This window comes from Sphingomonas sp. GW821-FHT10F11, from assembly GCF_058809095.1.
Genome location: NZ_JBXASH010000004.1, coordinates 337,607 through 392,130, shown reverse-complemented (window position 1 = coordinate 392,130; position 54,524 = coordinate 337,607). Strand labels below are relative to the sequence as shown.

58 protein-coding genes and 1 tRNA gene (2 of these 59 running past the window's edge) are annotated in these 54,524 nt (G+C 66.7%); 25 read left to right on the top strand and 34 right to left on the bottom strand.

Annotation, left to right across the window (positions count from 1 at the left end):
• Positions 1–534, top strand: partial view of an HAD family hydrolase gene (locus AC1RT8_RS15175; protein ID WP_493076485.1) — the 3' portion only. 129 nt of this gene lie to the left of the window's left edge; 534 of the gene's 663 nt are visible here — the last part of the coding sequence; its start codon lies beyond the left edge, outside the window; its stop codon occupies positions 532–534.
• Here AC1RT8_RS15175 and AC1RT8_RS15170 read toward each other — a convergent pair.
• The 5 genes from AC1RT8_RS15170 to AC1RT8_RS15150 all read right to left on the bottom strand — a co-directional run bounded on the left by AC1RT8_RS15170 (position 531) and on the right by AC1RT8_RS15150 (position 6,015).
• On the bottom strand, positions 531–965 hold the full coding sequence (locus AC1RT8_RS15170; protein ID WP_493076484.1) for a hypothetical protein: 435 nt from the start codon (positions 963–965) through the stop codon (positions 531–533). The two genes, AC1RT8_RS15175 and AC1RT8_RS15170, sit on opposite strands and share 4 nt — an antisense overlap.
• Before the next feature lies 1 nt (position 966).
• Positions 967–2,028, bottom strand: coding sequence for a GTP cyclohydrolase II (gene ribA, locus AC1RT8_RS15165; RefSeq protein ID WP_493076483.1), 1,062 nt, complete (start codon positions 2,026–2,028; stop codon positions 967–969).
• The gene (locus AC1RT8_RS15160) at positions 2,025–2,813 is read right to left on the bottom strand and encodes an exodeoxyribonuclease III (protein ID WP_493076482.1); all 789 of its coding nucleotides are present in this window, start codon (positions 2,811–2,813) and stop codon (positions 2,025–2,027) included. The genes ribA and AC1RT8_RS15160 overlap by 4 nt, the downstream gene beginning before the upstream one ends.
• 226 nt (positions 2,814–3,039) lie before the next feature.
• Positions 3,040–3,654: a LolA family protein gene (locus AC1RT8_RS15155; RefSeq protein ID WP_493076481.1), complete on the bottom strand. Its 615-nt coding sequence runs from the start codon at positions 3,652–3,654 to the stop codon at positions 3,040–3,042.
• Positions 3,655–3,720: 66 nt separating this feature from the next.
• Positions 3,721–6,015: a DNA translocase FtsK gene (locus tag AC1RT8_RS15150; protein WP_493076480.1), complete on the bottom strand. Its 2,295-nt coding sequence runs from the start codon at positions 6,013–6,015 to the stop codon at positions 3,721–3,723.
• Positions 6,016–6,127: 112 nt separating this feature from the next.
• On the opposite strand from AC1RT8_RS15150, the gene AC1RT8_RS15145 reads away from it, so the two are divergent.
• A complete protein-coding gene (locus tag AC1RT8_RS15145) occupies positions 6,128–7,345 on the top strand; it encodes a UbiH/UbiF/VisC/COQ6 family ubiquinone biosynthesis hydroxylase (protein ID WP_493076479.1) in 1,218 nt (405 codons plus the stop codon).
• Here AC1RT8_RS15145 and AC1RT8_RS15140 read toward each other — a convergent pair.
• From AC1RT8_RS15140 to AC1RT8_RS15130, 3 genes are read right to left on the bottom strand one after another with little or no spacing between them, the layout of a single operon-like run.
• Positions 7,342–7,749: a hypothetical protein gene (locus tag AC1RT8_RS15140; RefSeq protein WP_493076478.1), complete on the bottom strand. Its 408-nt coding sequence runs from the start codon at positions 7,747–7,749 to the stop codon at positions 7,342–7,344. The genes AC1RT8_RS15145 and AC1RT8_RS15140 overlap by 4 nt on opposite strands.
• Positions 7,746–8,384: an LON peptidase substrate-binding domain-containing protein gene (locus AC1RT8_RS15135; RefSeq protein ID WP_493076477.1), complete on the bottom strand. Its 639-nt coding sequence runs from the start codon at positions 8,382–8,384 to the stop codon at positions 7,746–7,748. Before AC1RT8_RS15135 ends, AC1RT8_RS15140 begins: the two co-directional genes overlap by 4 nt.
• On the bottom strand, positions 8,381–9,277 hold the full coding sequence (locus tag AC1RT8_RS15130) for a tetratricopeptide repeat protein (RefSeq protein WP_493076533.1): 897 nt from the start codon (positions 9,275–9,277) through the stop codon (positions 8,381–8,383). Before AC1RT8_RS15130 ends, AC1RT8_RS15135 begins: the two co-directional genes overlap by 4 nt.
• Before the next feature lie 445 nt (positions 9,278–9,722).
• On the opposite strand from AC1RT8_RS15130, the gene AC1RT8_RS15125 reads away from it, so the two are divergent.
• Positions 9,723–9,797 (top strand) — tRNA-Gly (locus AC1RT8_RS15125).
• Positions 9,798–9,877: 80 nt separating this feature from the next.
• On the opposite strand, the gene AC1RT8_RS15120 is transcribed toward AC1RT8_RS15125, so the two are convergent.
• From AC1RT8_RS15120 to AC1RT8_RS15110, 3 genes are all read right to left on the bottom strand, one after another.
• Positions 9,878–10,819: an IS630 family transposase gene (locus AC1RT8_RS15120; protein ID WP_493076476.1), complete on the bottom strand. Its 942-nt coding sequence runs from the start codon at positions 10,817–10,819 to the stop codon at positions 9,878–9,880.
• Between the two features lie 91 nt (positions 10,820–10,910).
• On the bottom strand, positions 10,911–11,462 hold the full coding sequence (locus AC1RT8_RS15115) for a methylated-DNA--[protein]-cysteine S-methyltransferase (RefSeq protein ID WP_493076475.1): 552 nt from the start codon (positions 11,460–11,462) through the stop codon (positions 10,911–10,913).
• 81 nt (positions 11,463–11,543) lie between these two features.
• Complete coding sequence (locus tag AC1RT8_RS15110; RefSeq protein WP_493076474.1) at positions 11,544–11,834, bottom strand: CsbD family protein; 291 nt, start codon at positions 11,832–11,834, stop codon at positions 11,544–11,546.
• 139 nt (positions 11,835–11,973) lie between these two features.
• On the opposite strand from AC1RT8_RS15110, the gene AC1RT8_RS15105 reads away from it, so the two are divergent.
• Positions 11,974–12,171 carry a KTSC domain-containing protein gene (locus tag AC1RT8_RS15105; RefSeq protein WP_493076473.1) on the top strand — a complete coding sequence of 66 codons (198 nt, stop codon included), beginning with the start codon at positions 11,974–11,976 and terminating at the stop codon, positions 12,169–12,171.
• A 6-nt stretch (positions 12,172–12,177) separates the two neighbouring features.
• On the opposite strand, the gene AC1RT8_RS15100 is transcribed toward AC1RT8_RS15105, so the two are convergent.
• Positions 12,178–13,833 carry an FAD-dependent oxidoreductase gene (locus AC1RT8_RS15100; RefSeq protein WP_493076472.1) on the bottom strand — a complete coding sequence of 552 codons (1,656 nt, stop codon included), beginning with the start codon at positions 13,831–13,833 and terminating at the stop codon, positions 12,178–12,180.
• A gap of 97 nt (positions 13,834–13,930) precedes the next feature.
• On the opposite strand from AC1RT8_RS15100, the gene AC1RT8_RS15095 reads away from it, so the two are divergent.
• On the top strand, positions 13,931–14,731 hold the full coding sequence (locus tag AC1RT8_RS15095) for a DUF72 domain-containing protein (RefSeq protein WP_493076471.1): 801 nt from the start codon (positions 13,931–13,933) through the stop codon (positions 14,729–14,731).
• A gap of 248 nt (positions 14,732–14,979) precedes the next feature.
• Here AC1RT8_RS15095 and AC1RT8_RS15090 read toward each other — a convergent pair whose 3' ends face one another.
• Genes AC1RT8_RS15090 through hemC form a run of 3 tightly spaced genes read right to left on the bottom strand, consistent with a single transcriptional unit; the run spans position 14,980 to position 17,451 of the window.
• Entirely contained in the window at positions 14,980–15,843 is an 864-nt protein-coding gene (locus AC1RT8_RS15090; protein ID WP_493076470.1) for a hypothetical protein, read from the bottom strand.
• A gap of 22 nt (positions 15,844–15,865) precedes the next feature.
• The gene (locus AC1RT8_RS15085) at positions 15,866–16,537 is read right to left on the bottom strand and encodes a uroporphyrinogen-III synthase (RefSeq protein WP_493076469.1); all 672 of its coding nucleotides are present in this window, start codon (positions 16,535–16,537) and stop codon (positions 15,866–15,868) included.
• Positions 16,534–17,451: a hydroxymethylbilane synthase gene (hemC, locus tag AC1RT8_RS15080; RefSeq protein ID WP_493076468.1), complete on the bottom strand. Its 918-nt coding sequence runs from the start codon at positions 17,449–17,451 to the stop codon at positions 16,534–16,536. Before hemC ends, AC1RT8_RS15085 begins: the two co-directional genes overlap by 4 nt.
• 86 nt (positions 17,452–17,537) lie before the next feature.
• On the opposite strand from hemC, the gene tsaD reads away from it, so the two are divergent.
• The 3 genes from tsaD to AC1RT8_RS15065 are packed head-to-tail and all read left to right on the top strand — an operon-like array spanning position 17,538 to position 20,076.
• Positions 17,538–18,572: a tRNA (adenosine(37)-N6)-threonylcarbamoyltransferase complex transferase subunit TsaD gene (gene tsaD, locus AC1RT8_RS15075; RefSeq protein ID WP_493076467.1), complete on the top strand. Its 1,035-nt coding sequence runs from the start codon at positions 17,538–17,540 to the stop codon at positions 18,570–18,572.
• Positions 18,569–19,546 (top strand): NAD(P)H-dependent glycerol-3-phosphate dehydrogenase, encoded by a 978-nt coding sequence (locus tag AC1RT8_RS15070; RefSeq protein WP_493076466.1) that lies wholly within the window; start codon positions 18,569–18,571, stop codon positions 19,544–19,546. The genes tsaD and AC1RT8_RS15070 overlap by 4 nt, the downstream gene beginning before the upstream one ends.
• A complete protein-coding gene (locus AC1RT8_RS15065) occupies positions 19,546–20,076 on the top strand; it encodes a DUF1697 domain-containing protein (RefSeq protein ID WP_493076465.1) in 531 nt (176 codons plus the stop codon). Before AC1RT8_RS15070 ends, AC1RT8_RS15065 begins: the two co-directional genes overlap by 1 nt.
• 312 nt (positions 20,077–20,388) lie before the next feature.
• Here the strand turns inward: AC1RT8_RS15065 and AC1RT8_RS15060 are convergent, their stop codons facing one another.
• Positions 20,389–20,556: a DUF1674 domain-containing protein gene (locus AC1RT8_RS15060; protein WP_478015388.1), complete on the bottom strand. Its 168-nt coding sequence runs from the start codon at positions 20,554–20,556 to the stop codon at positions 20,389–20,391.
• A 63-nt stretch (positions 20,557–20,619) separates the two neighbouring features.
• Between AC1RT8_RS15060 and AC1RT8_RS15055 the strand changes: the two genes are divergently transcribed.
• Genes AC1RT8_RS15055 through purH form a run of 4 tightly spaced genes read left to right on the top strand, consistent with a single transcriptional unit; the run spans position 20,620 to position 25,973 of the window.
• Positions 20,620–21,915 carry an RsmB/NOP family class I SAM-dependent RNA methyltransferase gene (locus AC1RT8_RS15055; protein ID WP_493076464.1) on the top strand — a complete coding sequence of 432 codons (1,296 nt, stop codon included), beginning with the start codon at positions 20,620–20,622 and terminating at the stop codon, positions 21,913–21,915.
• Positions 21,916–21,956: 41 nt separating this feature from the next.
• Complete coding sequence (gene rpe / locus AC1RT8_RS15050) at positions 21,957–22,619, top strand: ribulose-phosphate 3-epimerase (RefSeq protein ID WP_493076463.1); 663 nt, start codon at positions 21,957–21,959, stop codon at positions 22,617–22,619.
• Entirely contained in the window at positions 22,616–24,349 is a 1,734-nt protein-coding gene (locus AC1RT8_RS15045; RefSeq protein WP_493076462.1) for a heparinase II/III family protein, read from the top strand. The genes rpe and AC1RT8_RS15045 overlap by 4 nt, the downstream gene beginning before the upstream one ends.
• Before the next feature lie 40 nt (positions 24,350–24,389).
• Entirely contained in the window at positions 24,390–25,973 is a 1,584-nt protein-coding gene (gene purH / locus AC1RT8_RS15040; RefSeq protein ID WP_493076461.1) for a bifunctional phosphoribosylaminoimidazolecarboxamide formyltransferase/IMP cyclohydrolase, read from the top strand.
• Positions 25,974–25,976: 3 nt separating this feature from the next.
• Here purH and AC1RT8_RS15035 read toward each other — a convergent pair whose 3' ends face one another.
• The 5 genes from AC1RT8_RS15035 to AC1RT8_RS15015 form a co-directional block, all read right to left on the bottom strand.
• Positions 25,977–27,494 (bottom strand): lipopolysaccharide biosynthesis protein, encoded by a 1,518-nt coding sequence (locus AC1RT8_RS15035; protein ID WP_493076460.1) that lies wholly within the window; start codon positions 27,492–27,494, stop codon positions 25,977–25,979.
• The gene (gene polA, locus AC1RT8_RS15030) at positions 27,491–30,244 is read right to left on the bottom strand and encodes a DNA polymerase I (RefSeq protein WP_493076459.1); all 2,754 of its coding nucleotides are present in this window, start codon (positions 30,242–30,244) and stop codon (positions 27,491–27,493) included. Before polA ends, AC1RT8_RS15035 begins: the two co-directional genes overlap by 4 nt.
• 54 nt (positions 30,245–30,298) lie before the next feature.
• Positions 30,299–31,477 (bottom strand): class A beta-lactamase, encoded by a 1,179-nt coding sequence (gene bla, locus AC1RT8_RS15025; RefSeq protein ID WP_493076532.1) that lies wholly within the window; start codon positions 31,475–31,477, stop codon positions 30,299–30,301.
• A 201-nt stretch (positions 31,478–31,678) separates the two neighbouring features.
• Complete coding sequence (nadB, locus tag AC1RT8_RS15020; RefSeq protein ID WP_493076458.1) at positions 31,679–33,265, bottom strand: L-aspartate oxidase; 1,587 nt, start codon at positions 33,263–33,265, stop codon at positions 31,679–31,681.
• Positions 33,266–33,360: 95 nt separating this feature from the next.
• A complete protein-coding gene (locus AC1RT8_RS15015) occupies positions 33,361–34,284 on the bottom strand; it encodes an ABC transporter ATP-binding protein (RefSeq protein WP_493076457.1) in 924 nt (307 codons plus the stop codon).
• Between the two features lie 93 nt (positions 34,285–34,377).
• Between AC1RT8_RS15015 and AC1RT8_RS15010 the strand changes: the two genes are divergently transcribed.
• From AC1RT8_RS15010 to AC1RT8_RS14970, 9 genes are all read left to right on the top strand, one after another.
• On the top strand, positions 34,378–34,611 hold the full coding sequence (locus tag AC1RT8_RS15010) for a zinc-finger domain-containing protein (RefSeq protein WP_372856373.1): 234 nt from the start codon (positions 34,378–34,380) through the stop codon (positions 34,609–34,611).
• A gap of 19 nt (positions 34,612–34,630) precedes the next feature.
• On the top strand, positions 34,631–36,061 hold the full coding sequence (gene tldD / locus AC1RT8_RS15005; protein WP_493076456.1) for a metalloprotease TldD: 1,431 nt from the start codon (positions 34,631–34,633) through the stop codon (positions 36,059–36,061).
• A gap of 98 nt (positions 36,062–36,159) precedes the next feature.
• A complete protein-coding gene (locus AC1RT8_RS15000; protein ID WP_493076455.1) occupies positions 36,160–36,558 on the top strand; it encodes a CPBP family glutamic-type intramembrane protease in 399 nt (132 codons plus the stop codon).
• Positions 36,559–36,584: 26 nt separating this feature from the next.
• The gene (locus AC1RT8_RS14995) at positions 36,585–37,115 is read left to right on the top strand and encodes a dihydrofolate reductase family protein (protein WP_493076454.1); all 531 of its coding nucleotides are present in this window, start codon (positions 36,585–36,587) and stop codon (positions 37,113–37,115) included.
• 10 nt (positions 37,116–37,125) lie between these two features.
• Positions 37,126–38,067, top strand: a complete 942-nt coding sequence (locus AC1RT8_RS14990) for a DUF5996 family protein (protein WP_493076453.1) — start codon at positions 37,126–37,128, stop codon at positions 38,065–38,067.
• Positions 38,068–38,105: 38 nt separating this feature from the next.
• On the top strand, positions 38,106–38,657 hold the full coding sequence (locus tag AC1RT8_RS14985; RefSeq protein WP_493076452.1) for a pyridoxamine 5'-phosphate oxidase family protein: 552 nt from the start codon (positions 38,106–38,108) through the stop codon (positions 38,655–38,657).
• Positions 38,658–38,670: 13 nt separating this feature from the next.
• Entirely contained in the window at positions 38,671–38,874 is a 204-nt protein-coding gene (locus AC1RT8_RS14980; RefSeq protein WP_493076451.1) for a putative signal transducing protein, read from the top strand.
• Between the two features lie 144 nt (positions 38,875–39,018).
• The gene (locus AC1RT8_RS14975; protein ID WP_272623846.1) at positions 39,019–39,357 is read left to right on the top strand and encodes a P-II family nitrogen regulator; all 339 of its coding nucleotides are present in this window, start codon (positions 39,019–39,021) and stop codon (positions 39,355–39,357) included.
• A gap of 14 nt (positions 39,358–39,371) precedes the next feature.
• Positions 39,372–40,784, top strand: a complete 1,413-nt coding sequence (locus AC1RT8_RS14970; RefSeq protein WP_493076450.1) for an ammonium transporter — start codon at positions 39,372–39,374, stop codon at positions 40,782–40,784.
• 94 nt (positions 40,785–40,878) lie between these two features.
• Here the strand turns inward: AC1RT8_RS14970 and AC1RT8_RS14965 are convergent, their stop codons facing one another.
• From AC1RT8_RS14965 to recQ, 6 genes are all read right to left on the bottom strand, one after another.
• A complete protein-coding gene (locus AC1RT8_RS14965) occupies positions 40,879–41,055 on the bottom strand; it encodes a hypothetical protein (protein WP_493076449.1) in 177 nt (58 codons plus the stop codon).
• A 49-nt stretch (positions 41,056–41,104) separates the two neighbouring features.
• Positions 41,105–42,694 carry a GMC family oxidoreductase gene (locus tag AC1RT8_RS14960; RefSeq protein ID WP_493076448.1) on the bottom strand — a complete coding sequence of 530 codons (1,590 nt, stop codon included), beginning with the start codon at positions 42,692–42,694 and terminating at the stop codon, positions 41,105–41,107.
• Positions 42,628–43,593, bottom strand: a complete 966-nt coding sequence (locus AC1RT8_RS14955) for a sterol desaturase family protein (protein ID WP_493076447.1) — start codon at positions 43,591–43,593, stop codon at positions 42,628–42,630. Before AC1RT8_RS14955 ends, AC1RT8_RS14960 begins: the two co-directional genes overlap by 67 nt.
• Before the next feature lie 9 nt (positions 43,594–43,602).
• Positions 43,603–43,992 (bottom strand): hypothetical protein, encoded by a 390-nt coding sequence (locus tag AC1RT8_RS14950; protein ID WP_493076446.1) that lies wholly within the window; start codon positions 43,990–43,992, stop codon positions 43,603–43,605.
• Positions 43,989–44,420: a protein tyrosine phosphatase family protein gene (locus AC1RT8_RS14945; protein ID WP_493076445.1), complete on the bottom strand. Its 432-nt coding sequence runs from the start codon at positions 44,418–44,420 to the stop codon at positions 43,989–43,991. Before AC1RT8_RS14945 ends, AC1RT8_RS14950 begins: the two co-directional genes overlap by 4 nt.
• A 153-nt stretch (positions 44,421–44,573) precedes the next feature.
• Complete coding sequence (gene recQ, locus AC1RT8_RS14940; protein ID WP_493076444.1) at positions 44,574–46,343, bottom strand: DNA helicase RecQ; 1,770 nt, start codon at positions 46,341–46,343, stop codon at positions 44,574–44,576.
• Between the two features lie 104 nt (positions 46,344–46,447).
• Here recQ and AC1RT8_RS14935 point away from each other — a divergent pair, with 104 nt between their 5' ends.
• The gene (locus tag AC1RT8_RS14935; protein WP_493076443.1) at positions 46,448–46,720 is read left to right on the top strand and encodes a GNAT family N-acetyltransferase; all 273 of its coding nucleotides are present in this window, start codon (positions 46,448–46,450) and stop codon (positions 46,718–46,720) included.
• A gap of 3 nt (positions 46,721–46,723) precedes the next feature.
• Here AC1RT8_RS14935 and AC1RT8_RS14930 read toward each other — a convergent pair whose 3' ends face one another.
• Positions 46,724–48,541 carry an ABCB family ABC transporter ATP-binding protein/permease gene (locus AC1RT8_RS14930; protein ID WP_493076442.1) on the bottom strand — a complete coding sequence of 606 codons (1,818 nt, stop codon included), beginning with the start codon at positions 48,539–48,541 and terminating at the stop codon, positions 46,724–46,726.
• A gap of 95 nt (positions 48,542–48,636) precedes the next feature.
• Between AC1RT8_RS14930 and AC1RT8_RS14925 the strand changes: the two genes are divergently transcribed.
• Both AC1RT8_RS14925 and AC1RT8_RS14920 read left to right on the top strand, forming a co-directional pair.
• Complete coding sequence (locus AC1RT8_RS14925) at positions 48,637–48,867, top strand: hypothetical protein (protein WP_493076441.1); 231 nt, start codon at positions 48,637–48,639, stop codon at positions 48,865–48,867.
• 62 nt (positions 48,868–48,929) lie between these two features.
• The gene (locus AC1RT8_RS14920) at positions 48,930–49,340 is read left to right on the top strand and encodes a hypothetical protein (protein WP_493076440.1); all 411 of its coding nucleotides are present in this window, start codon (positions 48,930–48,932) and stop codon (positions 49,338–49,340) included.
• Here AC1RT8_RS14920 and AC1RT8_RS14915 read toward each other — a convergent pair.
• The 6 genes from AC1RT8_RS14915 to crtY are packed head-to-tail and all read right to left on the bottom strand — an operon-like array spanning position 49,329 to position 54,216.
• Positions 49,329–49,544: a hypothetical protein gene (locus AC1RT8_RS14915; RefSeq protein WP_493076439.1), complete on the bottom strand. Its 216-nt coding sequence runs from the start codon at positions 49,542–49,544 to the stop codon at positions 49,329–49,331. The genes AC1RT8_RS14920 and AC1RT8_RS14915 overlap by 12 nt on opposite strands.
• 48 nt (positions 49,545–49,592) lie before the next feature.
• Positions 49,593–50,540, bottom strand: coding sequence for a phytoene/squalene synthase family protein (locus tag AC1RT8_RS14910; RefSeq protein WP_493076438.1), 948 nt, complete (start codon positions 50,538–50,540; stop codon positions 49,593–49,595).
• Positions 50,537–51,118 carry an LOG family protein gene (locus tag AC1RT8_RS14905; RefSeq protein WP_493076437.1) on the bottom strand — a complete coding sequence of 194 codons (582 nt, stop codon included), beginning with the start codon at positions 51,116–51,118 and terminating at the stop codon, positions 50,537–50,539. The genes AC1RT8_RS14910 and AC1RT8_RS14905 overlap by 4 nt, the downstream gene beginning before the upstream one ends.
• 4 nt (positions 51,119–51,122) lie before the next feature.
• Positions 51,123–51,566, bottom strand: coding sequence for a T6SS immunity protein Tdi1 domain-containing protein (locus tag AC1RT8_RS14900; RefSeq protein ID WP_493076436.1), 444 nt, complete (start codon positions 51,564–51,566; stop codon positions 51,123–51,125).
• Complete coding sequence (locus AC1RT8_RS14895; protein ID WP_493076435.1) at positions 51,563–53,044, bottom strand: phytoene desaturase; 1,482 nt, start codon at positions 53,042–53,044, stop codon at positions 51,563–51,565. Before AC1RT8_RS14895 ends, AC1RT8_RS14900 begins: the two co-directional genes overlap by 4 nt.
• The gene (crtY, locus tag AC1RT8_RS14890; RefSeq protein WP_493076434.1) at positions 53,041–54,216 is read right to left on the bottom strand and encodes a lycopene beta-cyclase CrtY; all 1,176 of its coding nucleotides are present in this window, start codon (positions 54,214–54,216) and stop codon (positions 53,041–53,043) included. The genes AC1RT8_RS14895 and crtY overlap by 4 nt, the downstream gene beginning before the upstream one ends.
• A gap of 93 nt (positions 54,217–54,309) precedes the next feature.
• Here crtY and AC1RT8_RS14885 point away from each other — a divergent pair, with 93 nt between their 5' ends.
• A protein-coding gene (locus tag AC1RT8_RS14885) for a hypothetical protein (protein ID WP_493076433.1) crosses the window boundary here: on the top strand, positions 54,310–54,524 show its 5' end (the start). 568 nt of this gene lie beyond the right edge of the window; the window shows 215 of its 783 coding nt (coding positions 1–215); the start codon lies at positions 54,310–54,312; its stop codon lies beyond the right edge, outside the window.

The following is a 54,524-nucleotide window of genomic DNA, read 5'->3' as shown; positions in this document are numbered from 1 at the left end:
AATTTCATGGGGCTGGCGGGTAGCGATTTCCTCGCGGCGATCGAACGCTGGATCGGTCGGGTGCTGCCCGACGATTTCCATGTGGCGCGCAAGGCCGAGGATGACCGGGCGATGCGCGAAGGGCTCGATGCAGTCGCTGGCGCAGTGGCCTTTGTGCGGAGCCTGCCGGCTGACTTCCCCCGCGCCATCGCCTCGTCGAGCACGACTCGCTGGATCGAGCGCCATCTCGAGCATCTCGGCATCCGCGATGCGTTCGGCGACAAGATCTTCTCGGGGCGCGAACATGTCGCGCGCGGCAAGCCGGCGCCCGATCTCTATCTTCATGCCGCGGCCGCGCTCGGCGTCGACATCGGGCGCTGCGCGATCCTGGAGGATTCGCCGGTCGGCGCGACGGGCGCAGTCGCCTCGGGCGCCTATGTCATCGGCTTTTGCGGCGGCACGCATTGTGGGCCGGACCATGCTGCCAGGCTGAGGGCGCTTGGGGTGCGCGACATCGCGACGGACTTCGACGAGGTGGCCCGGCTGCTCGCCTAACGTTCGCGCGCGAGCGTGAAGGTCCGGAGCGCGAGCGCATCGTGATAGGCATTGTGCGGCACGGCGCTCATTGCGGCTGAATCGAATCCGATCGAATCGAGCATCTCGAAACGGATCCGGTCGAGCGCCATGCGTCGCCCTGGCGCGATCACCATCAGCATCGCCGCATGCGCGATATCCTCCGGCCAGTCGGCGATCAGCAGGGGATCGGGGTCATCGCCGAGATATGTCTCGAAACGCCGCGCCATCGTCGCACGATCCACCGGCGCGATATCCAACACCGGCAGGACATGGTCGGCGACCCACGGTGTTGGCTGCTCGCATCGTACTGCTTCATAAAAGGGCGCCATGTCTTCGGCCTCGGGCACCAAGGCGAGCGCGATCAGCTCCCCGCCGAACCCGTTGAACTCGACGTCGAGAAAATAGCGCACCCTAGAACTGGTGCCCGGTGCGGTCGCGCTTGGTCGCGAGATAGCGCTCATTATGCGGGTTGGCCGGCAGGACATGCGGCACCCGCTCGACCACCTTGATTCCTGCGCCTTCGAGTTGCGCAACCTTCTCCGGATTGTTGGTCAGCAGCCGCACCGATCGCTGGCCGAGCAATTCGAGCATCCGCGCCGCCACGGCGAAATTGCGTGAGTCGACCGCGAAGCCCAGCCGCGTGTTCGCATCGACCGTGTCGAACCCCTGGTCCTGCAGCGCATAGGCGCGCAGCTTGTTGATCAGCCCGATCCCGCGCCCTTCCTGCCGCAGATAGAGCAAAATGCCCCAGCCGCTGTCCGAGATCGCCCGGATCGCCGCGTCGAGCTGCGGCCCGCAATCGCACTTCAGGCTGCCGAGCACGTCGCCGGTCAGGCATTCGCTGTGCAGGCGGACGAGCGGCGGCTGGCCGTTCGGTGCGCCGATCAGCAGCGCGACGTGCTCCCCGGGCATTTCTGGCGTGCGGAAGGCGACGATCTCGGTATTTTCGGCACCTGACACCGGCAGGCGGGCGCGCGTCGCGATGGTCAGCCGGGCCGCGTCTTCATGCGCGTCGATATCCGCCGGAGTCAGCGTGACCTGGGCCGTTGCCCCGAGAATGGCGAAGAAAGCGGGCAATACCCCGCCGATCCGCGCCAGCCGCAGCGCGGCAGCGGCGGCCTCGGGCGCTTCGACCGCAATCGCACGGAACGGGCCTTTCAGCGGTGTCCGGAGGTCGAATTGCGGATCGGCCAGCGCGGTTGCCGCCGCAAAATCCAGCCAGGGCGCTCGCTCGACGAGCACCGGGCAATCCGGCGCCGCCGCCTCGCGTTGGTTGGCAAGCTTCAGCGTCGCTGCCCGGCCCGAGGTGAGCAGAACGGACGCCCGGCCGTCCGGATCGAACGCGGTCAGCCGCGTCGGATCGGTCGTCTCGATCGGCAGCAACGCAAGCGCCCCATCGGCCCCGGCGATGGCGATCGGCCATCCACGCCGCAAGGCGTCGATGGCGCTGGCAGTCCTTCGTGCGTCGGTCACACCGCGAACTCGGTCATGATGGGGATATGGTCGGACGGCTTCAGCCAGCTTCTGCAATCCTCGAACACCGTGTGGCTTATCGCGGTCTTCGCGACATCGGCGGTCGCCCACATATGGTCGAGCCGCCGTCCGCGGTCCGAGGCGAGCCAGTCCTTCGCGCGGTAGCTCCACCAGGTGAAGAGTCGGCCCGGCGCCGGCATGAAATGGCGGCCGAGATCGACCCAGTCGTTCGACGCCTTCAGCCCGTCAAGCGCGGCGACCTCGATCGGCGTGTGGCTGACCACGTCGAGCAGTTGCTTGTGGCTCCACACGTCGGATTCGAGCGGCGCGATGTTGAAATCGCCGACCAGGATCGTCGGCACGGTCAGCCCTTCCGACCAGCGCGTCATCCGCTCGACGAAATCGAGCTTCTGGCCGAATTTCGGGTTCACCTCGCGGTCGGGCACATCGCCGCCCGCCGGCACATAGACATTCTCCAGCCGCACGCCGTTGTTCAGCCGCACGCCGACATGCCGCGCCTCGCGATTGGCCTGCCAGTCGAACCGGTCGTCCTCGACCAGCGGCACGCGGCTAATGATCGCCACGCCGTGGTGCATGCGCTGCCCGTGCAGGATGATGTGGTCATAGCCGAGCGCCCGGAAGGGGGCGGTCGGGAAATCCCCGTCGATCACCTTGGTTTCCTGAAGGCACAAAATGTCGGGCGACACCTCGCGCAGGAAACGTTCGACGATCTCGATACGGAACCGCACCGAGTTGATGTTCCATGAAACGATCTTGAGCGCCATCAAGGCGATGTAGCGGGGGGAAGGGGTGCCGACAAGGAAAGGGCGGAAGGGAAAGAGCCGGATATGGAAAGGCCCTCGCTCCGGGGGCATGGAGCGAGGGCCGACCTAGCGTTCGTCACGCAGGCGGGAAGCAGGTCGTCCGAGCAACAGGGGGAAAATCTCGGGCCGCCCCACATCCGCAATATCTTTTTAGGGGCCCGAACCTGTCGCCACTATGAACGGACGGTCAGTTTCGGCCTAAACTCCGCCGCGGATCGTTCCAATTGAACGTCCTGTCGCTCACGGCTGCGTTGAACTGCTGATTCGACAGACGGATCGTCGTGCGGTTGTTCTGCGAATCGAGTGCGACCCAGCCCTGCAGCATCAGCCCGCCCGGCGCGATCGCGTCGCGGATGAAGACCAGGGTGATGCGGCCATATTCGGGATGCTTGGGATCGTTCGCCTCGACCGAGATGATGCGCGGGTCGAATCCGGGAACGACCTTGGCGAAGCGCGTCATGTCCTTGCTGGGATCGAGCAGCACGCCAAGCGGCGAATTGCCGATCGGCCAGCGCTGCACCTGCTTCACCGAATAATCGATGAAGGTCAGGGCTTTGCCGTCGCCCACGATCAGGATCGGCACGCCTTTCTGATATTGGAAGCGAATCTTGCCCGGCTTTTTCAGGGTCAGGGTTCCGGTCAGCACCTTGCCGGCGCGGTCGGTCTGGCTGAACGCGGCGGTCAGGCTCTGCACCGACTGGAGATGGCTCTGGACGAGCGCGAGATCGCCGGTGGCCGGGGCCGCTGCGACCAGTGCCGGGACGGCGAGCGCCGCCAGCACGGAGAGATTGCGAAGGATCACGATATTCTCCCGAGACAGGTCCTGGCGCTAGGCGCGCCGGGTTGAACCCCTTCTGAACCGCAGGGCTTACAGCGGGTTCCCGTCCCGGTCGCGCAGCACGTCGCGCCGCCCGACATGGTCGGGGCGGCTGACGATGCCGTCCTTCTCCATTCGCTCGATCAATCGCGCGGCGCTGTTGTAGCCGATCCGGAGCTGGCGCTGCAGCCAGGAGGTCGAGGCCTTCTGGCTTTCCACGACGAGCTGGATGGCGGAGCGATATTGCTGATCCTCGGCCGAATCCTCGCCGTCCGGCGCGCCATCGAGCGCGAAGCCGTCCTCGGGCTCCTCGGTGACCGACTGGATATAATCGGGCCGGCCCTGTGCCCGCCAGTGATCCGCCACCGCGCGCACCTCGTCGTCGCTGACGAACGGGCCATGCACGCGCACGATGCCCTTGCCGCCCGGCATATAGAGCATGTCGCCCTTGCCCAGCAGCTGCTCGGCGCCCTGCTCGCCCAGGATGGTGCGCGAATCGATCTTGGAGGTGACGTGGAAGCTGATCCGCGTCGGCAAATTCGCCTTGATCACGCCGGTGATGACGTCGACCGACGGGCGCTGGGTCGCCATGATCAGGTGGATGCCTGCCGCGCGCGCCTTTTGCGCGAGCCGCTGGATCAGGAACTCGACTTCCTTGCCCGCCGTCATCATCAGATCGGCAAGCTCGTCGACGATCACCACGATCTGCGGTAGCGGCTGGAAGTCGAGCGTCTCCTCCTCATAGACCGGCTGCCCGGTCTCGGCATCGTATCCGGTCTGCACGCGCCGCCCGAGCGGCTGACCCTTGGTCCGCGCCGCACGCACCTTCTCGTTGAAGCTGGCGAGGCTGCGCACCCCGACCGAGGACATCATGCGATAGCGTTCCTCCATCTGCTCGACCGCCCATTTCAGCGCCCGCACCGCCTTGGCGGGGTCGGTGACGACCGGGGAGAGCAGATGCGGGATGTCCTCGTACATGCTCAGTTCGAGCATCTTCGGGTCGATCATGATCATGCGGCACTGGTCCGGGCGCAGCCGGTAGAGCAGCGACAGGATCATGCAGTTGAGCCCGACCGACTTGCCCGAACCGGTCGTGCCGGCGACGAGCAGATGCGGCATCGGCGCGAGATCGGCGATGACCGGGTCGCCGGCGATGTTCTTGCCGAGCACCAGCGGCAGCGAAGCGGATTGGTCGTCGAACGACTGCGATCCGATCAGTTCGTGCAGCCCAACGGTCTCGCGCCGGACATTGGGCAGCTCGATCCCGATCACGGTTCGCCCCGGGATGGTCGCGACGCGTGCGGAGATGGCGGACATGTTGCGCGCGATATCGTCGGCGAGTTGGATCACCCGGCTCGCCTTGATGCCCGATGCCGGCTCCAGCTCGTACATCGTCACCACCGGCCCAGGCCTGATATTGATGATCGATCCCTTGACGTGGAAATCGTCCAGCACCGATTCGAGCAGCCGGGCATTGCGTTCGAGCGCTGCCTTGTCGACCGGCCCGCCCGGTGCCGGCGGCGCCGGCTTGAGCAAGTCGAGCGGGGGAAGCTGCGAATTGTCGCCCAGGTCGAACGAGGCCTGCTTGGCCTTGGGCCTCGCCACCGACGGCGCGAGATTGCGTTCGGCGATGACCGGGCCTGGCCGCGAATCGGGCGTCGCGACGGCGCGCGGCGTCGGCTTGCGCGCCGGTTCGGGGGCGAACACTTCCTGTTCGGGCGTGCGCCGCTCCGCCTTGACGGGTTTCGGTTTGGGCGGACGCCGCGGTCGATCGCCGATATCGATGATGAAGCTCAGCGCCCAGACACCGGCCCCGGCGAGGCCAGTGAGAATCGCGATACCAAGCCCCGTCCACCACCGGATCGCCGAATCGCCGATGAGGCCGGTCGCCAGACGCACCAAGTCAGCCAGGGCCATGCCGATCACGCCGCCCGGTCCCGCCGGAAGCCAGCGCACCGCCGTCTCCCGGATCAGGGCCCCGGTCGTGCTCATCAGCGCGATGCCGCCAAGCGCGGCCAGCAGCATCAGCTTCCACCGCCCGACCGGCACGTCGCCCCACAGCCGAGCAGCAAAGATCAACGCGACCGGCAGGAACCCGAAGACGGGGAAACCGAACAAGGCATAGCCGATGTCCGCGACCCACGCGCCCGGGGTGCCCAGCCAGTTCTCGGCCGGCCCGCCCGAGGCGGTGTTCAGCGAGGGATCGCCCGAATGATAGGTGACGAGCGAGACGAATACGAGCAACGCGGCGATGACGATCGCCGTCGCGCCGATCAGCGCGCCGCTTCGTGCGGCGCCTGCCTTCACCGTCTCGCGCCACAAGGGCGGCTGCGCCCGGCTAGCCATGATCTGGTCCTTGATTGTTCGCTGTCTGTACGCGTGGAATCATCGCTCCTGGCGAGTCCGACGTCAAGGCGGACGCATTGGCACCGTGCCTGCCGCGCGCTAGAGCGAGCCCATGGACAGAGCGGACGTCATCATCCTGGGCGGTGGCCTGGTCGGCAGCGCACTCGCCGTAGCGCTCGACGCGCACGGCCTCACCGCCATCGTCATCGACATTGCCGATCCGCAGGTGATCCTCGCCGCCGGTTTCGACGGCCGCGCCTCGGCAATCGCCAGCGCGCCCTATCGCATGCTCGACACGATCGGCGTGGTCGATCGGCTGACCGGCCATGGCTGCCCGATCCAGGGCATCAGGGTCAGCGACGGGCTCGAGCCCGGCGCGCTCGATTTCGAGCCCGATACGGAGAGCGGCGCGCTTGGCCATATGTTCGAGAACCGGCGCCTGCGCGGCGCGCTGCTTGAGGCGGCCGAGGCGGCACCCGGCGTCGATGTGCGGATGAAGACCCGCGCCGTCGCGGTCGATCGCGGCGCGCACGGCGTCACCGTCACGCTCGATTCCGGCGCGGTCGTCACCGCCCCTCTGCTGATCGCCGCCGAAGGCCGCAACTCGCCCACGCGCGAATCGGCGGGGCTGAAGGTCGCGCGCTGGACCTATGATCACGCCGCGCTCGTGACGTCGCTTCATCACGAGCAGAGCCACGAGAATATCGCCTATGAAATCTTCTACCCGCAGGGCCCCTTCGCCATCCTGCCGCTGAACGACGACGATCGGGGCCATCGCTCGGCGATCGTCTGGTCGGTGCGCCGCGACGAGGCACCGGGCATGCTCAAGCTTTCCGATCGCGGCTTCCTGGCCGAGGCGGAGAAGAAAATGGGCGGTTTCCTGGGCAAGCTCGGCCCGCTTGGCGCGCGTTCCAGCTATCCGCTCGGCTTCCACCATGCCGCGACGATCACTACCGACCGGCTCGCTTTGGTCGGCGACGCGGCGCACGGCATCCACCCGATCGCCGGCCAGGGCGTCAATGTCGGCTTCCGCGACGTGGCGACCCTGGTCGAGGTGCTGGTCGAGGGCAAACGCCTCGGCCTCGATCTCGGCGACCCACAGCTTCTCGCCCGTTACGAACGCTGGCGCAGCCTCGACACCTTCATGGTCGCCGCCGCCACCGACGGGCTAACCCGGCTGTTCGGCATCCCCGGCCGCACCGCCTCGGCCGCGCGCCGCTTCGGCCTGTCGGCGGTGCAGAAGCTGCCGCCGCTCAAGGATCGCTTCATGGCTGAGGCCCGGGGCGAATCGGGCGAGGTGCCCAAGCTGCTGCAGGGGCTGACGGTTTAGCGGACCGTCTCCGCGGCCTCCCGGTCGACAGCCTCCGTCTTGCCGGCCTTGCGCACCATGATGAAGGTGCCGGACCAGACGCCGGGCACGTGCCATCGTCCGCTGATCTCGTTGCCGTCGGGCGCGATCGTGCCGGTATATTGGACGACATAGCCGGCACGCGACGCCGCATCATAGGATTTCACGAAACGCACCGCATCGCCGCTGCGCCGGCCTTCCAGCCAGGCATGCAATATGGCGGGATCGCCACCCACTTCGCCCGATTCGGTCGTCTCGCCGGTGAAGACGCCGGCCTCATCGCGCAGGATCGCCGTGAACGCGTTGGGCGGCATGTGACGCGGATAGTTGAAGATGCCGTCCCATTCGCCGTTGAGACTGTCGGCCCCGTTCGCTGCCCCGCTCACTGCAACGTCACCGAATCCTCGCCGTCGTGGCGGCCGAAGAACTGCATCAGCTGGATGATCAGCTCGGCGCGGTCCTCGATTCCCGGCGCTTCGAGCAGCGCCTGCTTCGCCGCCACGTCGAACGGCGCGATCTGGGCGATGCCGTTGACCAATGCTTCGTCGTCGAGCCGGTTCACCGCTTCCCAGTCGACCGCATAGCCCTGCGCATCGGCGAAGCGGCGCGATTCCATCTCGAGCGAGGATCGCCGCGACAGCGACAAGATTTCGGCTTCGCTCGGCACGGGCAGCAACAGTGCCTCGACCTGACGGAACGCCGTCGTCACCTCGAGTTCGCGGATGACGCGGAACAGCGCCAGGCCTTCCAGCACCAGATTGTAGCGCCCGTCCTCGCTAGCCTCGAACTCGGCGATTTTCCCGACACAGCCGATCTCGAACAACGCCGGCGCCTCGCCCGGGGCGAGCGGGCCGGGACGCGGCTGGATCATGCCGATGCGCCGGTCGCGCGCCATCGAATCGGATACCATCGCGCGGTATCGCGGCTCGAAGATGTGGAGCGGCAGATGCATGCCGGGAAACAGCAGCGCGCCGGGGAGCGGGAAGATCGAGAGCCGAGTCGAGACCGGCGCGTCGGTCATCCGAACAGGATCGCCGACAACCGTCGCCGCTGCGCCGAGACCCAGGGATCCTCCAGGCCGACCACCTCGAACAGCTTGAGCAACTGCTGGCGCGCCGCACCCTCGTTCCAGTCTCTGTCGGCGGCGATGATGCCCAGCAGCGAATCGGCCGCCGCGTCGCGGTTGCCCGCCGCCATCTGGCCGCCGGCCAGCTCGAAGCGCTTGTCGAGATTGTCGGGGTTCGCCGCGACTTCGGCCGCCAGTCCCGCCAGATCGTCGACCGGCTTGGCGTCCTTGGCCAGCGCCAGGGCAGATTTCGCCCGCTCGATCTCGGGCAGCTTGGCCAGGTCCTCCGGCAGCGCCGCGATCGCCGCCTCGGCCTCGTCGATGCGATTCGCCGCAACCAGCGCCCGCACCCGGCCGGACAGCACGGCGGGGTGATCCGGCACCATCTCGCCGATCTGCTCGAACACGGAGAGCGCCCGGTCGGTGTCGCTATCCGCCAGCAATTGCTCGCCCATTGCGATCAGCGGCTCGATCTCGGCCTCGGCGCTCGCCGCCTCGCTCTCCACCGGCAATTGCCGGAGGATCTGGTCGAGCATCGCCTTCAGCTGCGATTCGGTGCGCGCGCTGGTCAGGTCGGCGACCAGCTGCCCCTGGAACATCGCATAGACGGTCGGGATCGTCTTGATCTGGAATTGGGCGGAGATGAACTGGTTCTTGTCGGTATCGACCTTGGCCAGCACCACGCCCTTGTCGGCGTATTCGGCGGCCACCTTCTCCAGCACCGGGGTCAGCGCCTTGCACGGCCCGCACCATTCGGCCCAGAAATCGATGATGACGAGCTTCGTCATCGACGGCTCGACGACGTCGCGCCGGAACTCTTCGACTGCCTCGCGCTCCGCGGCGGTCATTCCCAAACTGGCCAAGTCTCACTCCCGTGCTTCACTTCGCGCCTTATGTGGGTGCGCGGCCCCTCAAGCCAACCCTTTTCGTCCAAGGGTTCAAACCCATTCCCAGTGAGGTCGAGATGGAGACGAAAAACGGTCGCTGGGAGGGAGGGCGCGCAGCCAGATAGCGGTGTCTATCTGGCAAGCGGTCGACCGCTCCAGCGGCCGTTTTTCGTCCCACCCCTTCGGGGCAGCCTTGTCCGGGCGCTGTGGAGCGTCGGACCGCTCAAACGGGGGGCAACCCCCGTTTTTCGCGCTCCTCCTCCCACAGCATCCCGGATAAGGCTGTCTCGACCTCGCTGGGAATGGGTTTGAACCCTGATGTACGACTGGGGGTTGCCGGACCCAAAAGCCGATGCTAGAGGCCGCCCCCTTACCCGCCCGGTCCAACGATCGGTCAGGCGCCAGAGCGGGCGTAGCTCAGGGGTAGAGCACAACCTTGCCAAGGTTGGGGTCGAGGGTTCGAATCCCTTCGCCCGCTCCAGTTTCTCGTGCGGAAATCACGAGAGTGCGAACAGGCCGCGCAAGCGGCCTTTTTCACATCCGGTCTAGAGTCTGATCCATCTAGGTTGAAGCGTATCCGGAGTTCTTGAGGTAGTTGGCGCATTCTTGTGGAGGAAAGGCGTCGAGCAGGGTTCCGATACGTTGCCATGTTGCCTCGACGGATCGCTCTGCGGCTTTGCGCAGGAGCAGCTTGAGCTTGGCGAAGACCTGTTCGATCGGGTTCAGGTCGGGAGAATAAGGCGGCAGGAATAGCAGCCTTGCCCCGGCCGAGCGGATCGCATCGCGAACGGCTGCGCCCTTATGGCTGCCGAGGTTGTCCATGATGACGACATCGCCGGGGTTGAGGGTAGGCACCAGGAACTGCTCGACCCATGCGGTGAAGCTCTGGCCGTTGATCGGCCCATCGAGCACGCACGGCGCGTCGATCCGGTCGTACCGCAAAGCGGCCAGGAAGGTCAGCGTGCGCCATTTGCCGAACGGCGCGCGAGCGACCAGCTTCTGGCCGCGCGGCGCCCAGCCCCGGATCGGCGTCATGTTGGTCTTGGCCCAGGTCTCGTCGATGAAGACGAGGCGCCTGGGATCAAGCCGACCTTGATACTTCTTCCACTGTTCCCGCCGCCGCGCGATCTTCGGGCGCAACTGCTCGACGGCGAACAGTGTTTTTTTGAACGTCACGCCGGCATCATGCACGATCCGCCACACCGACCCATAGCTCGTCTCAATGCCGCGCTCGCGCAGCTCGACCACCAGACCGCGAAGCGTCAGGTCCGGAACTGCCTCCAGCCGGCCCAGCAACCACTCCCGCTCGCCTGTCAGCGAACGTTCCTGCTTGCGACCCGTCCGCCGCGACGCCGCACTGCCCGTCATCCGCAACCGTTGCGACCACTTCACTGCGCTCGCAACGCTCACTCCAAACAACCGTGCCGTCTCCCGAACTGATCGACCGCCTACCACCGACGCCGCTACCCGCTCCCGAAGATCATCCGAATATGGTCTCGCCATCCATACTGGCCTCCAGATCCAGCCAGCAGGTTGAATCAGAACTCTCGACCCTTGGGAATCCTAAATCGATTCCGCAAAGCCGAGTCAGACTCTAGAAAGCGAATCCCTGCTGCGCCGGTTCGGGCGGCCGCAGGTCGATTCCCTCGATCGCCAGCATCTTCACTTTCGATTCTGATCCGCCCGGCGCGGAGAAGCCCCCGACCTTGCCGCCAGCCGCCAGCACGCGGTGGCACGGTACGATCAGCGGTATCGGGTTCGAGGCCATGGCTTGACCCACATCGCGTGCCGCTTCCGGGCCGGCGCCGAGTTCTTTTGCCACGGCGCCATAAGTAGTGGTCTGGCCCCAGCCGAGCCGCCGCACCGAATCGTAGATCTGCGCAAAGAACGGCGCCTGCTCGCCCAGATCGACCTTTACCGTGGAAAAATCCGTCTCCTCGCCATCGAAATAGCGTTGGGCGGCGGCGATGGTCGCGGCGATCTCCGGTGGCGGCGTGCGGCGAATCGCGTCGGGAAAGCGGCGCAGCAATGACCGCTCGGTCCTTTCGGCCGACTCTGCCGGCAGGCGAAAGCCCACCACACCGGCATCGGTCCAGGCGATCGCGGCGACGCCGTTCGCGGTATCGAAAAGCTGATAGTCGGCCACGGCCTCACCCTGCTTGACTGTTTCCCCCTGAAGATAGGGAATCGGGCACCGCCGAACCAGCCCGCAGGGTGAGGCTCCGGCTCAGGCCTTCTTGCCGCGCAGCGTGTTGATCACCGCCAGCGCGAGCGTGCCGACCAGCGCGGCCGTCGCCCAGGGCCGTTCCTTGGCGAAGGCCTTGGCCTTGTCCGCCAGCGGGCCGACGCCCTGCGTCACCGCATCCCGCGCTGCGCCATAGCTTTGCTGGAGATTGCCGGCGACCTGATCGGCGACGCCCTGATTCTGCGTGGCTGGATCGCCCGTGGCCTTGCCGACGGCTTCCTTGACCTGGCCTGCGAGATTGCGGCCTTCACCCTCGAGCGTGTCCTCGTTCATCTGGATTCCCTTCGCGCGGCATCTCACCGGTGAAATGCCCAACCCCGTAACGATCGACGGACCGGACGTGTCCCTCGCACCCGCCTTTTCGCGCGAATCATCCCCGGCAACCCACGCCCCGGTTCGACGTTGACGCCTGATGCCCTCCAGCGTCATCCGCTCCTATGACTATGACCCGGCCGAGCAACGGCTCGACATCGAGTTCGTCAGCGGCCGGCGCTATTCCTATCTCGACGTGCCCGAATCGCTGTTCGACGCGATGCGCCGCGTCACCTCGAAGGGCGGTTTCTTCAACCGCCGCATCCGCGATCACTATAATTTCATCGAGCACGCCTGACCGGCATCACTCCATCGGGTGCAGGAACCGGTGGACCGAGGACACCACGACCGATCCCTCGCCCACGCCCGAGGCGACGCGCTTGACCGATCCCGCGCGCACGTCGCCGATCGCGAAGATGCCCGGCTTGCTCGTGGCATAAGGCGAGGTCGATCCGTCCGCGTCGGCGCCGGTCTTGACGAATCCCTTGTCGTCGAGCGCCAGGCACCCGTCGAGCCAGTCGGTATTGGGTTCGGCGCCGATCATCACGAACATGTTGCTGATGTCGTGGCGCTGCGCCTCGCCGGTCTTCACATTGGTCCAGGTCACATGGCGCAGATAGCCATCCCCCTCTAATCCAGTGACCTGGCAATGCGTGTGCAAGGTGATCTGGCTCGACGAGAGGATGCGCTGGACGAGATAGTCCGACATCGTCTCCGCCAGCCCGCGCGATCGCACCAGGATGTGGAGATGCTTTACCGTGCGCGACAGGAACACCGCTGCCTGCCCCGCGGAATTGCCGCCGCCCACCACCAGCACTTCCTCGCCGGCACACAGGTTGGATTCCATCGCGGTGGCGGCATAGTGGATGCCCTGGCCCTCGAACCGGTCGTAATCGGGCACGTCGAGCCGGCGATAGCGTGCCCCGCTGGCGACGACGACGGCCCGGCCGGACACGCGCTGCCCGTCCTCCATCGTCACGACATAAGGGTCCTTGCTGCAATCGAGCGCCGTCGCCGGCCGCGCAATCGCCAGCCGCGCCCCGAATTTCTGCGCCTGCACCTGCGCCCTTCCCGCCAGCGCCCGGCCCGAGATGCCGGTCGGGAAGCCGAGATAATTCTCGATCTTGGAACTGGTGCCAGCCTGCCCGCCGGGCGCGAGCCCTTCGAGCACGATTGTGTCGAGCCCCTCGGACGCGGCATAGACCGCGGCGGCCAGCCCCGCCGGCCCGGCACCGACCACGATGACGTCATGGACGCGCGTCGGGTCGAGCGTCTCGGTCAGTCCTAGTGCATCCGCCAGTTCGCCCGTCGGCGGGTTGCGCAGAACGCTTTCCCCGGGCGCAATCACCACCGGCAGCTGGTCGGGCTTGATCGAGAAGCATTCGAGGAAACCGTCCGCGTCCGGATCGCTGTCGGTGTCGAGCAGGCGGTGCGGATAGCCGTTGCGCTCGAGGAAACGCTGCAGCCGCTGCGTATCGCCGGAATGGCCCGATCCGATCAGCGTGGCGCCGCCATGCGCGTGTTTGATCAGCCCGACGCGCCGCAGGATGAAGGCGCGCATGATGATCTCGCCAATATCGGCTTCGGTCGAGACCATGCGCCGGAAGTCGACCCGGTTGATCCGCAGCACCCGGCTGTCCTCGCCGGTGCGCCCGGTGACCAGGATCGATCGATTGTTGAACAGGTCCAGCTCGCCGGTGAACTGGCGCGCGTGATGCGTGGTGAAGATGCTGGCGACCCCGCACTCGTCGGTGTCGAGCACCTGGATCGACCCGTCGAGCACGACGAAGAAATCGACGCCGCGCTCGCCGCGCGTATAGAGCGCCGTTCCCTTCTCGACCGCTTCCGCGCGGCCATAGGCCATCATGCGCTCGACCATTTCCTCGGGCAGGACCGGAAAGGTCTGAGCGGTCCGCTCATAGGGGTCGGTCGGATCGATCTCGGTCCGGTCGGTCGCCATCATGTTCCCCGCGCTATGTCCGCTACGGTTCTAGCAGCGTCGCGCCTCTTCGCGAAAGCCGCTTCCCGCCCTAGAACCGCGCCTCCAGGAGAATGGCATGAGCAACGGCATGATTCGCACCGGCATCGGCGGCTGGACCTATGAACCCTGGCGCGGGACGTTCTTCCCCGATGGCCTGTCGCAGAAGCGCGAGCTTGAATATGCCTCGCGCGCGGTGACGGCGATCGAGGTCAACGGTACCTATTACGGCTCGCAGAAACCGGCGACCTTCGCCTCCTGGGCCAAGACCGCGCCCGACGGCTTCGTCTTCGCGCTCAAGGCCTCGCGCTTCTGCACCAACCGCAAGATACTGGCCGAATCGGGGGATTCGATCGCGAAGTTCGTCGGCCAGGGTATCGTGGAACTGGGCGACAAGCTCGGCCCGATCCTGTGGCAGTTCATGGCGACCAAGAAATTCGACGCTGAGGATTTCGCCGCCTTCCTGAAGCTGTTGCCCGCGTCGCATGAGGGCGTTGCGCTCCGCCATGCGATCCAGGTCCGGCACGACAGCTTCCATGTGCCCGAATTCGTCGCGATGGCGCGCGCCGCCGGCGTCTCCCTCGTTTTCGCGGATTCGGCCGAATATCCCGCCATCGCCGACGTCACCGGCGACTTCGTCTATGCCCGGCTGGAAAAGGCGGTCGAGAGCGTGCCGACCGGCTACACCGCCGCCGAACTCGATCGCTGGCTCGAAGTGGCAAAGGCCTGGGTGGCGGGCGGCCAGCCCGATGGCCTGCCCTATGCCTCTCCCGAACAGCCGCCGAAGAAACCGCGCGATACCTTCGTTTTCTTCATCAACGGCGCAAAGGTGCGCGCGCCCGCCGGCGCGATGGCGCTGCTGGATCGGATCAACGCCTGAGGGACCGCTCTTCTCTGCGAATTTTCAGGACAGGTCGCCGTTCAATGCGCTGCCCTGTTCCTCTCCAGTGGGAGAGGATAGCGAAGCTTGGCAGCTTGCTGCTTAGCGCAGCTTGGTGAGGGGCTCCGGCAGCTATCGATGGCTCCCGGAGCCCCTCACCAACTTCGCCTAATTCGCTGCGCTCATAAGGCGTCGTATCCTCTCCCACCGGAGAGGAAACATAGCCGCCCAACGTACGGCACGCCGCTCTACCGAGGCCCAGCCGCGCCCTGGCCCATGATCGCCGCCGTCTCGATCGTGTCGAGTGCCTGGCGCGCGCCGATGTAGCGCCGCGCCGCCGTCGTCCAGCGTTCCGCACTGGCGGCACCCGGCATGCGCGCCACTTCGGCCAGCGCCGCCTCGACATGCCCGGCCTCGAGCGTCCGACGCGCCCGGGTGAGCCGGTCGGCCGGAAGCGGTGAGGGCGTGTCGGCCCGGTGCAGGACGATCAGATTGCCCAGCTCACGGCGCAAACTGGCGAGCCAGCCGTCACGCGCGGCACCGGTCTTCAGCTCGGGCGAAATCGCGTCGAGCCCGACGCGCAGATCCTCGATCGTCACCGGCTGCTGCGCCGCTTGGATGATCGTGCCGGTCGCCTGGGGCTGGATCGGCCCGAAGCGCTCGCGCAACTGTTCTTCGATATAACCCAGCGGCAGGCCGCGATCGATCTGGCGGCGCGCGGCAAAGGCGATCATCAATCCTTCGGCGCGGGTGGCATAGCCGGAAGCGGCACGGGCCTGTCCGCCGACGCTCGCCGTGCGCGTCTCCAGGTCGGTGAGGCGCGCGGCCAACTCGGTCTCGCGCGTCGACAGCGCATCGAGGTCGATCGCCGGCGGCGCCGCCGTGCCGCTGCCGGGCACGATCACCACGGGCGTGCGCTTGCCGTCGGCGGTGGAGGCGATCGGCAGGGTCACGGTCGCGACCGGCTTCTGGCCGAACCATTGGGGAAAGGCGTATAGCCCCAGCGCCATCGCGCCGAGACCGGCGACGAAGGCGATTGCCCCCAGGATCGCCGCGGTGCGCCAGCCGAGCTTGCGGGGGGGAGCCGTCGGGGTCGGCAGGTCGTCGCTCATGCCGCCTTATCCCCGCGCATGCTCACCCGGTCAATCGCGCGCGCGCAGCCTCGATCAGCGCGGCGTCATTGGGCGACGCGGCGGTGGCGATCCATGCCCAGCCCGTTCCCGCGGCCGCTGCGACCGCTGGGCTGAACGCCGCAAGGGAAACCGAGGACCGTGCGAGACCCTGCTCGTCGGCCAGGTCGCCGAGCCGGACGGCGGCGCGCGCCGAATGCAGCAGCGCGATCGACCCGCTCAAGGCGGCGAGGTCCTCCGCGGGCACCGGCAGCGGCTCGCTGGCATAGACCGCAATGGCGCGGGCGATCACGCCCCCAGTCTCGATCGACCGCTCGCGCCCGCCGAGATGGAGGATGCGGGTAAAGCCATGGTCGCGAGCAAGCAGTGAGGCCGCATCGGATTTGCCTGACACCATGACGTCGAATCCCGCTGCGCGGCTGATATCCGCGGTTCTTGCACCCACGGTCATCACCGGCAGGTGCCGCAACGTCTCGAGCCCCGGCCCGCCGAAACGGACGGCATTGGCGCTGGTCAGCAGCAGCGCATCGAACGCCGCGGGATTGGGCGCCGTCCAGCCAAGCGCGCGAATTTCAAACAGGGGCAGCCGGATCGCACGCAGGCCGAACGCTTCGATCCGCCCTATGGTCGCGGCGTTGCCCGGCTCCGGGCGCAGCACCGCAAAGCCTGGTGTCATGCCGCGAACAGCCGCCGCACCGCCGGCGGCGCGCGGTCGAGCAGGTCGTGCGCCAGTTGATCGGCACTGATCTTGTCGATCGAGTCCGCGGTCTCGCCCGAAATATAAGCGCAGCCGTCCTCGGCGAGTAATTCCGCGCGGATCGTCATCCGGTCGCCCTGGATCGTCGCCAGCGCCGCCACCGGCGAATGGCAATCCGCCTTGAGTGCCGCGAGCAGCGCACGCTCGGCCAGCACACAGCGATGCGTGTCGACATGGTCGATCCCCGCAAGCCAGCCCAGCACGCGCGCGTCATCGGCGCGCGCCTCGATCCCGACTGCGCCCTGGGCTGGCGCTGGCAGCATGACGTCATTCGGGATCGCCACGCCGATCTCCGGACGTCCCAGCCGGTCGAGCCCGGCTGCGGCAAGCAGGGTGGCGTCGACCTCGCCCGCGGCCAGCTTCGCAAGGCGGGTGTCGACATTGCCGCGGAACAGCACGGTCTCAAGGTCCGGCCGGATCCTTTTGAGCTGCGCGCTCCGCCGCGGCGAGCTGGTTCCGACCACGGCGCCCTGTCGCAGCGCTTCGATGCTGTCGGCTCCGATCAGCCGGTCGCGGACATCGGCGCGCGGCAGCATCGCCGCGATGCGGATCGCTGCGGGGCGGATCGTCTCGACATCCTTCATCGAATGCACTGCGCAATCGATCTCGCCATCGAGCAAGGCGCGGTCGAGCTCCTTGGTCCACAAGGCCTTGCCGCCGATCTCGGCCAGCGCCCGGTCCTGCACCCTGTCGCCGGTGGTCTTGATCGGCACGATCTCGACCGCGTCGTCCGTCCAGCCCTGAAACGCGCACAGCGCATCCCGCACCATGCCGGCCTGTACGAGCGCAAGCGGCGATCCGCGGGTACCGAGGCGAAGGCGGGGATGGGACAAGGCAGACTCCGTTGGGCTGAACGTTCCCGGCCTAGAAGAAAGGACCGCCCTTCGACAAGCTCGGGGCGAACCGTTAGGGAGGCGCGATGGCACTCATCCTCGGCCTCGAATCGAGCTGCGACGAAACCGCCGCCGCTCTGGTGACCAGCGACCGCCGCGTCCTCGCCCACCGCCTGCTCGGGCAGGAAGCGGAACATCGCCCCTATGGCGGCGTCGTGCCGGAGATTGCCGCGCGCGCGCATGTCGAGGCGCTGATCCCGCTGGTCGAAGGGGCGCTGGCCGATGCCGGGGTGACCCTGGCGGATGTCGATGCGATCGCCGCGACCGCCGGGCCCGGGCTGATCGGTGGCGTCATGGTGGGCCTCGTTACCGGCAAGGCGCTGGCGCATGCGGTCGGCAAGCCACTGGTCGCGGTCAACCATCTGGAAGGGCACGCGCTGTCCCCGCGCCTGTCCGATCCCGATCTCGATTTCCCCTATCTGCTGCTGCTCGTCTCGGGCGGGCATTGCCAGTTGCTGCTGGTCGAGGGCGTCGCGACCTATCGCCGCCTCGCCACCACGATCGACGACGCGGCGGGCGAAGCCTTCGACAAGACCGCCAAGCTGCTCGGCCTCGGTTTTCCCGGCGGCCCCGCGGTCGAGCGCGCGGCCGAGCTCGGCGATCCGACTGCTGTGCCGCTCCCGCGCCCGCTGAAAGGCTCGGCCGAGCCGCATTTCTCCTTCGCCGGGCTGAAGAGTGCCGTAGCGCGCGCGCGCGACGCCGGGACCTGGACCGCCGAGGATATCGCTGCTTCCTTCCAGGCTGCCGTGGTCGATTGCCTGATCGATCGCACCACCCAGGCGCTGCGCCGGGCTGACGGCGTGACGTCACTCGTGGTGGCAGGCGGCGTCGCTGCGAACCGGTCGGTCCGCACGGCGCTGCAGGGCCTGGCGACGGCGAACGGCCTGCGCTTCGTCGCGCCACCCTTGTGGCTCTGCACCGATAATGCGGCGATGATCGCCTGGGCCGGGGCGGAGCGTTTCGCCGCCGGCCTCACCGATCCGCTCGACGTCGCCGCGCGCCCGCGCTGGCCGCTCGATCCGGGGGCTGAGGCAGTGCGCGGCGCTGGAGTGAAGGCATGAAGATCGGGGTGGTCGGCGGCGGTGCCTGGGGCACGGCGCTCGCCAGCGTTGCGGCGCGCGAGGGCGATCCCGTCCTGCTCTGGGCGCGCGAGCCCGAAGTGGTCGAGGCGGTCAATGCCACCCACCACAACCCACTGTTCCTGCCGGACATCCCCTTGCCGGCCTCGATCGAGGCGACTGGCTCGCTCGATACGGTATCGGCCTGCGATGCGCTGTTGATCGTCGTCCCGGCCCAGCATATCCGCGCCATCCTCGGCGCGATGCCCATCGGCACCACGCCCCTGGTGCTCTGCGCCAAGGGCATCGAAGCCGGATCGCGCCTGCTGGTCGGTGAGGTCGCCCGCGGGGTGCACCCCGATGCGCCGATCGCGGTGATCTCGGGCCCGACCTTCGCGTTCGAGGTCGCGCAGGGCAAGCCGACGGCCGTCACCCTTGCCTGCGACAGAGAGGATCTCGGCGCGCGCCTGGCCGATCGTCTCGCGGGCCCGACGTTCCGGCCCTATTTCTCGTCCGACGTCATCGGCGCGGAGATCGGCGGCGCGGTCAAGAATGTGCTGGCCATCGCCTGCGGCGTGGTCGAGGGCGCCGGGCTCGGTCAGAACGCGCGCGCCGCGTTGATCGCGCGTGGCTTTGCCGAAATGACCCGTTTCGGTTTGGCGCGCGGCGCCCGGGCCGAGACGCTGGCCGGGCTTTCGGGGCTGGGCGATCTGGTGCTCACCTGTTCGTCGACCAGCTCGCGCAACTTCTCGCTCGGCATGGGGCTCGGCCAGGGCAAGTCGGCAAGCGACCTGATGGCGGATCGCCGCACCGTGGCGGAAGGCGCCTTCACCGCGCCCGTCCTGCGCGAAGCGGCCGCCGATGTCGGCGCGGACATGCCCGTCACCGAGGCTGTCTGCGCGCTGCTCGAAGGCGCCGACGTGCGAGAGGTCGTCGGCGCACTGCTGGCGCGACCGCTCACCCGGGAGGATCAGTGATGCGCTGGGCTGCCCTGCTCAAGGGGATCAACATCGGGGGCAAGAAGATCCCGATGACCGAGTTGAAGGCTCTCGTCGAGAAACTGGGCCATACTGACGTCAAGACGTTGCTGGCCTCGGGCAATGTCGTTTTCACTGCCACGGAGACCGACGGCGCGACGCTGGAAAAGGCTCTGGAGGAAGCGCTCGCTTCCTGGGGTCTCAAGACTGACGTGGTCGTCCGCAACCTGAAGGAACTCGACGCGGTCATCGCCGCCAATCCCTTCCCCGGTGCGGCGACGGACCATCCCAATCACTTGCTGGTCGCCTTCCACCGCGATCCGGTGCCCGACGGCCTGATCCAGAAAATCCCCGCCATCTATGACGGACCCGAGTTGCTGAAGGCGATCGACCGGGAGCTGTTCATCGATTTCCCGGAGGATGTCGGGCATTCGAAGCTGCTGCCGGCGATGGCTAAGGTGAAATTCCCCAAGCTCGCCACGATGCGCAACTGGAACACCGTCCGAAAATTGCGCGATTTGCTCGTCTAGAGTCGGGTCGATCCCTCTTATTTTCCCCCTCCACACATTGTGCTGTCGCCCTTCTTCCCCTCTCCTCTCAGGAGAGGGGCAAGCTGCGCAGCAGCGCGGGGTGAGGTTGAGTGGGAGACGCTCATGCCCGTCACCCTCACCCTCCCGCCGCTTCGCGGCTCCTTCCCTCTCCCGACGGGAGAGGGATAAGCAGCGCTCCAGAAATAGGTGAATGCCGGGGCCTTCAAGGGACTGGCTTAATTTGAGGCGGGCTCGACCGCGTCCAACGCTGACCCTCTGCTGCACCCGATCTATAAGGCGACTCGATCCGACCTAGAAATCGACCGCAATACCCTTGAGCGTCCAGTCGCCATAGCGCGTCGGATCGAGCCCGAGCGGATCGTTTTCCGCCTCCGGCGCGGGCTGGGGGTCGGGTTTCGGCACCGGCGGGCTCTTGGAAAGATAGGCTGGCGGCTTCACATGTGGCGGGCGGCGGCCCATGGCGGTTCATCCCGGATGCTGCTTGCCACCCCATCCACCCGTCACGACACGAGTTCAAGCGATTTGACCCGACCTCCACGCCAATCCACCGACCGCCCCGCCGATCCGCCCGGCGTGCCAGCCCGCCGCGCCGCGCTGAAGCTGCTCGACGCGGTGCTCCGCCAGGGCCTGCCGCTCGAGGCAGCGCTCGACCGCGCGACTCAGGGGATCGATCGCAGCGACGATCGCGCGCTCGCTCATGCCATCGCGGCCGAGACGCTCCGCCGCCTGCCCGATCTCGACCTGCTGATCGATTCGGCGACGCGCAGCCGCCTGCCCGATGACGCCAAGGCGCGATTCGCGCTCAGGATCGCGCTGGTCCAGGCGCTGGCGCTCGGCACGCCGCCGCATGCCGCGATCTCGACCGTGCTGCCGCTGGTCGATGGCGGCCCGCGCAAGCTGGTCCACGGCGTGTTCGGCACCCTGATGCGCGGCGCTGCGACGTTGCCTGAATTCCCGACTCTGCCCGAGGATGTCGAGGCGCGCTGGCAGAATGCCTGGGGCGAGGACCAGGTCGGCGCTGCCGAACGCGCCATTGCCGCCCCCCCGCCGCTCGATCTGACCCTGGCGGATCCGGCAGCCACCAAGGCGTTGGCCGAGGAAGTGGAGGGCATCTCGCTGCTGCCCGGTCATATCCGCCTCGCCAGCACGAACGTTCGGGAGCTTCCGGGTTTCGAAGAAGGCGGCTGGTGGGTGCAGGATATCGCTGCCTCGCTTCCCGCCCGGCTGATCGGCAAGGGACAGGGCGTCGCGCTCGATCTCTGTTCCGCCCCCGGTGGCAAGACGATGCAACTCGCCAGCGCCGGCTGGAGCGTCACCGCGATCGATTCCTCGGAAAGTCGTCTGGCGCGACTTCGTGAGAATCTGGAGCGCACGCATCTCGACGCGACGGTCATCGCCGCCGATCTGCTCAAATGGTCCCCCGACGCGCCCGCCGACGCCGTGCTGCTCGACGCGCCGTGCAGCGCGACCGGCATCTTCCGCCGCCACCCCGACGTGCTCCACCGCGTGAATCCCCGGGTGATCGCCGAAATGGCACGCGTACAGGCGCAACTTCTCGCCCGCGCCGCCAAATGGGTCAAGCCGGGCGGGACTCTGGTCTATGCCACCTGCTCGCTCGAACGCGCCGAGGGCGAGGAGCAGCTCATGGCTTTTCTCGCGGCGCAGCCCGATTTCGCCATCGATCCGGTGCGCGATGAGGAATTGCCCAAGGGCATCGCACCGCATCAACGCGGCTGGGTCCGCACCTTGCCCGGCATGCTCGCAGGCGAAGGCGGGTGCGACGGCTTCTTCATCGCCAGATTGCGCCGTGCGGCCTGAGTTGCCTTGCCGCGCGAATCACGCGTGCTAAGGAATCGGTCATGCAACAGCCCGTCCGTATCGCCCCGTCGATCCTCTCCGCCGATTTCGCGCGCCTTGGCGAGGAGGTGCGTGCGATCGACGCGGCGGGCGCCGACTGGATCCATGTCGATGTGATGGACGGCCATTTCGTGCCCAACATCACGATCGGCCCGGCGGTGGTGAAGGCGCTCCGCCCGCACACCACCAAGCCGCTCGACGTGCATCTGATGATCGCACCGGTCGATGCCTTTCTCGATCAGTTCGCGGAAGCCGGTGCCGATATCATCAGCCTCCATGTCGAGGCCGGCCCGCACACGCATCGCAGCCTCCAGCACATCCGCAAGCTCGGCAAGCGCGCCGGCGTGGTGCTGACGCCGCAGACCCCGGCCAAGGCGCTCGACTATCTGCTCGAGGAAGTCGATCTCGTCCTGGTGATGAGCGTCAATCCCGGCTTCGGCGGCCAGGGTTTCATCCCGAGCGCGCTGCGCAAGATCGAAAGCGTGCGCAAGATGATCGACAAGGCCGGGCTGAGCGTGGATCTCGAGGTCGATGGCGGCATCGACGCGGTGACCGCGCGCGAGGCGATCGCGGCCGGCGCCGATGCGCTGGTCGCGGGCACCGCGACCTTCCGCGGCGGCCCTTCGGCTTACGCATCCAACATCCTTGCTCTGAGAGGCGGGTGACCGACGGCGGTCGCGATTCCGGCGCCGACGGCATCGAAGAAGGCAAGCGGTTGATTCGGTTGGGCGGCGACAAGGGGCTATCGCTGGCTGACCGGCTCACCGAATATTTCCACCGACTGACCTGGAGGACGCCGATTCACGGCATGCGGTTGAAGGGGCGCCATCCGTTGAAGCTGATCGCGGTTCCCGACGATCCGTTTCTGGGCGATCCGCGGCGCGGCCATGCGCTGCTCGACGGCAAACTGAACCTGCGCGGCGAAACCCGTGTGATTGCTGACCTCAATCTCGCCAGGCCCGATTTCTCGCGCGTGTTCGGCGATTATCTCCACAGCTTCCTCTGGCTGCGCGATCTCTCCACCGTGGCGACCCGCGGTCAGGCCACTCCGATCGCCGAGGATCTGATGCGCCGCTGGCTCGCGGCCCATGCGGATACGGTCAGTGAGCCCGCCTGGCGCGCCGATCTCTGGGGCCGCCGCATCCTGCTCTGGACCGCGCACGCCCCGCTGATCCTGTCGAGCGCCGACCTGGTCTATCGCAGCCTCGTGCTCAACACGCTCGCCCGCGGTGCGCGGCATATCGATCGCGGCGCCGACAAATTGCCGCCCGGCGCCCCGCGCGTCGCGGCGCTGTGCGGGGTGGTCGCGGCCGGGCTGCTGATCCCGGGCGGCGATGCCCGCCGGGGCTCGACTGAATCCGCTCTTGCCAAGGCCTTGTCGGTCTCGGTGTTCGAGGATGGCGGCAGCGTCGCGCGCTCGCCCCTGGCCCAGCTCGATATCATCATGCTGCTGACCAGTCTGAAGGAAGTGTACGCTGCCCGCCGACTGGTGGAGCCGCCGGCGATCGCCGCGGTGCTCGCGCGCATGGTACCGGCGCTCCTCGGCGTATGTCACGGAGATCGCGGGCTTTCCAGCTGGCAAGGTGGCGGGCCCGTATCCGGCGAAACGCTCGACCCGATCATCGCCGCGACCGGCATACGAACCCGCCCACTCCGCCAGGCCCGCGACTGGGGCTATCAGCGACTCGCCGCCGGCGCCGCGGTGCTGATCATGGATGCGGCACCCCCGCCGATCGCCCGGCTGGTCGAGGGCGGTTGTGCTTCGACCCTCGCCTTCGAATTCTCCGATGGGCCGCACCGCCTCGTCGTCAATTGCGGCGGGGCCCGCGCGGCGGTCGCACAGCTGCCCACCGCGCTGGCCGACGGCCTCAGGACCACCGCGGCGCATTCGACGCTGATCGTCGGCGACAGCAATTCGACTGCGATCCATGCCGATGGCACGCTCGGCCGAGGCGTCGCCGAGGTCGAACTGGCACGGCAGGAAAGCGAGGCGTCGAGCCGCATCGAAGCAAGCCATGACGGCTATGCCAGGCGCTACGGCTTCCTCCACCGCCGCCAGCTCGTCCTGTCGGGCGACGGGCGCGAGGTGCGCGGCGAGGACATGCTCCTGCCCGCGAGCAAGAAGCGCAAGCTCGCCGCGACCGCCTTTGCGATCCGCTTCCATCTCGGTCATGGCGTCTCGGTCTCGCCCACGGCTGACGGCATGGCCGCCTTGCTGCGCCTACCCGGTGGGGTCCTGTGGCAGTTCCGCTGCCGCGGTGGCACGCTGGCGATCGAGGACAGCCTGTGGATCGACAACGAGGGCCGTCCGCAGCCGACTCACCAGCTCGTCGTCTCCGGTGAATCGCCCGCGGGCGGCGCCAGCGTCAGCTGGGCCTTGAAGCGCGCGACCTGAGGCGGCAGAGGGGCGCGCAATCCTTCACCCCGGAGTGCCCATGACCGCCATCACCACCCGCCGCGCGCTATTGTCGGTGTCCGACAAGACCGGCATCGTCGATCTCGGCCGGGCGCTGGCCCGTCATGGTGTCGAGCTGGTCTCGACCGGCGGCACCGCCGCCGCGCTGCGCGATGCGGGGCTTGAGGTGCGTGACATCTCCGACCTGACCGGTTTCCCGGAGATGATGGACGGCCGGGTAAAGACGCTCCATCCCAAAGTCCATGGCGGCCTGCTCGCGGTACGCGACGATGCGGCGCATGTCGCCTCGATGGAGGAGCATGGCATCGGCGCCATCGATCTGGTCGTGGTGAACCTCTATCCCTTCCTCCAGACGGTGATGAAGGGCGCCGACCGGCCGGAGATCATCGAGAATATCGATATCGGCGGCCCGTCGATGGTCCGCTCAGCCGCGAAGAATCACGCCTTCGTCGCGATCGTCACCGATCCCGCCGATTATGACGCGCTCATCGCCGAGATGGACGCCGGCGATGGCGCGACCACGCTTGACCTGCGCAAGCGCCTTGCCGCCCGGGCCTTCGCCGCGACCGCCACCTATGACGGCATGATCGCGAGCTGGTTCGGTTTTGCCGACCAGGGCGAAGCTTTCCCGGAAACCCTGCCGATTACGCTGAAGCGGGGCGCGGCACTCCGCTACGGCGAGAATCCGCACCAGTCGGCGGCGTTCTACACCGCCACCGGCCCGGCCGCGCGCGGCGTCGGCCAGGCGCGACAGGTGCAGGGCAAGGAACTCAGCTACAACAACTATAACGACGCCGATGCCGCGCTCGAGCTGGTCAGCGAATTCCGCGATGCGGAGCCGACCGTCGTCATCGTCAAGCACGCCAACCCTTGTGGCGTCGCTACCGCATCGACGATCGAACGGGCCTATGCCGAGGCCTTTGCCTGCGACACCGTATCGGCGTTCGGCGGCATCATCGCTCTGAACCGCGCGCTCGACGAAGCGACCGCCCGTGCAATCTCGGGCATCTTCACTGAGGTGGTGATCGCCCCCGATGCCGATGAAGCCGCGCTCGCCATCTTCGCGGCGAAGAAGAACCTGCGCCTGCTGCTCACCGGCGACCTGCCCGACGCGGCGCGGAACGGTATCATGGCCAAGTCGATCATCGGCGGCTGGCTGGTCCAGACTCGCGACAATGGTGCCGCACCCGATCTCAAGGTAGTGACGAAGCGCCAGCCGACCGGGGCCGAACTCGCCGATTGCCGTTTCGCCTGGACGGTGGCGAAGCACGTCAAGTCGAACGCGATCGTCTATGCCAAGGATGGCGCCACCGCCGGCATTGGCGCGGGGCAGATGAACCGCCTCGAATCCGCACGCATCGCCGCATGGAAGGCGAAGGACGCCGCCGACAAGGCCGGCTGGGCGACGCCGCGAACGATCGGCTCGGCCGTCGCGTCGGATGCCTTCTTCCCCTTCGCCGACGGTCTGCTTGCCGCGGTCGAGGCGGGCGCCACCGCCGTCATCCAGCCGGGCGGCTCGATCCGCGACGATGAGGTGATCGCGGCGGCTGACGATGCTGGCCTGGCGATGGTGTTCACCGGCATGCGCCACTTCCGCCACTGATCGTCAGGTCGGAACGGCCTCTTCCGCCGCGGGGATCTTGCCGAACAGGGCGCGGTCCTCGGGGCCGAACGCCCAGCGGTGCAGCACGAAGACATAGGTCGCGAAGATCGCCGGCAGGCCGATGATCAGCTCGGCCCATTCGTACCGCTTGGGCAGCGAAGTGAAGAGCGTCCCGACCGCGATCGCGGCCATCGCGGCCCAGATCAACGGCCTGCGGACGCCCGAGACCCGCGCCTTGAGCAGGTGCGACAGGAAGTTCGCCTTGATGATCGAGCTGATCCCCAGCGAGATCAGCAAGGCGACGGCGGGTCCCGCCGCCTGGAAATTGACCGGCCAGCCGATCGCCCGCATCGCGAAGATCAGGGCGAAGCTCAGCGCGATCTGGAATCCCAGCATGAACAGCGAGATCGCGAGGTTTCGCATCCGAGCGATATAGACGAGCGCGGATTCGCACACTGCACCGGTCGAGGCCGCCACCTCGGCGGTCAGCAGGAAGGCGAGCGCGGCGGTGCCGGCGACGAATTGCGGGCCGACGACGCCCATCACCGCTTCGCCCGGGATCGATCCCATCAGCGCCAGCCCCGCCTGCGCCGCCATGATCCAGAAGCCGACCTGCCGCACCTGTGCTGCCACGGCCTCGCGGTCGCCCTTGGCCAGGCTGGCGGTGATCACCGGCCCCAGGATCGGGTCGAAGCTGGTCTTCAGCTTGGCGGGCAGCGAAGCGACCTGCTGCGCCATGTAATAGATGCCGACGATCTTCGGCTCGAACATCACACCCAGGATGAAGCGGTCGATGTTGCGCGTGCTCCACTCGATCGCGTCCGCGCCGGCCAGCGGTACGTTGCGGCTGGCCATGGCGAACAGCCGCACGATCCGCGGCCGCCAGCCATAGGGCAGGCCGTAGCTGCGCAGGAACGGGATCAAGGAAGCGATCAGCGCCGCCGCCATCGACAGGATATAGGAATAGAACAGCCCGTCGCGCAGCGAGACGAAGGAAAAGGCATAGGCGGCGATGCTGATCGTCCAGGGCTCGACGACCGCGCGCGCGGTCACCGTCGCCTTGACGTTGCGGCGATAGGCAAGCGCCGCCAGGCTGACGTCCGACCAGGCGATGGCGAAGACGATGCAGGGCAGCCACCGGTCCATCCCCTGGATCGGGCTGTTGGGGAACATGATCTCGGGGATGGCGATCAGCACGCTGCTCGCGATCAGCGAAGCGCAGAACGCCACCGCCATCGCATCCCAGGCGACATGGACATGCGGCCGCTCGGACGAGGACAGGGCCTGGGCAAGCCCGCGCTTCAGCCCGAGGGTCGCGAGCAGCGCGGCCAGCTCCACCACCACCACGGCAAGCGCGAATCGGCCGACGATATCCGGACCATAGACGCGCCCGGCGATGAACAGGAACGGCAGCCGCGCCAGGAGCCGCAACGCGAAGCCGAGGATGTTGGTCCGCCCGCCCTTGGCGAGCGCCCTCAAATCCTCGGAGCCCCCGTCATCGGCGGCGACCGGAATGGTCAATGCGCCGCTCCCCAGCTGGCGCCGACGCCGATCTCGATGCCGAGCGGCACGCTCAGCATCACGGCCGGCTCGGCCGCGGTCGCCATGACGCGCTCGATCACCGGCTTCGCCGCCTCGACGTCACCCTCGGGCAGCTCGAACACCAGTTCGTCATGCACCTGCAGCAGCATGCGAACGTTGGGCAGCCCCGCCTCCAGCAAGGCCGGCCCCATTCGCACCATCGCGCGCTTGATGATGTCGGCGCTGGTGCCCTGGATCGGCGCGTTGATCGCGGCGCGCTCGGCGCCCTGGCGCTCGTGCTGGATCTTGGATTTCAGCCGCGGGAAATGCGTCTTCCGCCCGAACAGGGTCTCGGTATAACCCTTCTCGCGCGCTTTCTCCGTCGTCTCGACGATATAATGGTTGATGCCCGGGAAGCGCTCGAAATAACGGTCGATCATCGCCTGCGCTTCGTCCGCCGTCACGTCGAGCCGCCCGGCCAAACCCCAGCGCGAGATGCCGTAGAGGATCGCGAAGTTGATCGTCTTGGCGCGCCCGCGGGTGTCGCGATTGACCTCGCCGAACAGCTCCTGCGCCGTCAGGCTGTGGATGTCGTCGCCGTTCGCGAACGCGGCCTTCAGCGCCGGCACGTCAGCCATATGCGCGGCGAGCCGCAGCTCGATCTGCGAATAGTCGGCGGCGAGCAGGACATTCCCCGCTTCGGCGACGAAGGCGTCGCGAATCTGGCGGCCGATCTCGGTGCGGATCGGGATGTTCTGCAGATTGGGGTCGGTCGAGGACAGCCGCCCGGTCTGTGCCCCGGTCAGCGAATAGCTGGTGTGGACCCGACCCGTCTCCGGGTTGATCTGCGTCTGAAGCGCGTCGGTGTAGGTGCTCTTCAGCTTGGACAGCTGGCGCCATTCGAGCACCTGGCGGGCGATCTCCTTGCCTGGCGAATCCTTGTCGGTGGCGATCCGCTCCAGCTCGTTGACGTCAGTCGAATAGACGCCCGACTTGCCCTTGCGGCCACCCTTGATTCCCATACGCTCGAATAGCACGTCGCCAAGCTGCTTGGGGCTGCCGATGGTGAAGGGCCCACCGGCGAGGCCATGGATCTCGGTCTCGAGCGCGGCGATCGAATGGGCGAACTCGGTCGAGAGCTGGGACAGCTTCTCGCGGTCGACCCTGACGCCGTGCCGCTCCATCTGCGCGATGACCGGGGCGAGCGGCCGGTCGACCATCTCATAGACCCGCGTCGCGCCTTCGGCGGGCAGGCGCGGCTTGAACCGGCGCCACAATCGCAAGGTGACGTCGGCGTCCTCGGCGGCGTAGCGTGTGGCCGAGACCAGATCGATCTCGTTGAACTGCAACTGGCCCTTGCCCGTGCCGACCACGTCCTTGAACGCGATGCAGCTGTGCGACAGGTGAGTCGCGGCCAGCTCGTCCATGCCATGTCCATGCAGACCGGCATCGAGATCGAAGCTCATCAGGATCGTGTCGTCATGCGGCGCGACGTCGATCCCGAGCCGCCCGAGCACGATCATGTCATATTTGAGATTGTGCCCGATCTTGAGCACGCCCGGATCCTCGAACAGCAGCTTGAGCCTGGCCAGCGCCACCGCCGGCGCGATCTGGTCGGGTTTCTCGGCGAACAGCCCGGTGCCGCCATGGGCAAGCGGGATGTAGCACGCCTTGTTGGGCTGGAGCGCCATGCTCACTCCGACCAGCTCGGCCCGCGTTGCGTCGACGCCGGTCGTTTCGGTGTCGATCGCGATCCAGCCCTGGTGTCGCGCCTTCGCGATCCAGTCGTCGAGCGCCGCTTCGTCGATCACCGTCTCATAGCCATCGTGATCGCAGGGCGGGTCTTCCTCCTGCGGCACGCTCTTCGGCGCCTCGACCGGCGCATCCGCCACGGCGGACAGCTTGGCCAGCAGCGACTTGAAGCCGTGATGCTCGAGGAATGCGCGGAGCGGCGCCTCGGGAATCCCCTGCAGCGCCAGGTCCTCGAGCGGCTCGGCCAGCGGCGCATCGTCCTTCAAGGTCACCAGCACGCGCGAGAGCCGGGCATTGTCGGCATGCTCGATCAGATTGTCGCGCAGCTTGCCCGGCTTCATCGACGGGGCGGCGGCGAGCACGCCTTCGATGTCGCCATGTTCCTGAATCAGCTTGGCCGCGGTCTTCGGGCCGACGCCGGGCACGCCCGGCACATTGTCGACGCTGTCGCCCATCAGGCCCAGCACGTCGCCCAGCCGATCCGGCATTACGCCGAACTTCTCCATGACATGCTCGGGGCCAAGCCGCCGGTTGTTCATCGTGTCGTACAGGTCGAGCCCTGGTTCGATCAGCTGCATCAGATCCTTGTCGGCGCTGACGATGGTGACCGACCAACCCTCGCGCAGCGCGGCCTTGGCATAGCTGGCGATGATATCGTCCGCCTCGAGCCCGTCTTCCTCGATGCACGGCAGCGAAAAGGCGCGTGTCGCGTCGCGAATCATCGGGAATTGTGGGATCAAATCCTCGGGTGGTGGCGGACGCTGCGCCTTGTACTTGTCGTATAGCTCGTTGCGGAACGTGTGGCTCGATTTGTCGAGAATGACGGCCATGTGCGTCGGGCCGTCTGCTTTGTGCAGCTCGTCGGCGAGCTTCCACAGCATCGTCGTATAGCCATAGACCGCGCCGACGGGTTCGCCGTGCACATTGGTCAGCGGAGGGAGCCGGTGATAGGCGCGGAAGATATAACCCGAGCCGTCGACAAGGTAGAGATGAGGCATGGCGGGGGGATAGCAGCGTGAAGCGTCCACCCCAAGCCCGACTTGCCTCGAAAGCTAGTTGTTCGACATCGCCGTGGCGTCGGAGGGGCGGGTTCCGCCCGCGACCGAATAGCCAGGCCCGCGATGGCTCGCCACCACAGCCGTCACCACTGCCTGCATCAGCGCCTGACGCACGGGAATCGGCCGGGGCGTGTCCCCGATCATCACCGCGACGGCATAGCTGCGGCCGTCCGGCGCCATCAACAGACCGACGTCATTATAGCCGGCGGTACGCCCGGCCAGATCCTGCCCGGTGCCGGTCTTGTGGCCGAAATTCCAGTCGCCCGGCACTGCGCCGTGCATGCGCTGCCGGCCGGTCTTGGACGATTCCATCGTGCCGATCAAATAGTCGGTCGATTGTCTCGACAACAGCTGGCCCAGTTTCAGCTTGGCCAGCGCTCCAGCGATCGCCGCCGGCGCCGCGCCGTCTGGCGGGTCGGCGACATAACGCTCGAACGCCTCGATCCGTGCTGTCTGGGGCAGGCGCGCGCGGGCGCGGGTGAAGGCGTCGCCAAAGGCGAATTCCGGCTTCCACTCAAGGCCAGCCGTCGCGCTTTGCAACAGCTTCTCGCCCGGGCCGAAGCGGATATCGCCCAGTCCCTTGCGTCGGATGAAGTCGCGTACCGCGGCAGGGCCGCCGACATAGCGCAGCAGCCGGTCGTTGCAGGTGTTGTCGCTCATCGTCAGCGCGCGGCGCAGCAGCTCACCGATCGTGGTGTGATAGCCATCGCCCTTCACCAAAGCCGCTACCGGCTGGTGGAACAGGGTGAAATCGTCCCTGGTCAGGGTGACAGGATCGTCGAGCCTGAGGCGCCCGCTGTCGCGATAATCCAGCACGGTCATCGCCACCCACAGCTTGCTCACGCTCTGCTGCGGCAGGCGGGTGTCGCCGTTGCTCGATACCGTCCAGCCCTGGTCGATGCTGCGTACCGCGATGCCGACCCGGCCGTTGAAGTTGCGGCCGAGCGACGAGATGTTGGCGACCAGTTCCTCGGGCGCCTTTGGCGGCAGGGGTGCTGGCCTGGGTGTCGGCGCCGGGACGGGAATGACGACCCGATAGGGTGGCGGCACCGGTGCCGGCGGTACCGCGGCGAGGTGCTTGCTGGTGTCGTGGCCGCACGCGCACAGCGCCGCCGCGAGAAGGATGACCGCTACCGGCCTCGGAAAATCAAATGGTAGAATCTGTATCACCAGTAAAGTCCCGCCCCGCTCGCGACCTTAGACACGGAATCTCCTTGAGGAATCCCTGACATGCAAGCCTTGCGACGAACCGCGGCTGGCACAAGGTGAAACGGTTGTGGCAGCATCGCAGGCCAGCCGTTTGAATCCATTCAGGAGTTTTACGGGCGCCGGAATGGCGGGCGCGTCAGATTTCCTTGAGATGCAGAACTGTCCTCAGGGGATCAGGACCGTGTCGATCGCTTCGGGCAGCATGTCGGGATAGTCGAGCGTGTAATGCAGCCCGCGCGATTCATGGCGATGCAGCGCCGACCGGACGATCAGCTCGGCGGTCTGGAGGAGGTTGCGCAGCTCGATCAGGTCGGGCGTGACGCGGAAATGCCCGTAATAATCGTTCACCTCGTCGGTCAGCATGCGGATGCGGTGCTGCGCGCGCTCGAGCCTTTTGGTCGTGCGCACGATGCCGACATAATTCCACATGAAGCGCCGGATCTCGGTCCAGTTCTGCTTGATGACGACTTCTTCGTCCGAATCCTCGACCCGGCTCTCGTCCCAGGGGCGGATGGGGGGCGGGGTGGGCAGCTCGTCCCAATGCTCCAGGATGTGATCCGCCGCTGCCTCGCCGAACACAAAGCATTCCAGCAGGCTGTTGGAGGCAAGCCGGTTCGCGCCGTGCAGGCCGGATTCGCTGCATTCGCCGGCTGCATAAAGGCCAGGTAGGTCGGTCTTGCCGTGCAGGTCGATCACGATCCCGCCACAGGTGTAATGCTGCGCCGGCACCACCGGGATCGGGTCCCTGGTCATGTCGATGCCCAGCCCCATCAGCTTTTCGTAGATATTCGGGAAATGCTCCTTCACGAACTCCGGCCCGCGATGGCTGATGTCGAGATGGACGTAATCGAGGCCGAGCCGCTTGATTTCATGGTCGATCGCGCGCGCCACGATGTCGCGCGGCGCCAGTTCGGCCCGTTCGTCGAAATCGGGCATGAAGCGATAGCCGGTGTCGGGAATCAGCAGATGCCCACCCTCGCCGCGCACTGCCTCGGTGATCAGGAAGTTCTTGACGTCTAGATTGTAGAGGCAGGTCGGGTGGAATTGCATGAATTCCATGTTCGACACCCGGCATCCCGCGCGCCACGCCATCGCGATGCCGTCGCCGGTCGCGCCGCGCGGCGCGGTCGAAAAGAGATAGGTCCGCCCCGCGCCGCCCGTCGCCAGGATCGTGGCGCGCGCGGTGTAGAGCTCGACCCGACCGGTCGCGCGGTTGACGGCATAGACGCCCCAGACATGGCCCGATCCCGAATAGCGCTCTTCATGCCGCCCGGTCGCCAGGTCGACCGCCACCATGTCGGGCACCAGCGTAATGTTGGGATGCGCCTCGGCCGCGCGCTGCAGCGCTTCCTGCACCGCCCAGCCGGTCGCGTCGGCGACATGCACGATCCGCCTGTGGCTGTGCCCGCCCTCGCGCGTCAGGTGCAAGGTATCGCCGTCCGTGGCGAAGGGCACGCCCAGCTCCTCGAGCCGAGCGATCGCGGCGGGCGCGCGCTCGACCACGAACTCGACGGTCTCGCGGTCGTTCAGCCCCGCGCCGGCGATCATCGTGTCCTCGATATGGCTCTCGAAGGTGTCGCCCGGCTCGAGCACCGCGGCGATCCCGCCCTGCGCCCAGGCAGTCGATCCCTCGTTCAGCCCGCCCTTGGCGAGCACGGTCACCGTGACCCGGTCGGCGAGATTGAGCGCTGCGGTGAGGCCGGCCGCGCCGGAACCGATGATCAGAACGTCGCTTAGATGAGGGTCCGGCACACCAACTCCGTTCGTATCGTGCGACGTCGAGACTTGGCGTTCGATCCGCTTTTCCGTGCGACTACGCCCGAACCGGACGGGAAAACAAGCAAAGGCTATCCGTTGGACGCCCGGGTTAGGTTCAGGAACACGTCCTCCAGATCGGCCTCGCGGGTCGAAACATCGACGATGCCATAGCCGTCGGCCTGTACCGCGGCGAGCACTTCACCGGCATTCACCCGGTCCTTGGCATAGGTGATGGCGAGCGTGCGATTGCCCTTCAGCTCGATCTTCTGGAAACAGACCGACTGAGGTGGCGTCACGACGTCGCGGTCGACGGTTACCTCGACCAGCTTCTCGGTCGCCTTGCCGACCAGCTCGCGGGTCGGCTCATTGGCGATCACCTTGCCATGGTTGATGATCGCGATGCGGTCGCAGAGCTGCTCGGCCTCTTCGAGATAATGGGTGGTCAGCACCACCGTCACGCCCTGCTGGTTGAGTCCGCGGACATAGGCCCAGAGCTGCTGGCGCAATTCGATGTCGACGCCTGCGGTCGGCTCGTCGAGCACCAGCACCGGCGGCGTATGGACCATCGCCTTGGCCACCATCAGCCGCCGCTTCATCCCGCCTGAGAGGGTACGGGCATAGGCGTTGGCCTTGTCCTCGAGATGCACCGCGCGCAGCAGCTCCATCGATCGCCGCTTCGCCCTGGGCACGCCGTACAGCCCGGCCTGGATCTCCAGCGTCTCGAATGGCGTGAAGAAGGGGTCGAACAGGATCTCCTGGTTGACGATCCCGATCGAAACCTTGGCATTGCGCGGATGCTGGTCGATGTCGAAGCCCCAGATCGAGGCCTTGCCCTCGGTCTTGTTGACCAGCCCGGCGAGGATGTTGATCAGGGTCGACTTGCCCGCGCCGTTCGGCCCGAGCAGTCCGAAAATCTGCCCGCGCGGCACCTCGAAGGAGACATCGTCCAGGGCGCGCTTGCCGCCCTTATAGGTCTTGCACAGGGAGTCGATGACGATGGCGGCTTCGGTCATGGGGAGCCTGTAGGCGCGGCAAAGCGCAACCTCAATCCTCCCCGTTCCGGGGAGGATTGTCGGCATCCTCCCACCTTGCTATCGCGCCACCTCATGATCGCCCCGCCCGAAACCCTCCGTGTCTCCCATCGCCGCAACGCCTGTGACGGCGCGACCGATATTCCGGGCGGCGCCGCGCTCGGTCATCCGCGCGTGTTCCTCGAGATCGACGAGCATGGCTATGTCGATTGCGGCTATTGCGACCGCCGCTTCGTGCTGATCGGCGGACCCGCCGACGGCGTCGATCAATCCACGCTGCCCGATCATCCGGCTGGCGCGAGCGTCTAACCTTCTTATATTGCGGGGCATGACCAGCCTTACAGACCCCCGCTCGTTCCTCTATCACGATGGCCAGCTCGATCCCGCGGAGGCGCAGCGCCTCACCGCGTCGGCGCTCGCCAGGGCCGATGACGGAGAGCTTTATCTTCAATACCGCAAGTCCGAGGCGTTCGGCTTCGACGATGGCCGGTTGAAGACCGCCAGCTACGACACCCATTCGGGCTTCGGCCTGCGCGCCGTCTCGGGCGAAACCACGGCCTTCGCCCATGCCAACGAACTGAGCGGCGCCGCGATCGGGCGTGCGGCGGAAACCATGGCGCTGATCGATCCGTCCGCCGCGGCCAAGGCCCCGCCACCGCGCGCGACCAACCGCCATCTCTATACCGACGCTGATCCGCTCGATCTCATCCCCTTCGCCGACAAGGTGAATCTCTGCCAGACGATCGACGCCGCCGCCCGCGCCCGCGATCCGCGCGTGGCGCAGGTTTCGGTGTCGCTGTCGGGCACCTGGAGCGTGGTCGAGATCGTCCGCGCCGACGGCTTCGTCGCGACCGACATCCGCCCGCTGGTGCGGTTGAACGTGCAGATCGTGGTCGAGCAGAATGGCCGACGTGAAACCGGTACCTTCGGGCTCGGCGGCCGCTATCTCTACGACACGCTGATGCAGCCGGAGACGTGGAACCGTGCGATCGACGAGGCGCTGGCCCAGGCCGTGGTCAATCTCGATTCGGTCGCAGCGCCCGCCGGCGACATGACCGTGCTGCTCGGCCCGGGCTGGCCCGGCATCCTGCTGCACGAAGCGATCGGGCACGGGCTCGAAGGTGATTTCAACCGCAAGGGCACCAGCGCCTTTTCCGGCCGCATCGGCGAACGCGTCGCGGCGCCCGGCGTGACGGTGATCGACGACGGCTCGATCGCCGACCGGCGCGGTTCGCTCTCGATCGACGACGAGGGCACGCCGACCCAGGAGAATATCCTGATCGAGGACGGCATCCTGCGCGGCTATATCCAGGACCGGCTCAACGCGCGGCTGATGGGCGTCGCCCCGACCGGTAATGGCCGCCGCGAAAGCTTTGCCCATGCGCCGATGCCGCGCATGACCAACACCTTCATGCGCGGCGGCAGCGATGACCCCGCCGAGCTGCTTTCGCGGGTCGGGAACGGCATCTTCGCCAAGAGCTTTGGCGGTGGCCAGGTCGATATCGTCTCGGGCAAGTTCGTCTTCTCCTGCACCGAGGCGTACAAGATCGAGAACGGCAAGCTCGGCGCCCCGATCAAGGGCGCGACCCTGATCGGCGACGGCCCCAGCGTGCTGACCAAGGTCACCGGCATCGGCAACGACTTCGCGCTCGACGAAGGCGTCGGCATGTGCGGCAAGGGCGGGCAGAGCGTGCCCGCCGGCGTCGGCCAGCCGACCCTGCTGGTCAGCGGCCTGACGGTGGGCGGCACGGCGGTGTGACCCCTGTCGGGCGCCGCATCGCGCGGGCGCTCACAACCTGGCCGGATCTAGCGGGCTGGCGGAAGGTCCTTATAACCCTTGCATGGGGCCTTCCGCTGTTGGCTGGGGCGGCCTGGTGTGGTGGCCTTGTCCGGTTCGCGCCGGTCCAGGATCCGCATACCATCCTGCGCGTAACCGCGCTGCTCTTCCTCATCCCCGCGCTCGGCGAAGAGCTGGTCTTTCGCGCGCTGCTGCTCCCCGAGCCCGGTACGCGCGCCCGGTTTCGCACCGTTGCCGCGATCGCAACCTTCGTCGTCTGGCATCCGGTCCAGGCGCTTGGGTTCGGTCCGCCCTGGGCGGCGCTGTTCCTCGATCCCTGGTTTCTTGCCTGCGCCGCGATCCTCGGCGTGCTGCTGGCGCGTCTGTATCTCGCGACCGGCTCGCTCTGGCCGTCGATCCTGCTGCATTGGGGCGTCGTCGCCCTGTGGAAGCTATTGTTCGGCGGCCCGTTCGGCTAAGCTGCCGGGCGAAGAGGATTCCCGCAATGACGGCATCGGTCTTTATCGGCACCAGCGTCGACGGATTCATCGCCCGGCCCGACGGCGGGCTAGACTGGCTGCCCGCGGGCGGCGGAGAGCCGCACGGCTATGACGAATTCATCGCGAGCGTCGACGCGCTGGTGATCGGACGCAATACGTTCGACATCGTCCTGGCCTTCGATCCCTGGCCCTATGGCGACAAGCGTGTCGTGGTGCTGAGCGGCAACCCGCTCGATCTGGCCGAGGTGAAGGGCGGCAAGGTCGAACAGATGGCCGGCTCTCCCGAAGCGATCGTGGCACAGCTCGCGGCCAGCGGCGCGCGGCATCTCTATGTCGATGGCGGAATCACCATTCAGCGCTTCCTCCGCGCCGGTCTGATCGATCGCCTGATCATCACGCGCGTGCCTGTCCTGATCGGCGAGGGCGTTCCCCTGTTCGGCAGCCTGCCCGCGGACGTCAGGCTCGACCATGTCGCGACCCGCGCCTATCCGAGCGGCCTGGTGCAGAGCGAATACCGGATCCTGCGCGACGCATAGGAGCTTCTTCATGGCCACGCCCGAATCCTGGCCTGAACTCGATTGGTTCGAATGGCGCGAGACCGCGATCGGCCTGCAACTTCGCACCCAGATCATCGGCAAGGTGCGCCTCGCGCTGACGCCCTGGCTCAACCATAGCTGGCATGTCCCGCTTTATCTCACCGCGCGCGGATGGAGCACCTCCACTATTCCGTGCGGCGACCAGATCCTGCAAATCGATTTCGATCTGATCGCGGAATGGATCGTCTTCGCCACCAGCGATGGCGGTGTGAAGACCCTTCCGCTCGCGGCGGGCAGCATCGCCGACTTCCATCTCGCGGTGGTGGAGGCGCTTCGGGACCTTGGCGTCACGACGTCGTTCGACGGCATGCCGAGCGAGATGCCCGACGCGCTGCCCTTTGCCGAGGATCATGAGGATCGCCCCTATGATGCGGAGGCCGCCCGCCGCTTCTGGCGGGCACTGATCCAGGCGCAGCGCGTGTTCGGCCGGTTCCGCACCGGTTTCCTCGGCAAGGCCAGCCCGATCCATTTCTTCTGGGGCAGCTTCGATCTCGCCTCGACCCGATTTTCCGGCCGGTCCGCGCCGCGCCATCCCGGCGGCCTGCCCGGGCTGCCCGATGCGGTCACGTGCGAGGCGTACAGTCATGAGGAAGCAAGCGTCGGCTTCTGGCCCGGCAGCGACGCCTATCCGCACGCCGCCTTCTACGCCTATGCCTATCCCGCGCCGGCTGGCTATGCCGAGGCGAGGGTCGAGCCGGCCAAGGCTTTCTATAATGCCGATCTGGGCGAGTTCCTCCTGCCCTATGACGCCGTCCGTACCGCCGCCGATCCCGACGCCGCGCTGCTCGCCTTCTGTCAGTCGACCTATGACGCTGCCGCCGATCTCGCGAATTGGGACCGCAACGCGCTCGAATGTCCGCTCGGCCGGCCAAGGGTGCCGCGGGAAGTCTGACTCCTCCCTTGATGTCGAACCCTGTGATAGGGGGGAGCATGGCCGAGTTTTTCGATGCCCTCACCGACGACCACCGCGCCTTCATCGCGCGCCAGCCGGTCTTCTTCGTCGCTACCGCCGCGCCCGGCGCGCGGGTCAATCTCAGTCCCAAGGGCATGGATTGTTTCCGGGTCCTGGACGACCGGCGCGTGGCGTATCTCGACGTCGCTGGATCGGGCAACGAGACCAACGCGCACCTGCTCGCCGATGGCCGCATCACCATCCTGTTCTGTGCCTTCGAAAGCCCTGCCCTGATCTTTCGCATCTATGGCCGCGGCACGCCGGTCCTGCCGCAGGACGATCGCTGGGCGGAATTGGCCACCCATTTCACCCTGCTCCCCGGCACCCGCCAGATCTTCGAGGTCGCGATCGACCAAGTGCAGACCAGCTGCGGCTGGGGCGTGCCGCATATGAGCTTCGAGCGCGAGCGCGAGACGCTCAGCAAATACCACGCGAAATCGAGCGACGAGGAGCGTTTCGGCAAATATGCCCGGCGCACCCACAGCATCGACGGCTTGCCCGTCCGCAACCCGACCCGGGCGGCGCAATAATGGCCCCCCTTTGGTGAGCCTGGTCGAGCTGGGCCGCTTCAACCGCAACGAAGCCCATATCGTGATCGGCCGGCTCGATTCCGAAGGGATCGACGCCATCGCGCTCGACGGCAATGCGAGCATCGCCGATGGCAGCTATCTCTTCATTCCCGTCCGCGTGATGGTCGACGACAAGGATCTGGCGGCTGCCCGGAAAATCCTGTCGGACACTGCCTGATTCTTGGGCAGCCGTTCGCAGCTGCACAAAAATTTACCTGCCGGTAATATTTGATTGCGGAAAACCGCGCGGAAACGCGTGTTTTCGACTCTGGCACGACCATTGCTGAATGACCCCCGGGACAATTCTCACAAGGGGGCGCCGGTGAAACTCATCATTGCCATCATCAAGCCGTTCAAGCTCGACGAGGTCCGCGAGGCCCTCACCGAGATCGGCGTCGCGGGCATGACCGTGACCGAAGTGAAGGGCTTTGGCCGACAAAAGGGCCAGACCGAAATCTATCGGGGGGCCGAGTACAGCACCAACATGGTGCCCAAGATCAAGATCGAGATCGTGTGCGCGGCTGACCTTGCCGCCAAGGTCGTCGAAGCGATCCAGGCCTCGGCCAACACCGGCGCGATCGGCGACGGCAAGATCTTCGTTCTCGATGTCGGGCAGGCGGTGCGCATCCGCACCGGCGAAACCGATGAAACCGCGCTGTGAGTAAGGGGGCAGTGATGAAGCATGCATTGAAATACGCCAGCATTGCTGGACTTGGGGCGGCACTCTTCGCCGCTCTCCCTGCCTGGGCGCAGGACGCTGCCGCGGCCGCCGCGCCGCCGGCACCGAACAAGGGCGATACCGCCTGGATGCTCACCTCGTCGGTGCTGGTGCTGATGATGTCGGTGCCCGGCCTGGCGCTCTTCTATGGCGGCCTGGTCCGCACCAAGAACATGCTCTCGGTACTGATGCAGGTGCTGATGATCGTCTGCGTCGCAGCGCTCGTCTGGGTCTGCTGGGGCTATTCGATGGCCTTCACCGCCGGCTCGGGCGCGACCGCTCCAGTGGTCGGCGGCTTCTCCAAGCTGTTCCTGAAGGGGGTCGATGCCACCACGCTCGCCGCGACCTTCTCGAACGGGGTCTATATCCCCGAATATGCCTATATCTGCTTCCAGATGACCTTTGCGTGCATCACGCCCGCGCTGATCGTCGGCGCGTTCGCGGAACGCGTGAAGTTCACGCCCTTGATCATCTTCGTGGTGGCGTGGCTGACGATCGTCTATTTCCCCGTCGCGCACATGGTCTGGTACTGGGCCGGCCCGGACTTCCTGCCCAAGCAGCCCGGTGATTTCGGTCTGCTCTATGGCTGGGGCGCGCTCGATTTCGCGGGCGGCACCGTGGTGCACATCAATGCCGGTATCGCCGGCCTGATGGGCTGCCTCGTGATCGGCAAGCGTCTCGGCTACAAGAAGGAGCCGATGCCGCCGCACTCGCTGACCATGACCATGATCGGCGCCTCGCTGCTGTGGGTCGGCTGGTTCGGCTTCAACGCCGGCTCCAACCTCGAAGCCAATGGCGTCACCGGCGTCGCTTTCATCAACACCTTCGTCGCCACCGCCGCCGCGGCCGTTTCCTGGGCCGTGGTCGAGCAGATCGTCCACAAGAAGCCGTCGCTCCTGGGTGCGGCAACGGGCGCCGTCGCCGGCCTCGTCGCGATCACCCCGGCTTCGGGTTTCGGCGCACCGATGACGTCGATCGTCCTCGGCCTCGTCGTCTCGCCGATCTGCTTCCTCTTCGTGACGACCGTGAAGAACGCGCTCAAGTACGACGACTCGCTCGACGTGTTCGGCGTCCACTGCATCGGCGGCATTGTCGGCGCGCTGGCCACCGGCATCATGGCCGATCCGGCGCTCGGCGGTCAGGGCTGGTTCGACTACACCGTCATGCCCGCGGTTGCCGGCAAGTACGACATGGCCACGCAGATGATCACCCAGCTCTGGGCGGTCGGTATCACGCTGGTCTGGTCCGGGTTTGTGTCGTTCGTGCTGTTCACCGCGCTCAAATACACCATCGGCCTCCGCCCGAGCGCTGAAGTCGAGACCGAAGGCCTCGACATCAACGAGCATGGCGAGCGCGCCTATAATTACTGACAAGTTCGGGGCCGGTCGAACGGTCGGCCCCCCAATGCGTTCCTCCTGCGGACGACCTCAGGCCGGTGCGGCAACGCACCGGCCCTTTTTTATGTCAGGAGGCCGGAGGCGCCTCGTTCTCGGCTATGTCGGCAGGTTCGGCAGCGACGTCGCCCTCACCCTGCTGTTTGCGATAGCGCCGCGCGGCCAGGGTGGCGCCCAGGATGAAGCCACCGGGCACGAGCAGGATCGCGGCCGCCAGGCCGAGGCGGTTCAGGGTCTTTCTGTCCATCGGGCGGCGCTACACCCGAAAAGCTGAACGCGCGCCATATGAATGCTTGTCAGCCGGCGAGATCGGCCTTCACGAAATCGGCACAACGCTCGCCGATCATGATCGACGGCGCATTGGTGTTGCCGGAGATCAGCTTGGGCATGATCGAGGCGTCGGCGACATAGAGCCCCTCCACCCCGCGCACGCGCAGCTTCGGATCGCACACCGCCAGATCGTCCGATCCCATCCGCGCCGTGCCGACCGGGTGGTAGATGGTGTCGGCCCGCGCGCGGATCAGCCGTTCGAGCGCGTCATCGTCGTCGAGGTCGATCGGATAGCGGTCACGGCCTTTATGGTCGGCGATCGGCGGGGTCTGCAGGATGCGGTACATTGCCCGCACGCCCTTCTTCATCAACTCGACATCGCGCCGGTCGCTGAGGAACGCCGGGTCGATCAGCGGCGCCGCGCGCGCATCGATCGATTGCAGCCGCACACTGCCATGGCTCTCCGGCCGCAGCACGCAGACATGGCAGGAAAAGCCATGGGCCTTCACCTTGGTCCGCCCATGATCCTCCAGCACCACCGGCACGAAATGCAGCTGGATGTCAGGCGCCGGCGATGACGGGTCGACCGTCAGGAATCCGCCCGATTCGGCATAAGGCGTGGTCATCGCCCCGCGCCGGTGGCGCATCCATTGCAGGATCGCCGCCGCCGATTTGATCGTGCCCTTCAGCGACTGGCCGATGAAATAACTCCCCTTCACCTCGAACCCGGCGACATAATCGACATGGTCCTGCAGGTTCGCGCCGACCATCGGCCGGTCGATCCGCACCGCCACCCCCTGCTCGCGCAGATGCCCGCCCGGCCCGATGCCCGACAGCATCAGCAATTGGGGCGTGCCGAACACCCCACCCGCCAGCACCACGGCGCGGCGCGCCCGGATCACCTTGGCCTGGCCGTCCTGCAGATAGGCAACGCCCCAGGCGCGGCCCTCGTCGAACAGCACCCGTTCGGCGATGACCTCGGTCAGCACTTCCAGATTGGCGCGCTTGACCGCGTTCTCGACATAGGCGCGCGACGCGCTCCAACGCTCGCCGCCCTTCTGGGTCACCTGATAGACGCCGACGCCGTCCTGGCGCGCGCCGTTGAAATCCTCGTTGAGCGGAATCTGCAGCCGCCGCGCCGCCTCGACGAACTCGATCGATCCCGGATGCGGATCGCACTGGTTGCTGACATGCAGCGGCCCGTCCCCGCCATGCCAGGCATCGGCCCCGCGCTCGTTGCTCTCGCTGCGTTTGAAGACCGGCAGCACCTCGTCATAGGACCAGCCGGGGCAGCCCATCGCCGCCCAATTGTCGTAATCCCATTTGTTGCCACGCAGATAGAGCATCGCGTTGATCGCGCTCGATCCGCCAAGCCCGCGCCCGCGCGGCTGGTATCCGCGCCGCCCGTTCAGCCCGGCCTGGGGCACGGTTTCGAACTGCCAGTTGGTCTTTGGGGTCTGGAAGGCGATGAAGCCCGGGATCCGCGTGCGGAACCCGGTGTTGCGGCCGCCCGCCTCGAGCAAGGCGACCGTATGACGGCCATCCTCGCTCAGCCGGCCGGCTGCTGCTGCTCCACCGGATCCCCCTCCGACGACGACGATGTCGGCTTCTTCCACTTGGCCCCCTCTCGTGCCCGCTCTCGTTCGAGCCAGCGTTCCTTGATTGTCTCGGACGTATCGCGGCTGCCGTCGTGGCTCCAGCCCGGCGGTTGTACGATATACCCCAGTTTGGCACGCCATGTCGGCGCCGCCCACACATCCTTCGCGATCCCGACCCATTCGTGGAACGCCGCCCAGACCAGGTTGAAGCTGCCCAGATTCTTGACGATGCCATAGCGCGGCCGGTCGTCGTCGCGTTCCGGCTCGAACGTACCGAGCCATTTGTCCCACAAGATGAATACCCCGGCATAATTCTTGTCGAGATAGCGCGGGTTGGTCGCGTGATGGACCCGGTGGTGCGACGGCGTGTTCATCACCGCCTCGAACCAGCGCGGCAACCGCCCGATCACCTCGGTGTGGATCCAGAACTGATAGATCAGGTTGATGCCGCCGACGAACAGGACCATCTCGGGCGGGAAGCCGATCAGGAACAGGGGCAGGCGGAACAGGAAGCCGATGCTGATGAAGCCGGTCCAGGTCTGCCGCAGCGCCGTCGACAGATTATAATGCTGGCTCGAATGATGGATGACATGGCTCGCCCAGAACCACCGGACCCGGTGCGCCGAGCGGTGAAACACATAATAAGCGAAATCGTCGATTACGAAGCAGAGGACGAACCAGTACCAGGCATAGCCGATGTCGAAGAGCCGGTACTGCGATAGCCACACCGCCAGCGCATAGACGAAGCCGCCAGTCAAAACCCCCGCCACGGTGCTGCCCGTGCCCAGCGCGAGCGAAGTCAGCGTGTCCTTGGGCTCATAGCGTTTGCGGTCCTTCGCCCAGGCGACCAGCATCTCGGCCAGCACCAGCAAGACGAAGGCCGGAACGGCGTAATCGACTGGATTCGGCAGGCTCATGCAGCCTGCTTACACTCTTGTCAGCGACGCTTCCAGCCCGCGCACATCGGACTCGAGCACGCCCAGCAGCGTCACGTCGCCGAACAATCGCTCGCCCGTCCGCACGGTCACGCCCTCGATCGCCGGCCCGATCGACAGCGGTGAGAGCAGCCGGCGTGCCGCCACCCGTGCGCCGTGCCGCTTCAGCACCGCGATCGCGCCATTGCCCGCGACGATCGCCGCGCCGCCATCCTGGCTGACCAGGGCGGCATGGGCATAGAATCCGGCGAGCATGTCCTCGGCGATCTCGCGTGCCTCGGCCGCGCTGCCGATTCTGCTCTCGCCAAGTTTCAGCCAGCGGGCGACCCCGGCCAATGCCAGGATCGCCGCGATCGATCCGCCGAGCTGGACCCAGTTCACCTGCCGCCCGCAAGCGCGTCGAGCATCGGCCGGATACCGGTCAGGTCGTACCCCGTCGCCGCTGCCTTCGCCATCAGCCGGTCGGGATGCTCGCCCGTCTTCGCCCGCGCCAGCGCCCAGAGATTGCAGGAGCGGGTGCCCGACCGGCAATAGGCCAGCACCGGCCCATCCGCCGCTTCGAGTGCCGCGACCATCGCATCGACCTGGTTGCCCGAGAATCCGGCATGGGTGATCGGGATCGCGGTATAGGACAGCCCCGCCGCCTCGGCCGCGGCGCGGATCGCCTCGCCTTCGGGCTGACCGCCTTCTTCGTCGTCGGGCCGGTTGTTGACGATCGCGGTGAAGCCGGCCGCCGCGATCTCCGCCACGTCTTCGGGCGTGATCTGGGGGGCGACTGAGATGCTGTTGTCGATAGGGCGAATCTGCATGCGAAACTTGCTCCAAACCCCTCTCCCATCGGGAGAGGGAAGGGCCCGCCGCGAAGCGGTGGGAGGGTGAGGGCGGCCCGGCTTATCCATCAGACGTCGGGACCTGGGTCAACCTCACCCCAACCCCTCTCCTAAAAGGAGAGGGGCTTGGCGTCACGCCCCTTCCCGGATCACCGCCAGAAACGCGTCGCCATAGGCCTCGAGCTTACGCTGCCCGACCCCCGAGATGCGGCCGAGCGCGGTCGGATTGGCCGGCCTCGTCGATGCCATCTCGCGCAGCACCGAATCGTGGAAAATGACGTAGGGCGGCACCTGCGCCTCCTGCGCCAGCGCGCGGCGTTTGGCGCGCAGCGCCTCGAACAGCGGATCGCCGACCGGATTGGCCACGCCAGTCCCGCCCCCGCGCCGCCGCCGCTCCCGCCTGGGCGGCAGGATCAGCGCCACCTCGGATTCGCCTTTCAATATCGCCCGCGCTTCGGGCCCGAATTCGAGCCCGCCGAAATCATTGGCGCGCAGCGCGTCGCGCAGCAGCAGCGCCCGCGCCACCGGCTTGATCAGCGCTGCCTCCTCGGGGCTCGAGGCTATGCCGAAGACGTTCAACGCCTCATGCCCGTTCATCAGGCTGCGCTCGCTCGACTGGCCGGTCAGGATGCTCTCGATATAGCCGACGCCGAAGCTCTGGCCGGTGCGGAACACCGCCGACAGGAATTTCCGCGCCACCTCGGTCGCGTCGACCGCGCTCGGCGGGTTGAGGCAATTGTCGCAATTGCCGCAGGTCTCGGGTGAATCGTCGCCGAAATGCTTGAGCAGGATTCGCCGCCGGCACCCCGCCGTCTCGACCAGCGCGCCGAGCGCCGTCAGCCGGGTGCGTTCGCCCGACTGGCGATGCGGTTCCACTTCGGCGATGCGCTGGCGCGCCTTGGCGAAATCCTCCGCCCCCCAGAAGAGATGCGCGGTGGCAGGGTCGCCGTCGCGCCCGGCGCGGCCGGTCTCCTGATAATAGGCCTCGATCGATTTCGGCAGCCCGGCATGCGCGACGAAGCGCACGTCCGGCTTGTCGATGCCCATGCCGAACGCGACCGTGGCGACCATCACCATGTCCTCGGACGCGACGAAATCGGCCTGGTTGCGCGCGCGGACATGCGGTTCGAGGCCCGCATGATAGGGCCGGGTCGATCGCCCGGTCGCCGCCAGCTTCTCGGCGAGCTGCTCGACAGCCTTGCGCGTCTGGGCATAGACGATGCCCGGCCCCGGCTGCTCGGCGATCAGGTCGGCGATCTGCCGCGTCGTATTGTCCTTGGGCGAGATCGCATAGCGGATGTTGGGCCGGTCGAACCCGGCGACGATCTTGCCCTCGCGCGGAATGCCGAGCTGGTCGAGAATGTCGGCGCGGGTATGTGCATCGGCGGTCGCGGTCAGCGCGAGGCGCGGCACCTCTGGGAAATGATCGAACAATGGCCGGAGCAGCCGATAATCGGGCCGGAAATCATGCCCCCATTCGGAGACGCAATGCGCCTCGTCGATCGCGAACAGCGCGAGCGGCGCCTGGCCGAGCAAATTGCGGAAGCTTTCGCCCGAGGCGCGTTCCGGCGCGACATAGAGCAGGTCGAGCTCGCCAGCGCGGAACCGGCCGATCGTCTCCATCTGGTTGGTGTCGACCGAGGTCAGGGTCGCGGCGCGGATGCCGATCGCCTCGGCCGCGCGCAGCTGATCATGCATCAGCGCGATCAGCGGCGAGACGATGACGCAGGTGCCGTCGAGCATCACGGCCGGCAATTGATAGCAGAGCGACTTGCCCGCACCGGTCGGCATCACCGCCAGCGTATTCTGGCCGGCGAGCACGCGATCGACCACCTGGCGCTGGACGCCGCGGAACTCGGGAAAGCCGAAAGTGGATTGCAGGACGGGAAGCGGATCGATCACACTGCCTCAAATAGCCCCGCCGCATCAAAAAGCCATGGAGCGCCTCGGGATATATCGCGCCGGATCACTGGCCTTGGCCCGGGCTTCCCTGTTAGCGAAGGCTCATGACCGAAGTCCGTGACAACACCGCCGCCCATCGCTTCGAGCTCGTGGTCGATCGTCATCTCTCCTTCAGCGAATACACGCTCGACGGCGATGAGATCACCTTCACCCACACGATCGTCCCACCAGCACTTGAGGGCCATGGTGTCGCCAGCCGCCTGATCTCGGGCGCGCTCGCCCAGGTTCGCGAACGCGGGTTGAAGGTGCGGCCGGTGTGCAAGTTCGTGAAGGCCTATATCGAGCGCCATCCGGAGTGGCAGGACCTGCTAGCCTGAGCCTCATTCCGCCGCCAGCGCACCTTCTTCGCGCTCCTGCGCCTGACGGTTCCACATCTCGGCATAGAGCCCGTCCTTGCGCAGCAGCGCCGCATGGCTGCCGCGCTCGACTACCCGGCCTGACTCGAGCACCACGATCTCGTCGGCATGGACCACGGTCGACAGCCGGTGCGCGATCACGATGGTGGACCGGCCTCGGCCGATATCCTCGAGCGTCGCCTGGATTTCCGCTTCGGTACGGCTGTCGAGCGCGCTGGTCGCTTCATCCAGGATCAGGATCGGCGGGTTCTTGAGCAGGGTGCGGGCGATCGCCACGCGCTGCTTCTCGCCACCCGACAGCTTCAGCCCGCGCTCGCCGACCCGGGTCTCGTAGCCCAGAGGCTGGCGTTCGATGAACTCGGCGATCGCGGCACCGCGCGCCGCGCGCTCGATATCGTCCTGGTCAGCGCCTTCGCGGCCATAGGCGATGTTGTAGCCGATCGTGTCGTTGAACAGCACCGTATCCTGCGGAACGATGCCGATCGCGGCACGCAGCGAATCCTGCGTGACGCCGGCGATATCCTGCCCGTCGATGGTGATGCGGCCGCCCGTGAGGTCGTAGAAGCGGTACATCAGCCGCGCGAGCGTCGATTTGCCGGCGCCCGACGGCCCGACCACCGCCAGCGTATGCCCGGCGGGAATGTCGAGATCGATGCCCTTCAGGATCGGCTGGCCCGCGTCATAGCCGAAGCGGACATCCTCGAACCGCACATGCCCGGCACCGACCACCAGCGGCTTCGCGCCCGGCATATCGACCACTTCGGACGGCGTATCGATCAGGTCGAACATGGCGCCCATGTCGATCACGCCCTGGCGGATCGTGCGATAGACCATGCCGAGCAGGTCGAGCGGCCGGAACAGCTGGGCGAGCAGGGTGCTGACCAGCACGACATTGCCGGCAGTGTAACGCCCCTCGCTCCAGCCCCACACGACCAGCGCCATGCCACCCGCCATCATCAGGTTCGTGATCAGCGCCTGGCCGATATTCAGCCAGGCGAGCGAATTCTCGCTGATCACTGCGGCACTCGCATAGGCGGCGATGCCCTCGTCGTACCGCTTCGCCTCGCGCTCCTCGGCGCCGAAATATTTGACCGTCTCGAAATTCAGCAAGGAATCCACCGCATGCGCCACCGCGCCGGTGTCGAGGTCGTTCATCCGGGATCGGAGCGCGGCGCGCCAGTCGGTCACGATCCGGGTGAAGACGATATAGGCGGCGACCATCACCAGCGTGCCCACGACCAGTCCGGGGCCGAATTTGGTCCAGAAGATGCCGAGTACCAGGCTCAGCTCGAGCACGGTCGGCGCGATGTTGAACAGCAGGAAATAGAGCATCGTGTCGATGCTCTTGGTGCCGCGTTCCACGACCTTGGTGACCGCGCCGGTGCGCCGTTCGAGATGAAAGCGCAACGACAGCCGGTGGAGATGCCGGAACACCGCCGCCGCCAGCCGCCTTGTCGCTTCCTGTCCGACACGCTCGAACACCGCGTTGCGTAGATTGTCGAACACCACCGATCCGAACCGCGCGGCGGCATAGCCGATCACCAGCAACAGGATCAGCGTGGTCGCGCTTCGGTCGCCCGCGCCCATGCCGTCGATCGCGGCCTGCAGCGCGAAGGGTGCGCCGTACACCTGGACCAGTTTCGAGGCGAGCACGAGCGACAGCGCGATGACGATGCGCAGCCGAAGCATCGGCGCATCCGCCGGCCACAGATAGGGCAGGAAGCGCCGGAGCGTCGGAATCAGCGGGCGCTCGATGCGGGTCGGTTCGGTCATGGGGGGCATTTGCGATCAATATAGGCAGGCCGACCCCAATCGAAAGCATTTCACGGAACAAGAGTCTCGCTTCGTCGATTGATGCCTTGACTGGGAGCCGAAGCATGGAACCGTTTTACTTCGTCATGGCGATCATGGGCTGCGGGGATGGTTCGACGCAGTGCGCCGAGGCGCGCGTCGTGCCGGTGCGTTATGCCTCGGTCGCGCAGTGCCAGGCGGCGATGCCCGCCATGCTCCAGCGCAACACCGATATCGATTATCCCGTGATCAGCGCCGCCTGCCGGTCGAACCGGCCGCAGCTGGTCCAGCTCGACCGCCAGCGCCGCGGCGGCTGATAGCGCCTTCCGCTTTTGCCATGCCCTGCTAGGTTGTCCGTGACAGGGCGGCAGGGCAGGCGATGCGCAAGATTCTGAGCATAATATTGGGGGCGCTCGCGGCGATGCTGGTCGTCTCGGCCTTCGATGCGCTTGCCGGCCATCTCTATCCCATGCCCGAGCTTGAAAGCGACGATCCCGCCGCGCTCGCCGCCGTTGTCGGCGCCATGCCGATGACGGCCAAATTGCTTGTCGCGGGCGGCTGGTTCGTCGGCCCACTCGCCGGTGCCTGGCTCGCGCTGCGGATCAGCGACTGGCGCATGGCGGGGCAGATCGTCACCGCCGTGGTGCTCGCCGGCAGCATCGCCAATATCCTGATGCTGCCCCATCCGCTGTGGATGCAGGTCTGCGCCGTGCTGTTGCCGATATTGGGCGGCGCGCTCGGCATCTGGGCGCATCGCAAGCCCTATCCGGGTGAGCCGTTACTCGGCTGAACGCGTTTCCACATCGCGCACGATCGGCAGCGACCAGCGGATCTGGTCGCGCAGCAGCGATTCCAGCTCGTCCGCGCCTTGATTGTGCGCGGTCGCCCGTTTCCTCAGCAGGATCGCGAGCAGCGACGCGCGGCTCGGCGTTTCCGTCGGCTTGGCGCGTCCCTGCGCGAGCGCGCGGGAAAAGCGATGGGAAAGCATGGTCATGCATCCGCGGCTAGGGCCGGAAGGTATCGCGACGGTCACCGGAAAAGGTTAGCGCGGTCTTGTCCACAAGTTCGGGTCGCGCGGCAGGGGCGGGTAGAGCGTCCGGCGCTCGATCGCCTCCCGCGCGGCGCGCGTGATCATCGCGATCTTGGCAGCTGTCGAGGTGGTGACCCGGTGGTCCCAGGCATGCTCGCCGCGCTCGGTGACCTCGCGCCCGATCGCGCCATAGATGCCCGCCGCCGCCAGTACCGCCCAGGCCGATCGCAGCGGCAGCGCCGGCGTTCCCGCCCGTGCGCTGACCTCGAATTCGGCCGCGCGCGCCGCCAGCCTTTTCGCCAGCACCGCGAGCCGCTGGCGAAAAGGCGGCTTCATGTGCTGGCCGGGCGGGATGTCCATCTCGACCAGCCATTCCTCGGGCAGATAGCAGCGCCCGACCCGGTCATCCTCTTCCACATCGCGCGCGATATTGGCGAGCTGGAAGGCGATGCCGAGATCGCAGGCCCGGTCGAGCGTCGCCTCGTCCTCGGGCGACACCCCCATCGCCACCGCCATCATGCAGCCGACCGCGCCCGCGACATGATAGCAATAGGTGTAGAGGTCGGCCTCGCTGCGCGGACGCCAATCCTCGGCGTCGAGCGCGAATCCTGCGATCAGGTCGCGCGCGAAGCGCGGCGGCATACGGGTCTCCGCCGCGACGATGCGCAGCGCGTCGAACGCCGGATCGCCCACCCAGTCGCCGGCAAGCGCGGCTTCGGTCATCGCCGAGATCCGCATGAGTCGTGCGGGGGCATCCTCGACGATCGTCATGCCGTGTCCATGGTCCTGACCGTCGGCGATATCGTCGCATTTCCGGCACCAGGCATAGAGCAGCCAGGCCCGTTCCCTTGTTTTCCGGTCGAACAGCCGGCTCGCCGCCGCGAAGCTCTTCGACCCGCGCGCGATCGATTCACCCGCCGTCGCGACGATCGCATCGCGGCTCGGCAGGTCGGCGCTCACAGGTCCTTGGCGCGCATCTTGGTGATCGTCTCGATCGGGGTGTGGTCTGCCATCTTCGCGAGCAGCCCATCGAGCCCATCGTCGATCAGCAGGATGCCCTGATGCTGCGGCCGCAGGAAACCGACCTCGCCCATCTTTTCGTAAAAGGCGATCAGATGGTCGTAATAGCCCGCCACGTTGAGCAGCCCGACCGGCTTGGCATGATAGCCGATCTGCGCCCAGCTCAGGGCTTCCCACAGCTCATCCATCGTGCCGGTGCCGCCGGGCAGGTTGACGAACCCGTCGGACAGGTCGGTGAAGGCCTGTTTGCGCTGGTGCATCGTGTCGACGACGTGCAGCTCGGTCAGCCCGCGATGCGCCACCTCGGCAGTCACCAGCGCGGTCGGGATGATCCCGATCACGTCGCCACCCGCCTCCAGCGCACTGTCGGCAATCGCCCCCATCAGCCCCAGCCGCCCGCCGCCATAGACGACGCCGATCCCGCGCTCGGCCAATGTGCGGCCGACGGCGCGCGCGGACTCGATGTAAACGGGATCGGCGGGGCTGGCAGAGCCACAATAGACGGCAAGTCGTTTCACAGGATCAATCTACCATTTTGATGACGACCTGATGGCCGTCGGGAAGGTCGCGGGTCTGCAGGCCGAGGCTCCCGGTGAAGGAGATGAGTTCGGCAATCGAAATGGTACAGAGATTCTCCGGCACGTACTCGCCCCCCAGCAGCGCCGGTACCTTCAGCGCGTAACAACGGCCTTCACCGGGTTCGCCAAAACGTTCGTGCGCGGCTTCGACCAGCGCCAGCGATTCCCAAACCTCGCGAGTCTCGGCCTGGTTCATATAGGCGAAGAGGCCGGTCTCATCAGCTGCCACCTGTTCGAGCGTCACTATTTCAGGGTCGAGATACCAGAAGGCGCCAGCCTCATCCCGTACGATGAGATGGCCCATCGGGCTGACGGCCGTCACCGCCGCGGCGCATATGCCAGTCCAGCTCCAGTCCTGATTGACGATCTTCGCAAGGGCATCGCTCACCGGGGTCCCTCCAGCATCAATGCCGCCGTCGCCTTGGCACTCCCGACAACCCCGGGAATGCCGGCGCCCGGATGCGTGCCTGCGCCGACGAAATACAGGTTCGGAATCTCGTCGTCGCGATTGTGCACGCGGAACCAGGCGCTCTGGGTCAGGATCGGCTCGAGGCTGAAGGCGCTGCCGAGATGCGCGTTCAGATCGGCGGCAAAGTCGCTCGGCGCGTAATGGAATTTGGTCACGATCCGCTCATGGATGTCCGGGATCAATCGCCGCCCCACCTCGTCGAGGATGCGCTTCTCCAGGATCGGCCCGATCTCCGCCCAGTCGACCGGGAATTTGCCGAGATGCGGCACCGGCGCCAGCGCGTAGAAGGTCGAATGCCCCTCGGGCGCCATGCTCGGATCGGTCACGGTCGGGTGATGGAGATAGAGCGAGAAATCCTCGGGCAGCACGCCGCTGTCGTACAGGTCGGTCAGCAGGCCTTTGTAGCGCGGGCCGAACAGGATCATGTGGTGCGGGATGCCTGGCCAGGTGCCCTTGATCCCGAAATGCACGACGAACAGGGACGGGGAATAGCGTTTCCGCTCCAGCCGGTTCTTCGTCCGCTGCGCGCTGCGCGATGTCTTCAGCAGATCGCGATAGATGTGCATCACGTCGCCGTTGCACGCGACCATGTCGGCCTTGCCTTCCCAGCCCGACGCAGTGACCACGCCGGTCGCCTTGTCGCCCAAGGTCTCGATGCTCGTCACCGGATCGTTCAGACGAAGCACCCCGCCCAGCCGCTCGAAATGCGTCACCATGCCCGCGATCAGCTTGCTGGTGCCGCCCTTGGCAAACCACACGCCGCCGTCACGCTCCAGCTTGTGGATCAACGCGTAGATCGCGCTGGTGGTCATCGGGTTGCCGCCGACGAGCAAGGTGTGGAAGCTCAGCGCCTGGCGTAGATGCTCGTCCTTCACGAAGCTCGACACGATCGAATAGACCGATCGCCACGCCTGATATTTCATCAGCGACGGCGCTGCCTTGATCATCGACGCGAAGTCGAGGAACGCCACATGGCCGAGCTTCACATAGCCTTCCTGATACACCCCGGCGGCATAATCGAGGAACTTGCGGTACCCGGCGACGTCCTCGGGATTGAGCCTGGCGATTTCCGCCATCAGCACGCTGTCGTCGTTGGTGTAATCGAAGCTGGTCCCGTCGGGCCAGTTGAGCCGGTAGAAGGGCAGCACCGGCGCGAGCGTCACGTCGTCCGCCATGTTGCGCCCGGTCAGCGCCCACAGCTCCTGCAGGCAGGGCGGATCGGTGATGACGGTCGGCCCGGCATCGAAGGTGAAGCCGTCCTTCTCCCAGACATAGGCACGCCCGCCGGGCTTGTCGCGCGCCTCGACGATGACCGTCTCGATGCCCGCCGATTGCAGCCTGATGCCGAGCGCGAGTCCGCCGAACCCGGCACCGATGACGATGGCGGTACGGCTCATGTCGGGTTCCGGTGCACGGTCGGGCGGATTGCTCCGATGGCACGGCCCACGGGTACGGGGGGCTTGCCCATCAGGACGCGGGCCTTGTCGGCGATGGTCGATCTTCCTGCATAGAAACGGCCTATAAGACGGGGATCGAGCCGATAGAAGCGTTCGAGGATGCGATAGCGTTCGGCGGGCTCGGCCGCCTTGAACAGCATCTTGTCGAGCATGCGGTAGAAACCGCGCCTGTGCCAGGTCGACCGCGCCAGGCCATAGGTCAGGTCGTGCAGCGCCTTGCCCGAAAAATCGGTGGCCCGCGCGATCAGCGATGCGGTGCGCACCGCATCCGGCAGCGAATAGCCGGTGGTCGGGTGGAACAGCCCGGCGCGCATGCCCGCCTTGGCGACCTTGTTGCCGCCGCTGCGCCAATATTCCTCGAAATCGCCACCCATCGCGACCGGCAGAACCCCGGCTTCCTCGCGCGCGACATGATCGACCTGCCAGCCCCGCGCGCCGACATAATCGGCGATCCGCTGAGTCAGCACCGCCCGGTCGAATCCGGGCGTGTCGCTGTAATAGGTGTCCTCGACGAACATCCGGGTCGCGGCGAAGGGCAGGCAATAGATGAAACGATATCCGTCGATCTGCTCGACGGTTGCATCCATCACCATCGGATGCGGCGCGCCGTGATCCTCCGCGAGGCGGAATTCGCGCCCCAGGAATTTCTGCCAGCCCAGCTCGAGCAGCCCGAGATCGCCCGGCCCGCGTGCGTCGATCACGCCCCTGGCCTGGATGCGGTCGCCATCGGCCAGCACCACCGCGGTCGGACTGGCGCCCAGCACCTTGCGCCGGGTCATCAGCGCGCCTTCGGGCAGGGCGGCGCGCACCACGGCGTCGAGCCGTTCGGATTCGATCGAATAATAGGCCGCATTCAGTGTCCGGCGATGCGCCGGGAAAGCGATATCATAGCTTTTCCAGCCATAGCTGATCAGTGGGGCGACGATCCACCGGTCGGCGTCAGCCACGTCGCTGGCGAAGAAGGACCAGAGATGGTTGCCGCCGACCCCGCCCGATCCCTCGATCAGCCTGATGTCGAGGTCGGGATGCTTCTTCTTCAGCGCCAGCGTCACCAGCCCGCCGGCCAGCCCGGCGCCGACGATCGCGATATCGCAGGAAAGGAGGGCTGGCATGGTGTTGGCGTAGCCGAATCGCTTCGTCGTGCAAATCGCGCGCTTGCCCCTTTTCGGGCCCCGGCTAGGATCGGCGTCGAGGGGAAGCCATTCATGCGTATCCTGACCGCCATTGCCGCCGTTGCTTTAGCGCTGTCGCCAGTCATGGCGCAGGAGCGGATCAAGACCGCGGATCTGGAGACGGTCAGCCGCCGCGGCGCCCAGCTCTACGCCTTCGATCAGGCCGCCTGGCACACGACGGACGCGATGGTGGCGAAGCAATTGCCGCGCGACACCATGGCCGCGATCCGCGGCTGGGTCGTCGAGCC

Bases quoted from the DNA above. Each gene is read 5' to 3' on its own strand.
- AC1RT8_RS15135 (WP_493076477.1), bottom strand. From the start codon at position 8,384: ATGACCGACGCGCCGGTCTCGACTCGGCTCTCGATCTTCCCGCTCCCC.
- AC1RT8_RS14930 (WP_493076442.1), bottom strand. From the start codon at position 48,541: ATGCCCCCCATGACCGAACCGACCCGCATCGAGCGCCCGCTGATTCCG.
- AC1RT8_RS15160 (WP_493076482.1), bottom strand. From the start codon at position 2,813: ATGGCGCTCAAGATCGTTTCATGGAACATCAACTCGGTGCGGTTCCGT.
- AC1RT8_RS14925 (WP_493076441.1), top strand. From the start codon at position 48,637: ATGGAACCGTTTTACTTCGTCATGGCGATCATGGGCTGCGGGGATGGT.
- AC1RT8_RS14915 (WP_493076439.1), bottom strand. From the start codon at position 49,544: ATGACCATGCTTTCCCATCGCTTTTCCCGCGCGCTCGCGCAGGGACGC.
- AC1RT8_RS15145 (WP_493076479.1), top strand. From the start codon at position 6,128: ATGGACAGAGCGGACGTCATCATCCTGGGCGGTGGCCTGGTCGGCAGC.
- AC1RT8_RS15090 (WP_493076470.1), bottom strand. From the start codon at position 15,843: ATGAGCGACGACCTGCCGACCCCGACGGCTCCCCCCCGCAAGCTCGGC.
- AC1RT8_RS14965 (WP_493076449.1), bottom strand. From the start codon at position 41,055: ATGGACAGAAAGACCCTGAACCGCCTCGGCCTGGCGGCCGCGATCCTG.
- polA (WP_493076459.1), bottom strand. From the start codon at position 30,244: ATGCCTCATCTCTACCTTGTCGACGGCTCGGGTTATATCTTCCGCGCC.
- AC1RT8_RS15095 (WP_493076471.1), top strand. From the start codon at position 13,931: ATGAGCAACGGCATGATTCGCACCGGCATCGGCGGCTGGACCTATGAA.
- AC1RT8_RS14985 (WP_493076452.1), top strand. From the start codon at position 38,106: ATGGCCGAGTTTTTCGATGCCCTCACCGACGACCACCGCGCCTTCATC.
- AC1RT8_RS14945 (WP_493076445.1), bottom strand. From the start codon at position 44,420: ATGCAGATTCGCCCTATCGACAACAGCATCTCAGTCGCCCCCCAGATC.
- AC1RT8_RS14995 (WP_493076454.1), top strand. From the start codon at position 36,585: ATGACGGCATCGGTCTTTATCGGCACCAGCGTCGACGGATTCATCGCC.
- AC1RT8_RS15060 (WP_478015388.1), bottom strand. From the start codon at position 20,556: ATGGGCCGCCGCCCGCCACATGTGAAGCCGCCAGCCTATCTTTCCAAG.
- tldD (WP_493076456.1), top strand. From the start codon at position 34,631: ATGACCAGCCTTACAGACCCCCGCTCGTTCCTCTATCACGATGGCCAG.
- crtY (WP_493076434.1), bottom strand. From the start codon at position 54,216: ATGCCAGCCCTCCTTTCCTGCGATATCGCGATCGTCGGCGCCGGGCTG.
- AC1RT8_RS15010 (WP_372856373.1), top strand. From the start codon at position 34,378: ATGATCGCCCCGCCCGAAACCCTCCGTGTCTCCCATCGCCGCAACGCC.
- AC1RT8_RS15065 (WP_493076465.1), top strand. From the start codon at position 19,546: ATGCGCTGGGCTGCCCTGCTCAAGGGGATCAACATCGGGGGCAAGAAG.
- AC1RT8_RS15110 (WP_493076474.1), bottom strand. From the start codon at position 11,834: ATGAACGAGGACACGCTCGAGGGTGAAGGCCGCAATCTCGCAGGCCAG.
- AC1RT8_RS14895 (WP_493076435.1), bottom strand. From the start codon at position 53,044: ATGAGCCGTACCGCCATCGTCATCGGTGCCGGGTTCGGCGGACTCGCG.
- purH (WP_493076461.1), top strand. From the start codon at position 24,390: ATGACCGCCATCACCACCCGCCGCGCGCTATTGTCGGTGTCCGACAAG.
- tsaD (WP_493076467.1), top strand. From the start codon at position 17,538: ATGGCACTCATCCTCGGCCTCGAATCGAGCTGCGACGAAACCGCCGCC.
- AC1RT8_RS15085 (WP_493076469.1), bottom strand. From the start codon at position 16,537: ATGACACCAGGCTTTGCGGTGCTGCGCCCGGAGCCGGGCAACGCCGCG.
- AC1RT8_RS14935 (WP_493076443.1), top strand. From the start codon at position 46,448: ATGACCGAAGTCCGTGACAACACCGCCGCCCATCGCTTCGAGCTCGTG.
- AC1RT8_RS15105 (WP_493076473.1), top strand. From the start codon at position 11,974: ATGCCCTCCAGCGTCATCCGCTCCTATGACTATGACCCGGCCGAGCAA.
- AC1RT8_RS14970 (WP_493076450.1), top strand. From the start codon at position 39,372: ATGAAGCATGCATTGAAATACGCCAGCATTGCTGGACTTGGGGCGGCA.
- AC1RT8_RS14920 (WP_493076440.1), top strand. From the start codon at position 48,930: ATGCGCAAGATTCTGAGCATAATATTGGGGGCGCTCGCGGCGATGCTG.
- AC1RT8_RS15150 (WP_493076480.1), bottom strand. From the start codon at position 6,015: ATGGCTAGCCGGGCGCAGCCGCCCTTGTGGCGCGAGACGGTGAAGGCA.
- rpe (WP_493076463.1), top strand. From the start codon at position 21,957: ATGCAACAGCCCGTCCGTATCGCCCCGTCGATCCTCTCCGCCGATTTC.
- AC1RT8_RS15015 (WP_493076457.1), bottom strand. From the start codon at position 34,284: ATGACCGAAGCCGCCATCGTCATCGACTCCCTGTGCAAGACCTATAAG.
- AC1RT8_RS14990 (WP_493076453.1), top strand. From the start codon at position 37,126: ATGGCCACGCCCGAATCCTGGCCTGAACTCGATTGGTTCGAATGGCGC.
- AC1RT8_RS15130 (WP_493076533.1), bottom strand. From the start codon at position 9,277: ATGACCGCCGCGGAGCGCGAGGCAGTCGAAGAGTTCCGGCGCGACGTC.
- AC1RT8_RS15120 (WP_493076476.1), bottom strand. From the start codon at position 10,819: ATGGCGAGACCATATTCGGATGATCTTCGGGAGCGGGTAGCGGCGTCG.
- AC1RT8_RS14955 (WP_493076447.1), bottom strand. From the start codon at position 43,593: ATGAGCCTGCCGAATCCAGTCGATTACGCCGTTCCGGCCTTCGTCTTG.
- AC1RT8_RS15100 (WP_493076472.1), bottom strand. From the start codon at position 13,833: ATGGCGACCGACCGGACCGAGATCGATCCGACCGACCCCTATGAGCGG.
- AC1RT8_RS15070 (WP_493076466.1), top strand. From the start codon at position 18,569: ATGAAGATCGGGGTGGTCGGCGGCGGTGCCTGGGGCACGGCGCTCGCC.